Consider the following 57,671-nt stretch of genomic DNA (forward strand, 5'->3'; position numbering starts at 1 on the left):
ACCGTGCGGTTGTGCGGCGGGAGCAGCTTCTTGAGGATGGCCTCCCGGCGCTCGTCGGAGTACTTCATCGGAACCTCATCACGCCCCATATGGTTCAGAGTCTAACAGCCGCTGATACTCCAACTAGTGTGACAGTGGGGGGGAGTGGCAGGCCGAACGGCCGGAGCTGTTTACCCAGTCTGTAATCAATCAGACGGAACCCGACACATAAGTATCAAGATCGAAAAAGGTGACAGAAGTATTTTGGAGTCATGTGGATAAAGAATGTTTTAATGTGCATTCATACCCTACCCATTCCCGATAAAACCCGTCCAATCGTTCTGTCTCGCTGAGGTGTGATGCCTCGGCGAGGCGTTCGCGTGCGTCTGTAGGCAGCATGGCGATACGGGCGTCGAGTTCGTGGGCGTGGCGGGGGTTGCGGTATTCGAGGTCCAGCCCGAGCGGGAGGGTGGCGAGGCCGACGAGTACATGGCCGTGGCGGTGGGCGATGGAGACGTAGAAGCCAGCCGGTAGCGCAGGGTGATGGGGTGCCTGGCCACGCGGCGACCAGTCGGCCAGCGGTAGCGCAATGCCTTGGGCAGCGGCGAGTTCGCCGAGCAGAAGGCGGGCGAGGTGCGATTCGGCTTCTCGTTGCTGGCGACGGCGGGCCTTGGTAGATGACACGGGGGTGTCCGCGTTATCCACATCCGGCTGGCGAGCGCGCAGCGCGCGATGGCGGGAAGCCTCAGCCGAGGAGTTGATAGAGGGAGCAGAGGAATCAGCACAGGATGCTGGCAGCACACACGCCTCGGCCAGCCACAGGCGGGCTGGCCGAGGGGATGATTCAGAGCTGGGATTCGGCAAGGCGCGGGCAGCGCCGCCAGACGCCAGTGAAGCGGCGAGGGCATGGGGATCATGCGAGATCAGCGGCTCGGTGCTTGGCAGCTCGTTGTTAAGCAAGCCAGTGCTCAGTGAACCTGCGCTCAGCGAAGCGGAGCCATCCGCTGCAGCATGCCCCAGCACCACACAGCGGTAGGCGGGGTGATCGGTCGGACGCGCCGCTGGCTCGATTGCCGAGTTATCCTCAACCGGCTCACTTGCCCCGCTCACATCCTTGCCTTGCCTGGCCATCATGATGACGAATCAGTTCTTCGGATGCAGGATCACCAGATCCCCACGCAACGCGACGCCCGCGACGATATTGCCCGCATGGCACTCGTACTTCTCGCTGCTGGAGTAGGGCACCTTGTCATAGTCGCTGCGAATGTTGATGACCGCATTGGCCCCGTATTCGCGCGCCTTTTCCTGCAGCTCACGCAGCGCCGACAGGAACACCCAGCGACAGGCTTCCGCATCGCTCTTGTTGGTGGCGTTGGTCTTCGGGTTCACCCGCGCCCAGCCGCGCTTCTCGATTCGCTCGTAGGGCTGCTTGTCACCGAAGAAGAAGGCCACGTCCTTGCCCAGTCGCTGACTGGCCGCGGTGCTGGCCATCACCGGCATGATCGGCAGGAAGTGCTGCGTGTCCCGCGCCACCGCCGGCGCGGAGGCCACAAGCCCCGCAGAGCCGAGCAGCAGCGCAGACACCAGTGTCAGCACACGCGAGGCGCGACCCGAGCGGGCGCGCGTGGCAGGTGCCGCGGAACGTTTCGAGGATGCGAGCGACTGAGCAGAACGTGACGCCATCTGAGACCTCTCCTAACAGGGTGATTGACTGGCGCGACGCCAGTGAATATCGCCGTCAGCCAGCCAGGGGCGTGAGCCAATCACACCATAGACCATGCAGCGGGCGCGTATCTTGCGCCAGATCCGACCCGCTGCAAAGTCGTACGTTGGCGACACCCTGCAGAGGCGTCAGCGCGAAGCGTGGTGACTGGCGCCAGATCAGATTGCCAGTGACTCACTCACCCTGCCAGCGACGCAGAATCAGCGAGGTATTGATGCCACCGAAGGCGAAGTTGTTGCTCATCACGGTGTCCGTCTCGATCTCGCGGCCTGCGCCGGTGAGGTAGTCGAGCTGCGCGCAGCGTGGGTCGAGACTGGTGAGATTGGCGGTGCCGTGGAACCAGCCATCGCGCATCATCTCGATGGCGATCCAGGCCTCCAGCGCGCCACAGGCACCCAGCGTATGGCCGGTGTAACTCTTGAAGGCGCTGATCGGCGTGGAATCGCCAAACACCGCATGGGTGGCGTGGCTCTCGGCGATATCGCCGCGCTCGGTGGCGGTGCCATGGGCGCTGACATAGCCGATCTCACTGGCCTCGACACCGGCATCCTCCAGCGCCATGCGCATCGCGGCTTCCATCATGTTGGCGTCCGGCTGGGTGACGTGACGGCCATCGGAGTTGGTGCCGAAGCCGAGAATCTCGGCGTGGATGGTCGCGCCGCGCGCCAGGGCATGCTCCAGCTCTTCCAGAATCAGCGTGCCGGCGCCTTCACCGATCACCAGGCCATCACGTTCGGCATCGAAGGGCCGCGGTGACAGGTCCGGGCGCTCATTGCAGGTGCTGGTGGCGAACAGGGTATCGAACACGGCGGCGTCGGCGGCGGACAGCTCCTCGCAGCCACCGGCGACCATCGCGGTCTGGCGGCCGAAGCGGATCGCCTCATAGGCGTAACCGATGCCCTGACTGCCGGAGGTGCAGGCGCTGGAGGTGGTGTGGATCCGCCCCTTGATGCCGAGAAATACGCCGATATTGACCGGCGCGGTGTGCGCCATCATGCGGATATAGGAATTGGCGCTGAGCCCGTCGGTGGAGTGGTTGATCAGCATGTTGCCGAAGTCGGCCACCGCGTCCGGCTCACCGGCCGAGGCACCATAGGCGATGCCCATCTGGCCGCTCTCCTTGAGCGGGCTGTCACTCAGGCCGGCCGCTTCCAGCGCCAGCTCGCTGGAACGGGTCGCCAGCTGCGCCACACGGCCCATGCTGCGCAGCGCGCGACGGTTGTAGTGACTGGGCAGTTCGAAGTCGTTGACCGGCGCGCCGAGGCGGGTGTTGAGACCGTCGTACTTGTCCCAGTCCTCGATATAGCGGATGCCGGTGCGCCCGGCGGCCAGGTTGGCGCGCAGGGTCGGCCAGTCATTGCCGATGGGCGAGAAGCCATGCATGCCGGTGACCACGACACGTCTGCCGCGCAGTGCGTGAGAGGAAGTCGTCATCAGAACATCCCCCCATTCACCGCGATGGTCTGACGGGTGATGTAGCCGGCGTCCTTCGAGCACAGGAAGGCCACGGTGGCGGCGACTTCCTCGGCTTCCCCCGCGCGGCGCATGGGAATCATCTTCAGCGCTTCTTCCATCTCGACGCCTTCGGTCATCTCGGTGGCGATGACGCCCGGTGCGACGGCATTGACGGTGATGCGGCGCTTGGCCAGCTCCACCGCCAGCGCCTTGACCGCGCCGATCAGCCCCGCCTTGGCGGCGGAATAGTTGACCTGCCCCCGATTGCCCATCATGCCCGACACCGAGGACATCACGATGATGCGCCCCGGCTTGCGGCGGCGTACCAGCGGCATGGAAAGCGGCTTGATGACGTTGTAGAAGCCATCGAGGTTGGTGCGGATCACGCTGTCCCAGTCTTCATCGGTGAGCGCCGGGAAGGCGTTGTCGGCATGGATACCGGCATTGCAGACCACCCCGTAGTAGCAGCCGTGGGCCTCGATATCGGCTTCCAGCGCGCTGCGCGCGGCCTCACGGTCGGCGACATCGAAGCTCAGGATGCGCGATTCGCCGCCCAGGGCGCTGATCTCACGCGCGACCTCCTCGGCGGCGTCACGGCGCGAGCGACAATGCAGCACCAGGTTGTAGCCTTCGCGGGCCAGACGCAGCGCGATGGCGCGGCCGATGCCACGGCTGGAGCCGGTGACCAGAATCCACTCGCGTGCTTCAGGGGCGGCGGTGGCAGTTTCAGTAGCGGGGGATGTGACAGACATCAGACATTACCTTGCGATGAGGCACCGGCAGCATCCTGCTGTCCGGGTGAGGATTCTTGTGCGGTCTCTTGCGTAGACGCCGCGGAGGGCAGCGCCTCGGGCGCGGGCTCGAAGACATTGACGCCGGCACGGGCGACAGTGGCGCCGTGCTCGTCGCTGATGGTGGCCTCGAAGGCGCCCAGACCGTTGTCGGCACGATAGTCGAGCTGAACATGAATCTGCCAGCGACAGTCGCAGGAAAAGGCGGCGACTTCGCTCTCATAGCGGCGACTCCCGAGCAGAAAGCCGACCCGTGGCGGCTGGCCACTACGCGCGGCCTGCAGGCCCGACCAGGCGGCGATGGCCTGAGCCATCCATTCAAGCCCGACCCAAGCGGGAATCACGGCCTGGCCGTCGGCGTCCTGCTCGGCGAACAGGTTGTCTGGCGTCGGGGTGATGTCAGTGCTCAGCGAATGCTCGTCACAGCGCAGCACGCTATCCAGCAGGCACATGCCCGCATCATGGGGCACATAGGGGCCGATGGCGCAGGGCATGGCGGGATAGCGCGCCTCACGGGGCTGCACATCAGCGCCAGCAGGGGAAACTGAGTCGGTGCTCGGGGTCAGCATGCAGAGGACTCCGGGTCGGTGGTGTGGCGCTCCAGCACCAGCGAGATATTGTTGCCGCCGAAGGCGAAGGCATTGCTCATCACCCGCAGCGGCGGGGTCTCGGGGCGGTCACGATAGACGATGTTGAGCGCAGGCAGTGTCGGGTCCAGCGCCTCACGCGGCGTGGCATGCGGCGGCAGGCGGCCATGTTCCAGCGCCAGCCAGCAGAAGGCGGCTTCCAGTGCCCCGCAGGCGCCCAGCGTATGGCCGGTGAGGGCCTTGGTCGAGCTGACGGCGGGCAGACGGGCGTGATCGATATCAGAACCGGTGTCAGAGTCGGCATCTGCACCGAACAGGCGGCTGATGGCGAGGCTTTCCATCGCGTCATTCAGCGGCGTGGCGGTGCCGTGCAGGTTGATGTAGTCGATCTCGCCGGGAGCGCGTCCGGCACTGGCGAGCGCGCCGCGCATGGCGGCCTCGGCGCCGCTGCCATCGGGGCAGGGCGCGGAAATATGGTGGGCATCGCTGGATTCGCCGACGCCGGTCAGCTGTACGCCACCACGCTCAGGCGTGACCACGAACAGCACCGCGGCCTCGCCCAGATTGATGCCATCGCGCTCGGCCCCCAGCGGCTGGCTCTGCTTGCGGCTGACGGCCTCCAGGCTCATGAAGCCTTTCACCGTCATGTGGCACAGGCTGTCGGCGCCACCGGCGATCACCGCATCGCACTGGCCGGAGGCCAGCAGACGTCGCGCACTGGCCAGCGCCTTGGCGCTGGAGGTGCAGGCGGTGGACAGGGTGTAGATCGGCCCGCGCGCGCCGCTCAGCCAGGCGACACACTCGGCGGGCGCGCCCAGTTCCTGGTGACGATATTCAAAGCTTTGCGGCCAGCTGTCGGCGCTCGGCGTGCCCTGGGCGACGGCGGCGCGCTGGGCGTCCATCGCGGCTTCTGTCTCGCCGATGCCGGAGGTGCTGGTGCCGAGCACCACGCCGATGCGCTCCGGCGCGATGCCCTGACGCTTGAGGGCTTCAAGCTCCGGTGCCAGCTGCTCAAGCGCGGTGGCCAGCAGGCGGTTGTTGCGTGAGCGCAGCGGGGCCGGCCAGTCACTGTCATCTACCAGCCGCGCGGTGACGCGCCCCAGCGACAGCGGCGTGCCGGGGCTGAAGTCATCACTGACACGCAGGCCACGGCTGGCGCTGAACAGCGCACTGCTGATCAGGCCGTGGTCTGCGCCCAGCGGGCAGACGATGCCGGGGCGTGACAGGCGACAGGCGTTGCCAGTGTCGCGGCCCTTGGGGGTAGTGGTGGCCACGGTTGCAACAGATTCAGTCATGCGCGGGAGCTTCCGGTGAGTCGTCAGGGGCGTTCTGTGTGCTGGGCGCTGCCAGCGGTTCCAGCGTCAGCTGCATGTCGGCCGCCGGGTCGCGCAGGGTCACGCGGCCACTGGCATCGCGGGTCAGTTCGGCGATGGTCACACCATCTTGCGTGATGATGCGCTGCGCGGGCTGGCGGCGTTGCTGCCAGTCGCCGCGTTGTACCAGCTGCCAGTCGCCGCGTTGTACCAGCTGCCAGCCTGTGTTCGCAAAGGCGGCATCGATCGCGGCCTGCGGCCAGTGCACCCAGGCGATACGCCGCGCCAGCCAGTCGGCGCTGAAGGGCAGCTTCTCGAGCACCTCGGGGCGTGCCTTCTCGAAACGGCTGCCATCGGCGTCATGCACCAGCGTCAGCAGGCGTTGGCCCTGCACGCTGAGCATGACCAGCCGCATGGCCTCGGGCGATTGACGCAGGACGCCGATGAGAGGCGGCAGATTCTGCTCCTGCTCACTCTCGCCAACCTCGGCCCTGGCATCGGCACTGGCATCGGCACTTTCATAGGCATCGACTGCACGCTTTGCGCTGTCATCACTCTCTATACGCGCCACACGCAGAATCAGACGTTGGGTACTGGTCTGCTCGAGACTCGCCAGCGCCGGCATCGGGCTGACAGCCTCCAGCGGCTTTGGGGCGAGCAGGCTGCAGCCGCTCAACAGCAGCGTGGCGGCCACGGCGAGGCTGGCCAGCCCGAGGCGGCTGCGCAGCCCGACTGAACGCAGCCCGACTGAACGCAGCCCGACTGTGTGCAGCCCAGTAGAAACAGCGTGAGAGGCGAAAGACATGTTTTTCATGACGCTACTTTACCTGTTCTCGCCGACGCTTGCTGCGCGGCCGAAGGCGCTGAGGCCAGCGAGCGAGTCGCTTTCCTGCATCGCGTCATGCACGAGTGCCTGTTCGGGCGCGGTCAGTCTGGCAAGGGCCGTCAGGCGGCGGCGACTGGCGCTGACGAAGGGGTTGTCCGTGTCCCAGGCGTAACCGGCGAGCACCGCGCTGATCATCTGGCGAATCCGCGCATGCGGCTCGGGATGATAGATGATGTCGGTCAGACGGCTGTCGTACCAGGCGGTGACGAATTCGCGGAAGACCTCGATGCCACGGCGCAGCGGCTGCTCGTATTCGCTGGCCCAGTCGGGGCGCTGCTCATCGCGGGTCGCGGTAAGCTCACGCACGACCAGCGGCGCGGCACGCAGCGCCGATTCCAGTGCGATGGTCACGCCGGAGGAGAACACCGGGTCCAGAAACTCTCCGGCATTGCCGAGCAGCGCATACCCCGGGCCATGCAGACGACTGACATCAGCGCTGTAACCGCCCAGCGACTGCACGGCGTTGGCGGGCGTGGCATCGCGCAGCAGCTCCGCCAGGCGTGGTTCTTCCATCACCCACTGCCATAGACGTGTCTGCGCATCGTCCTCGGCGCCAGGCTCGATCAGCTCGCGCGGGCCGACCACGCCCAGCGAGGCGCGGCCATTGGTGAAGGGAATCAGCCAGTACCAGACATCGGGATGCGTCGGATGCGAGGCGATCAGGATATTGTCGCGGCGATAGCCCTCGGCGGGCGGCGCGAGGTCGGCGATGCCATCGTGGACATGGCCGAACAGCGCCATGCGCGGCTCCAGACGCGGGTCACGCTCAAGTGATTCGAGTCGCGCCAGCACGCGGCCATAGCCGCTGGCATCCAGCACGAAGGCGGCCTCCAGCTCGCGGCCATCCGCCAGCGTCAAGCGCGGCCCCTGTACATGGCCAGTGGCGTCGCTCTGCGCGGGGCGGGCGGGAGTGAAGCCCGTGACCGTGACACCGAATTCGACCTCGGCGCCCGCCGCCCGCGCGCCCTCGATCAAACGCTGATCAAAGTCGGCGCGCTCCACCTGCCAGGTGGTGCCGGGGCCGTCGCTGAACTTGTCGCGGAAGTCGATCACGCGATGCTCGCCGCGGCGGGTGAAGGCCGCGCCGGTCTTGCGCTGATAGCCACCGGCGGCGGCGGCCTCCATCAAGCCGCAGGCCTCCAGATGCTGCATGCAACGTGGCAGCAGGCTCTCGCCGATGGAGAAGCGCGGGAAGTGGCTGCGCTCCAGTACGCGCACCGCATGGCCCGCGCGTGACAGCCACGCTGCCGCCGCCGCGCCGGCGGGTCCGGCGCCGATGATGATGACTTCCTTGCGTGGTGGGTTGTTGCTGCGATCTGCCGATTCCATGGCATCGTCCCCTGTCGTTGTCGATATCGTTATCGTTATGTGTTCATGTTGCGCTGCGTTCCCTGCGGCTTGCTTGTCTCTCGCTTGCCTCTCGCTTATGGCCCGAATCAACTGCGCGCGAAGGGCACCAGGCACCAGGTGGCGCTCAGCCCCAGCAGGCAGGCCAGCCCCAGTGCTGCCAGCGCCGGTGTCTGACTGAAGCTCAACAACCCAAAGGCTAGCAGGCTGGAGGCGCACGACAGTGAAATCGCCAGCAGGCTGGCCTGCGATGCACGGCTGGTGCTGGCCTCTGCTCTGTCTTGTCCAGCTTTTTCATTCGCGCTGCGCGTGGGATTACCTTTCTCTGCGCTGCGCGCAGGATGCTCGGCACAGAAGATGCCAGCACTGCTTTTTTCTGCGCTGCGCGCGGGATGCTCGGCACAGAAGATGCCCGCATCCAGGCCAATCCCCAGTACCAGCAACAGGCCCAGCAGGTGGAACAGGTTGAGGCCGACGCCTGCCAGCGTCAGGGCCGCCAGCGTCAGTACCAGTCCGCCCATTGGCGGCAGCAGGGCTCGCCAGGTGCTGCGGCGATAGCGCAGCGCCAGCAGCAGGCTGATGAAGACCACCGCGCCGCCGACCAGCCAGGCCATCTCGCTGCGAATCCTGCCCAGTGTCGTCGAGAGCCTGGCGACCTGATCCACATACTCGAGGCTGTCGTCATCCGCGGCGAGGCGCGCAAGCGCTTCGCTGCCCTCAGTCGTGACATCCCCGAAGCGCACGATGCCGATGGCGGCGCTGCGTGAGTCGAGCCACAGTCGCTGGCCCATCTCGCCGGCGGGCAGCGCGACCCAGTCCGCCGGGCGCAGCGGGTGAGCGTCTGCGATGGCCTGCTCGGCACGTGTGACCAGCTCGGGTGGCAGGCCTGCGGTGCTCAGCACCTGGGGCAGCAGGGTGCGGGTGCGCTCACGCATGGCGCCGAGATTGGCCTGCTGCCGTTCAAGTGTCGGCAGTTGCTGAGCGAGGCTCGCCCAGTGGCCCAGCTGCTGGCGTGCATTCAGTTGCTGGAAGGTGTCTTCCAGCGCATGCAGGCGCGTGAGCAGGGCGGCGTCTGTCTCGGCCTGCACGATCAGGTAGCGCAGGCCGTCCGGTTCGGCGAGCAGGCGCTGGACCTCGCGTTGCTCGTTGATGAGAGACGCAGGCGAGGGGTTGAGCTGCGTGAGGCGGTCATCGCTGCGCAGTCCGTAGAGGCTTGCCAGCGCGGCTACCAGCAGCAGGCCCAGTGCCTGCCAGCTGCGCTTGTCGGGGATGGCGCGCGCCAGACATCCTGCGGCGCGGGCGGCGGGGGAGTCCTCGCGGGTGGCCTGCGTCGGCAGTGGCAGTTGCGGCAGCCACAGGCGCACGCTCAGCCAGGCACCGATCAAGCCGAGCGCCGCGAACATGCCCATCTGGCGCAGGCCGGGCATCGGCGTCAGGGTGATGGCCAGATAGGCGGCGAGACTGGAACACAGCCCCAGCGTCAGGCCCGGCCACAGCGCGGCGAGCCCGCCACGGCCATTCGTCGTCGCCAGGCGGCGCATGCACTCCAGATGCAGCACGTAATCGATGGAGATGCCGATCAGGCTGGCGCCGAAGGCCAGCGTCAGCACATGCAGGCTGCCGAAGGCCCACCAGGTCAGCGGCAGCGCGAACAGCACGCCGGTGGCCACCGGCACCAGCAGCAAGGGCAGCCGCCGCGGGGTGCGGAACACCGCCCACAGCAACAGCAGCACGCCGATCAGCGAGCCGAGCCCGATGGTCGACATCTCCTGCTTGGCCTGTTGCGCGCCGTTGCTGGCATGGAAGACCAGTCCGGAGCGCAGCAGCTGGACGTCGGGATAGTCGGCCTTCACGCCATTCACGGCCTGCTCCAGCGCCTGCTGGTCACTCATCGCGTAGGCGCTGCCCGTCAGGGTGGCGCTGATCAGGCGATAGCCGCTACCGCCTTCTTCGCTGTTCTGCTCGTCACTGTCCTGTTCGTTACTGACTGAGCCAGCGGAAGCCGGCGCGCGCAGCAACAGCTGGCCGCCGGACAGCGACAGGTTGGCGGGCGTCAGCCAGCTCTGCCAGGCGCCAGCGAGGCCGAAGGGATCACGGATAAGGTCGCGCTGGCCGCCGGGCTGGAACAGTTGCCTGAGGGCGCGCGCCTGCCAGTCATCGTCACTCAGGCCTGCAAGCGACGGGGCGATCAGGGCCGGCTGGACCTCTGCCGGCAGGCGCAGGCTTTCGAGGCTCTTGCCGTCATCCAGCCTCGCGATGGGCGCGAGCGCCTGACGCAGCGCCTGGGCGGCGGCGTCACGCTGCTTGCGTGCGGCGGCGCTGGCATCGCGACTGCCGACCAGAATCACCAGCCGGTTGGCGGTGTCATCCAGCGATTCGGCGCGCGCCGCCAGCGGGCTGCGTTCCTGCTGTGGCAGCATGGCGGTGATGCGGGTGTCGATCGCCCCGCGCCAGGGGCTCTGCGGGACGATCTTCGCGGCCAGCAGCAGGGCGCACAGCAGCAGGGCGGCGGCCCACAGCCAGCGCCAGATGGCGCGATCCAGCCCCTTGCGCGGCTCACGGCTGGGCGATGTCATCGCTCGCAGTGACCGCCGGCGGTGAGCGTCAGCTCAAGGCGGTCACCATCGCCGCTGTCGAGATTCACGTGTTCCAGCCAGCTGCCACCGTCGATCTCGAGACGCTCGATGGCCTCGGCCAGCCGGGCATCGTTGGGCGTCAGGCTGGCCTGCCAGTCATCCGGCGTGCCCGTCAACGTCAGGGAGAAGTGCTCCTCGAGCGCCTGCCAGTCGCCGTGGAAGAAGCTGATCAACAGCTCCGCCATCGCCTGCTGGTCGGCCGGCAGCGGCTCGCCATTCGGGCCTTCGCTGGCATCGGGGCGCATCTCGAGACGGTCTTCAATCGGTGAAGTGGTTTCCCACACCAGGCCTTCGGGTGCGTTCGGGTCACCGATCAGACGGAAATGACCCCGGCTCTCGAGCTCTGCACCGACATCCTCGAGCCAGCGTGTCTGCTGGAAATCACCGCAGACAGGGGCGGTGCGCGCCAGCTGTTGCGTCAGGGCGCGGGCGTCGAATCTGGCGTCGCTGGTATTGGGAGCACTGGTCTCTGAGGCATTGGTCTCGGATGCGCTGGCCCAGGAGGCACCGGCAGTCAGCAGCAGGGCAGTGGCGGCAATGGCAAGGCGCGAAGTCATTACGGCGTTCCTTGTGTTTCTGAAGGGGAGGCAGGCGAATCACTGGTGTGTGTCAGCGCTTGTTCGGCCTGCCAGGCGGCCAGCCGCTCGCTGAGCGCGGCGGGCGAGGCCAGCAGCATCTCGCCATCTTCCAACCCGACCGCGACCTGCACGCTGTAGCCGCGGGTCAGGCGCTTGCCGCTCTCGACATCGCGGATCACGTAGTCGAGCTTGAGACGGTTTTCCCACTCGCGCAGCCGTGCGGTAACGGCGATGCGCTGACCGAAGCGCGCCGGGCCGGCATAGCGCAGGCGCAGGTCGATCACCGGCCAGGCGTAGCCGGAATCGCGCATCTGCGGGTAGTTGTAGTCGAGCATGTCGAGCAGCTTGCAGCGGGCGATCTCGAGATAGCGCACGTAATGGCCGTGCCAGGCGACTTCCATCATGTCGACGTCGTGGAAGGGCACTTCCATCTCTACCGTGGCGGTCGGCAGCGGGGTGTCTGTGGGCTGATTCATGACTTGTTTCTCGTTCATCCGTTGGCCTTGCCGGCGCTCAGGGTCCAATGGCGCTCAGGGTCCAATGGCGCTCACGGATGCGCGCACATAGCAGGCGCAGGTCGGCTTCCAGAGCGCGATCTTCCTCGAGGGGCGCGATGTCTTCACGCAGTTCACGAGTGAAGGCGGCCAGTCTGGGCGGCGTGGCGGCTTGACCCGTGATGTCGGCGCGCTGCTCGCTGCCCTGCACGGCGGCGTGCAGAGTGGCGGCGGCGACCTGTTCCACCAGTGTCAGCACGCGCAGCGCATCCCGCGCGGCGATGGTGCCCATGCTGACCTTGTCCTGATTGTGGCACTCGGTGGAGCGCGAGAAGACGCTGGCGGGCATGGTCAGCTTGAGGGCTTCCGCCGTCCAGGCCGAGGCGCCGATCTGCACCGCCTTGTAGCCATGATTGAGCGGCGCGCGCTCGAGCGTGGCACCGCTGAGATTGCTGGGCAGGCCACGGTTGTAGCGGCTGTCGACCAGCAGTGCCAGCTGGCGGTCGAGCAGGTCGGCCAGGTTGGCGACCGCCGTCTTGAGGCTATCCATCACCATCGCCACATGGCCGCCGTAGAAGTGGCCACCGTGGAGAATCTTGCCGGCCTCGACATCGATCAGCGGATTGTCGTTGGCGCTGTTGAGCTCGGTCTCGAGAAAGCTGCGCCACCAGCTCAGACTGTCCTCGACCACGCCGATGACGTGGGGCGCGCAGCGCGTCGAGTAGCGGTCCTGCAGGCGCGGCGAGTTGATCGGCGTGGCATCGACTTCCGGCGCCGCCGGGTGGGCCAGATCATCGCGCAGCCACTGGGCCACGCGGGCCTGACCGGGATGCGGCTTGGCGGCGAACAGATCGGCATCGAAGTGGTAGGGGTTGCCTTCCAGCGCCTGCACGCTGAGCGCGGTAATGCGCGCGCTCAGGCGGCTGAGGTAGGTGGTGCGGCCGTAGGCCAGCGCGGCGAGGGCCGTCATCACGGCGGTGCCGTTCATCAGCGCCAGACCTTCCTTGGGGCGCAGCACATAGGGTGTCAGGCCGTGTGCCGCGAAGACCTCCGCCGTCGGGCGCAGCGCGTGGGGCTGGCCTGCGCCGGGGCGCACCCAGACCTCACGCTCGCCACACAGCACGGCGGCCACATAGGACAGCGGGGTGAGGTCGCCGCTGGCACCCACCGAGCCTTCCTCGGGAATGCGCGGCAGGATGTCGTGATTGAGCAGCCATACGAGGCGCTCCAGCAGCGCCATGCTGACCCCGGAGACACCACGGCACAGCGAGACGAGGCGCACCATCACCACCGCGCGACTGCTGACCACATCCAGGTCCGCGCCCATGCCACAGCCGTGGAAGGTATAGAGGTGGCGCGGCAGGGCTTCGAGGTCCTCTGCCCCCTGCACGGCACGCGTCACGGAATCGCCGTAACCGGTGGTGACGCCGTAGACCACGCCTTCCTCTTCCAGCAGGCGTTCCAGCAGGGCCGGGCCGGCCTCGATACGGGCGCGGAAGGCGGCATCCGAAGTCAGGCGCACCTCACGGCGGCCTTCGGCGACATCGATCAACTGCTCGAGGGTGATATCACTGCCGTCGAGAATCAGGGCGGAGGAAGAGGTGGCGGGCTGTGACATGACGAGGTACCTGGCGAAGAGAGAAGCGTGAAAATGCGCTGAACGTGAAGACCGAACAAGGTGAAGGCTGCAGAGCCGGGCGCGAAGCAGCGTTGTCGCAGGCCCGGCGCGGATCAGGCGTCCTGTTTCGGAGCAGACGTGCTGTCTGGATTCGACGCGCTGTCTGGCGCCTGATGCCAGAAGTCGAAGAAGTTGAACCACTGCAGCGGATGGCGCTTCACGCGTGCTTCCAGATGACGGGCGTGACGCTGCATGGCCTGCTGGATCCACGCCTCGCGACCGCTGCGCTTGACGGCGCGGCTGTCATCGAAGGGCGCGAAATCGACCCGGAAACGCGGATGGGCGCCGCCCTGTTCGCGAATGCAGCTCAGGGTGTAGACGTGGCAGCGCAGCAGTGCGGCCAGCATGAAGGGGCCCTGCGGGAAGGGCGCGGGCTGATCGATGAAGTCACAGTGCAGCACGCGCGGTGAGGCCGCGGCACTCGCCGGCGACGCGGGTCTGCTGCCTTCTGCCGTGTTGGCTTCTGCCTTGGCATCGTCGACGGTGGGCGGAATCGGCACGCGGTCGGCGGCGATGACCACGAAGCCGCCGCGATTGACGCGATCGCCCAGCGCCATGGCGGTGGCAGGCGTGATCTCGCTGACTTCGATCATCTGCGGCGGCTTGCGACCGGTGGCCTGCTCCAGCAGCTGATTGAACTTCTCGGCGTGGCGAGTGTGTACCAGCGCGCACAGGTCGATGTCGTGACGCTCGCCGATGGCATTGATCACATCCAGATTGCCGTGGTGAGCGACGAGAATGATGCCGCCCTCGCCACGCAGCGCGGCGTCGCGCAGGTCTTCCGGGCCGGTGCCGGTCAGCGAGGTCAGCGGAATCTCACCGCTCCAGGCCGAGACCTTGTCCATGATCGCCTCACCGAACTGCATGAAGTGGGCAAAGCTTCTCGCCCACAGACGCACGCCGCCAAGCTCTGGCTCGAGGCGCTTGAGGAAGTCGAAGGAGGCGCGCCGCGCCACCCCGCGCAGCAGGAAGTACCACACCAGCACCGGGAACAGCGCGATGCGAAACGGCCAGGCACCGAGGCGACGACGAATCATCACCATCAGGCGCATGCCAGTGGTGGAGCCGGTTTCCGACAGGCGTGCCCAATGGGTCATTCGTGTTTCCCCTTCGCGTCGTCAGGCTGCGAGGGGCGACTGACATGAGTGGATGGCGACTTGCCATTGCGTCCCGACAGCGTGCGCCAGGCAAGTTTCGGTGAGCGCAGCAGCATGCCGAGGAACAGCCGCGTGTGCATGGCGCTGATCAACAGGTTGTCGTGACCGGGGCGGAAGTGGCTGACGCCTCCGGTGGGATAGCTGACATGCACCGGCAGATTGGCGACCTCGCCATCGGCCCAGTACCAGCGCACCAGCACCTCGGTGTCGAAGGACATGCGGTCGCCACAGTCATGACGCGCCAGCAGACGGTTGGTGGCGGCCAGCGGATAGAGGCGCACGCCGCACATGGTGTCGCGGATGGCCAGCGACAGGGTGTTGATCCACACCCATATGTGCGAGGCGTAGCGGCCATAGAAGCGGATGCGCGGCACGCTGGCGTCGTATTGCGGATAGCCGATCTGCAGGCAGTCGGGGTTTTCCTGCATGCCGTTGAGGAAGGCGGGCAGATCGCCGACATCGTGCTGTCCATCGGCGTCCACCTGCAGGGCATGGGTGAAGCCGAGCTGCTCGGCTGCCTGCAGGCCGCTGCGTACGGCAGCGCCCTTGCCGCCGTTCTGCTCGCGACGCACCAGGTGATGACCCTCGGCTGCTAGCTGATCCAGCACCGCGGCGCAGGGTGCGCTGCAGCCATCATCCACCAGCACGATGGGCAGTCCGAGCGGCGCCAGACCCGCACACACGCCGGCGATGGTGGCGGGGTGGTCGTAGACCGGAATCACCACGCAGGCGCGCAGTGACGACTCGCGGCTGGGGGGAGAGGATGTGTGGCCGGTCATCGGCGCCTGGGGCTGGCTCATGACGCCTCCGGTGTGGGTGTCGTCTGGGGTGAACTAAGTGGCGAACTGAGAGGTGAACTGAGAGGTGTGTCATCGGTTTCAGCACCGTAGCGCAAGCGGCCGCTGGCGTGCAGGCCCGCGCGGGATTCCAGGCGGAAGTCGACGCGCAGGCCGTGGCTGTCGGCGACCAGTGTCGCAGCCAGCGTGAAGCGCATGCCCGGCAGCAACAGGTTGGAGAACTTGATGCGCTCCAGACGCTGAAAACGGCTTTCCTGCACGCCGACGCCCGCCAGGCGCAGGCGGCGACCGAGATCGCGAGCCCACTTGAGCATCACCACGCCTGGCACCAGTGGCTGGGCGGCGAAATGACCCTCGAGATAGCACAGGCTGTCGGGCACCTCGGCTTCCAGCGTCAGCTGCTGCGGGCCGCTGGAGGTCTCGCCCAGCCAGCGTGGCAGACGATGATCGTCGAGGTCGGCAAACAGTCGCGCGACGGAATCCGCCGTGAACTTGCCCTGGGCATTCAGCGGCAGGCGCGTGACGAAGCGCCAGTAGCGCGGCAGGGCGATGCGCTCGAAGCCCGGCATCAGTGCACGGCGCAGCCGCGCGATCAGGTCGCGGCGGCTGGCGTGGTCCTGCGGCAGCGCGCTCTCGTCCATCACCACCACTGCGCCCAGGCGATGATCGCGGGTGGGCATCGGCAGGCAACGTACCTCCAGCACCTCCGCTTGCGCGCTGAGGCAGCGCTCCACCGCGCTCAACGAGACCCGCTTGCCGGCCAGCTTGACCAGCCGATCACTGCGCCCCAGTAGCTGGAAGCGTGGCGCCGCCTGCTGCTCGCCTTGCGACGGCGTCTCAGCCGCCACTGGCGCGGCGTTGTCGGCCTGCTGCCACCACTGGTCTGGCTGCTCCAGAAACGGCGAGCGCACCGCGAAGGCGGGCGAGAAGCGGAGCTCGACCTCCGGCAGCGGTGTCCAGTGGGGCGTCTCGTGCTGGCGGCGATGCGCGATGCCGCCCGTCTCGGTGCTGCCGTAGATCTCGATCACCGGCGCCTGCAGGCAGTTCTCGGCGTGGCGGGCGGCCTCGGCCGGCAGCGGGGCACCTGAAGAGAAGACCCGCAACAGCTGAGCCTGAGCCTGGCCCGCCACGCGGCTCCCGTCACTGGCCTGGGGCAGGCGCGCCAGCTGGGCCGGCGAGCTGACCAGCTGGCAGCGATGCCCGAGGCCGGACAGCTGCGCGATGGCGGCGGCCAGCTGCTCCGGGTAATGACAGGCTTCGCTGAGAAACGTTACCCCTTCGCTGAGCGGGCGCAGCAGCGACACCAGCAGACCGTAGATGTGCTGGTGACTGACCTGGCTGAGGCTGACGGTGCCTGTGCTTGGCTCAGACGCTGAGTCAGTGTCTGACGCCAGCGGCCACAGCGTGCGATGCACGGCCAGTTCGGCCTCGAGCTGATCGAAGCGCTTGGCGATGCGCAGCGGCTCACCGGTGGAGCCGGAAGTGCAGAGTTCCAGCGCGAGACGCGCGCCGTCGGGTGTGATCTCGAACGGTGTATGCGGTGCGGCGGTAGAGCTGACAGCGCCGGTAGAGCCGGTAGAGCTGGCGGTGCCGGGTTGCTCTGGCGGCCAGCCAGCGGCGCTGGTCTCGGGCAGCTTGCCATCACTGCTCTCGGCCAGGCGGGCCAGGGTTTCCGGGCGGTCATCGCCGGGTAGCACGGCGAGCATGCCGCGCTCCCACAGCGCCAGCAGCTGCACGCAGGCGCCAAGCGCCGTGGGCTGGAACAGCACCCAGCGTGCGCCGGGCCGGCGGCCAGCATGCGCTGCGGGCAGGTTGTCCAGCCACTGATGCCAGGCATCGACGCGTGCCATCAGCTCGGCACGACTCAGCGGGCGCAGCGGCTGACCGGGACTGGCCAGCCAGCAGGCCGGCGCCGCGGGTGCGAGTCGGGCGAGCTGGCGCCAACCCTGATGGATGAGGGAGGTGGCGCGCTGGGCGGCGTCTTGCTCAGTGGAGCGTGCGGTGGCGCGGCTGGCAGGCTGGCGGGCATCAGACATGTGAGGCAGGCAACTCTTCAGAAAGTCGAATTCATCTGGGGGCGTATCCACGCCGGGCGTATCCATGCATGGACTCAGCTATCGATAGCCGAGCTCATCGATAGCCAAGCTCATCGATAACCGAACTCAGCCATCGGCGCGGCGCAGGCGACGGCGTACCAGCCATTCGCCGCAGAACAGCAGCCCCATCAGCACGTAGCTCACCAGGCCGTTGTAGAGCGTCCAGGTCGCTAGGTCGGCATACAGCGCCGTGGCCGCGGCGACACTGGCATTGAAGACGAAGAAGCCGCACCACACACGGGTGACCTTGCGGGTATAACGCACGCCGGCGGCGGGCAGATCAGGCTCCTGCAGACGCGCCAGACGCTCGATGACCGGCATGCCGCGCCACAGACTGGTGGCGAACACGCTGAGCATGGCCAGATTGACCAGCACCGGATAGGCGCGCAGCCCCAGTTCCGCCTCGCTGAGCAGGCTGATGGCGATCAGCAGCGCGGCCAGCGTCAGGCGCAGGATCAAGGGCAGGGGCAGACGCTGGATCAGCAAGGCGCCCAGCGCGATCAGTGCCCACACCCAGGGCGAGACATGTCCGCTGGTCGCGTCGCCCGCCGGGTCTGCCGTCAACCGCGAGAGCAGGGCATAGACCAGCAGCGGCCAGCACACGGCAGCCACCACGCCCAGCCCGCCGAGCAGCAGGCTCGTCAGTGACGGGCGCCGCCTTCGACCAGAGGACAATGACGTCATGCCTGGCGCTGCATCAGCTGCTCGACGGCGGTCACGACGTCATCGAGGCTGCGTACGTTCTTGAAGTCATTGGCTTCGATGCGACGGCCGGTGAACTTCTTGAGTTCGACCACCAGGTCCACCGCATCGATGCTGTCGATATCGAGGTCTTCATAGAGCAGCGCCTCGGGGTGGATGTCAGCGGCATCGATCTCGAACAGCTCGATCAGGGTGCTGCGCACATGGGCATAGATCTCTTCGCGGGACGCGGTCTGTTGCTCAGCGCTCACGACGGGCCTCCACGAGTTCACGCAGGGCATTGAGGCTGGCGAAATGCGCGCGGGTGTCCTCGGCTTCGGCGTCCAGCGTGATGCCGTACTGCTTCTGCAGCGCGAGACCGAGCTCCAGGGCGTCAATCGAGTCCAGTCCCAGGCCGTCCACGAACAGCGGTTCATCGGCGACGATGTCGTCCGGCGTGATGTCCTCAAGCTCCAGGGTGTCGATGATCAGTTGCTTGAGTTCCAGTTCCAGCTTGGCGCTATCGCTCATGAGTATTCCTCGTGTCGGCGTACCGATAATGGCCGGTATGAATGGCAGCAGGCTTTATTAACGGCGGGAAGGCCGAATATCTTAATCCGTTTTTCTCGCTATCTGATCAGCATCGAGATCAGGGGCAGTGCGGCGCAGCGCGTTGTCATAACTCGCGAATCCGTTGCTGGAAGGCGGCCAGCTCAGCGGCAAAGTCGCTGGCCAGGCGGCGCGTCAACTGGCGGGCATCGCGTGACAGCGGCACCTCATCCTCTGCTGCCGGTGGCGGTGCGACATGCGCCGTCATGTCCGGCAGTACCTTGATATTGAGCATCACCCGCCGGGCCGGGATGTGATACCAGGGCTCGCCCTTGGTCAGGGTGCTGGGCTGGCAGTCGATCAGCACGGGGGTGATCTCGCTGGGCGTGCGCAGCGCGATGTTGGCGGCGCCGCGGCGGAATTTCAGCGCGCGCCCGGGCACGCTGCGCGTGCCCTCCGGAAACAGGATCAAGGCATTGCCGCGCGCCAGGCTCGCGCCGGCGGCCTCGAGCACGCCCTGCGGCTCTTCATTGGTGATGTAGCCCGCGGCGCGGATGGGGCCACGGGTGAAAGGGTTGCGTGCCAGCCGCCCCTTGACCACGCAGTCGGCGTGGGGAATCAGCGCGAGCAGGAAGACCACGTCGATCAGCGTCGGGTGATTGGCCAGCACCAGCAGGCCCGGGCGTTGCAGGCGCTCGCAGTCGTGCAGGCGATAGTCGAGCACGCCCAGGCCGCGCATCAGACCCACGAAGCCGCGCATGCAGTGATGGATGATGCTGCGCGCGAGCTTCTGTCGTTTCTCGGGGCGGCGTACCACCAGTGTCAGCAGTGGCCACGTTCCCCCCACCAGCAAGCCGCCCAGCCCGAAGGTCAGGAAGCTGATGGCCGTGGCGATGCCACGCCACAGGCGCCCGAGGGGTGACGACAGCATGCGTGGCATCAGTCTGCTGGCGGCGTCGGTGAGGCGGCGTGAGCGCGGCTCAGCTGCCAGTGATGGCGACGACAGGCGAGCGCCTCAGCCCCGGCCTGCTCAAGCCAGGCGATGACCTCAAGCGGCGTCGGGGCGCTGTCCGTCAACGATTCGCCAGGCGTGGCGCTCAGTGTCCATGCGCTGTCATCCTCACTGCTGCGGCTCAGGCGCAGGGCGACGGCGCTGGCGCAGGCCGGGTAGTCACCGTGGTGCAGGAAGGCCTCCGGCGCGGTGATATCGGAGAACAGCACGATGACGTCCTCGCGCTCGCTCAGATAGCCGAGCGCCTCGCTCATCAGCGCCTCGAATTCGTTGCCGCAGGCGGCGAGGGCTTCCAGCGGCTGATGGGACTTGCCGGTGATCGAGTACATGCCCAGCACGGCGTTGTGCACCGAGAGCGAGAAGCGCGCCGGTGACAGGGCTTCGTCGGACTGGGTGGCGGCATCCAGCAGGGCGAGAATCTTGCCGGTATCGCCATGACGCGAGGCATGGATGATGGGCAGGTCGGCGTCAGGGTCGAGCGCGAACAGCAGCTTGCAGCAGGCCTGGCCGACCGGGCTGAGTCGACGACGCTGCATGGCCGGGACTTGCTCGGCACGCGGGGAGGGGGTGATATCTACGCGGCTGTCGTGGGCGGTGCGGGTCGCACTCGCCTGCCAGGCTCGCCAATCAGTCAGACGCATGAGGTTCTTGTCCGTGAACGCATCGTTGCCATATTGGGGCCTCAGTGTACCGCACAGGGGTTGGGCAGCCCAACCGGACTCAGGCGTGTTGGCACTGAGCAGGCGGCGTGGCTACGCGTGTCGTTGGCAGGATAGCAGCTAGCAGGGCGGTACAAGGCGCCTGATGTGAGGTGTCGGGGCGCGATGTCCTGCGGCGGGCCACCGCTGTGGCGGCGCTGGACAGCGGCGGAAGAGGGTGTAGGGTATCGCCGCACTGAGGCTGGCGCCCGGGGCGTCATGGGGTAAAACGCTGAGGACGCACAATGATGACGGTCATCAACAGGTCGGTGGCATGAAGGGTGGCTCGCGGGACCTGCTGCGTAGACGAGCGCGCGCAAGCGCTCGCGCAGGGCAGGCGACCCGAGCGCATTCGCAGGCGCTGATGCGCCTTCTTTCGCTCTCGGAGTGGTTGCCGGTCATCCGGGTACTCGGCCTGCTGCTGTGCGTGGTGGCCTTGATGATGCTGGCGCCCTTGCTGGTGTTGCTCGGTGAAGCGGATGCGGATGCCAGTGCCTTTCTGATCTCGCTGGGCATCACGCTCGGCTCGGCGGCCATCATGCTGACGGTATCGCGCAAGGTGGAGCTGCAACTCAAGCCGCGTGCGATGTTCGTGCTGACGACGCTGAGCTGGGTGCTGGTGTCGGCCTACTCGAGCCTGCCGTTGATCTTCGGTGCGACCCACCTGGGCGTGACCGATGCCGTGTTCGAATCGGTGTCGGCGATCACCACCACCGGCTCGACCGTGCTGTCTGACATCGAAGGGCTCTCGGATGGTCTCAAGCTGTGGCGCGGCCTGATGCAGTGGGTCGGTGGTATCGGCATCATCGTGATGGCGATCGCGATCCTGCCGTTTCTGAAGGTCGGCGGCATGCGCCTGTTCCAGACCGAATCCTCGGACTGGTCCGACAAGGTGCTGCCGCGTGCCGGTGGCGTGGCCAAGGCCATCGGGCTGGTCTATGTCGGGCTGACGTTGCTGGCCATCGTCTGTTACTGGCTGGGCGGCATGCACTGGCTGGATGCGCTGGTGCATGGCATGACGTCGCTGGCCACCGGCGGTTTCTCCAATTACGACAGCTCGATGGGCGTCTATTCCGACCGGCCCTATCTGCTGTGGATGGCCTCGGCTTTCATGTTGCTGGGGGCGCTGCCCTTCGTGCTGTTCATCCGTGCCTGGCAGGACCAGGCCGGTGTCCTGTGGCGTGATGCCCAGGTACGCGGCTTCCTGCGTCTGCTGGGGTGGGTGATCGTCTTGCTGACGCTGTATCGCGTCGTCAATGGCGAGCCCATCTTCACGGCGCTGACCCAGGTGACCTTCAATGTCATCTCGGTGGTGACGACTACCGGCTACGCCAGCGACGACTACAGTGCCTGGGGGCCCTTTGCGGTGGTGGCCTTCTTCTATCTGACCTTCGTCGGCGGCTGCAGCGGCTCGACCAGCGGCGGCATGAAGATCTTCCGCCTGCAGATCGGCCTGATCATGCTCGGCAACCATCTGCGCTCGCTGATCCATGCCAATGGCGTCTTCTCGCAGCGCTACAACGGCCGCGCGCTGCCCGATGAGGTGGTGCGCGCCGTGATCGCCTTCTCGTTCTTCTTCTTCATCACCATCGGTGGCCTGGCGCTGGCGCTGTCGTTCATCGGGCTGGATCTGATCACCGCGGTGACCGGCGCCGCCACGGCCGTCACCAATGTCGGCCCGGGACTGGGCGAGATCATCGGCCCGGCGGGCAACTTCTCGAGCCTGCAGGACAGTGCCAAGTGGTTGCTGTGCATCGGCATGCTGATGGGGCGTCTCGAGATATTGACCGTGCTGGTGCTGTTCTCGCCTAGCTTCTGGCGCAAGTAGCGGCCCACGAAAAAGCCACCGTCGATTGACGGTGGCTTTTTCGTGGCAGGTACAAGACTCAAGTGTCTTGCTCCGCAGTGCTGGCTTACTGCGCGACCTTCTCGCCGTCCGTCGCCTCGGCGGCATCGAGCTTCTCATCGAGATCGATGGAGAGCCCTTCGCGATTGAGGATCGGGTTGGCGTATTGCACCAGCCACCAGTCCTTGAGCTCTGCGGGCACCTCTGCGAGGCGGTTCTCGAAGGTGGCGCGCTCGGCACCGCTGATGGCCGAGACATCCAGCGCCGAGGCCAGACGCGGCTCCTCACGCAGCTGCGGGCGGCTGGCGGCCAGCTTCTCGAGTGCCAGCTGATGGCTCGGGTAGAGGGTGTAGTAGGCCAGCACCTGACGGTCGACTTCCTTCACCACGTCTTCCGGGGTCTCGAAGTCGCCCTTGAGCGGCTCGCCGAACACCAGCTTGACGCGCCCCTTGTGGCCGCTGATACCCGCCGCGATGGACTTGATGTCCTCGTACTGCACCTTCTCGTAACGGCCTTCATTGGCGACGGACGCCAGCTCACGCGCCTTCTGCAGGTCACAGGGGTCGAGCTCGTAGCTGATCGACACCGGCACGATGTTGAGCTCGCTGACCGCCTCGCTGAACGGACGCGTCTTGTCGGCGGTGCGCGCCGCCATGGTCAGCATCTTGATGATGGCGCTCTCGGTGCCGTCACGGCCGTCCTTGGCGCGCCCTTCACGCTGGGCCAGCCAGATGGAGTGCTGGTCGTGGGTCAGCGAGTGGCGGATATAGCCCGACAGCGACTGGTAGGCGGCCAGCATCGCGCGCTTGCCCTTGGCGGAGCGCGGCACGATGAAGCTCTTGTTGAGGCGCATCAGGTCGGTGACGAAGGGCTTCTGCAGCAGGTTGTCACCGATGGCGATGCGCACCGTGTCACGCCCGTGACGATAGAGGGCGTAGTTGACGAAGGCCGGGTCCAGCGAGATATCGCGATGGTTGGACAGGAACAGATACGGCGTGTCCGGGGACAGGCGCTCCAGCCCCACCGTCTCGAAGCTGGTGGTGGTGGTGTGGATCATGCGCGCCATGTAGACGGCGATGCGGCTCTGGAAACTGGCAACATCCTTGACGCCAATCATCTCGCGCTTGATGGCCAGGCGCGCGATCTGGCGTGCCAGCCACGGGAAACGCTGGGTCAGGCCCGGCAGGCGGAAGCGAGTCAGGGTGTCGAGCAGCTCGCGGTCCTGCTCCAGGCGTACCAGCACCTCCGCTACCTCGTCGTCGTGGTAGGGGCGAATATCGGCGAACGGGTCCTGTTCGCTGGTCGTGGCAGGCTTGGGTGTTGCAGTGTCAGTCATCGACGCACGTCATCCGGGTTTGTCATTCTGAAAAAAGAGAAGGTCGGCAGCGGGCCCAAGGCTCAGCTGGCGGGCTGAGCTTCACCACCCAGCCAGGCGGTCATCTGCTCGATCACGCCGGACAGCACCTGAGCCATCAGCGCGAAGTCGGTCTCCAGACGCAGGATGGGGTCTTCGCCGTCATCCTGGGCGTTGGCTTCATCGACCACGGCATCGGCGAACTTGAGGCTCTTGAGCGCCATGTCCTCACCGAGCACCAGCGCGACGCGACCATCGACTTCCAGCGCCAGCTTGCTGACCACGCGGCCCAGATTCAGCGCCGTCTGGATTTCCTCGCCGTCGAGGTCGAACTGGCGCGCACGCAGCACGCCATCCTCGCCACCCGGCGCCTTGAGTTCGACCTGATCACCGACGATCAGGTCTTCCGGGCGCGAGCTGACATCCTTCAGCCAGGTAGTCATCACCTGGGAAGGCGGTTGCGCGACGGCCAGCGGCGTGACCTTGAGCGTGCCCAGTGTCTGACGCAGCAGGTCCAGCACTTCCTCGGCGCGCTTGGCATTCGAGGCGTTGACGGCGATCAGGCCGCGCCGGCTGTCCCACCACAGGTCGGTGCGCGAGGAGCGCGTGAAGGCGCGCGGCAGCAGCTCTTCGTAGATCTGCTCCTTGAGGGTCAGCTTCTCGCGGCGAGGCAGCGGGCGGCCTTCGGCGGTCTCGCGCTCGGCCACGCGCTCCTCGAGTTCTTCCTTGACCACGGCGGAGGGCAGTACGCGCTCCTGGCGCAGAGCGCTGATCAGGAAATGGCCCTGAATCTCGTGCACCAGCAGGTCGCTGTTGCGACCGCCAGGTGCCACCCAGCCGATACGCTTGGCTTCGACGCCGGTGACCGGGCGGAAGACATGCTCCGGCAGGGCGTCGGCGAGACGACCCTCTTCCAGCGGTGCGCTATCGTGCAGGCGATACAGTTGCAGGTTCTTGAACCACATGCGACCAGTCCTTGAGTCCGGTGAACGGGGGCTGCCCGTCTGAATGGCGCATATTATGGCGAAACTCATGCGGCGGGTCATCCGCCGTGGACGTGACCCTGCGTCACACTGCGGTTGCCGACCATCGCGCGCGAGCGCAAAGACATACTGTGTGCACGCTGTGGCGCTAGTCTGAGATCGACCTGGCGGTGCGCGGTCTGGCGGTTTGCGGTATCGCCCGACAGATATCGATCAGCAGGCATCGACCCGCAGGCATCGACCCGCAGGCATAGACCATCAGACTTGAGACGCGGAGGGCGGCAGAGTGATCGACGATGTTGTTGTGGAGGCTGCTGTGGAGAATGTTGTGGAGAGCAGCGCTTCAGGCGCGAGCGCGCTGAAACGGACACGACCACTGACGCTGGCGGCGCTGACCCTGCTGCTGTTCGGCTGCAACGGGGAGCATGACGCCCACGACAAGGCGGCCAGTGCGGCCGAGACCAGTGCAACGGTCACGAAAGAGGCAGCCGCTGTCGGCGAATCTGCCCCGGCGACGGTCGGGCTGGAGCCTGAGAGGTTTGCCGAGGGCGCGATCGTCGGTGAGGTTGAGACCGTCGACTGCACCCTGAGCTGCGGCACGCAGACGACCTGCTATCAGTTCCGTGTGGCCGGTGCGCCCGCGGACCCGCAAACCTCGCCGGAGGGGCCTTTCTGCCCGCCCAATATCCATTCCGGTGAGGAGGAAGGCGGCACCTGGATGGATGGCGAGGGCACCCTCTATCAGGTGGACGGCGAGTTCATCAAGAATCTGGCCACTCTCTACAAGGACAAGGAGTGGCAGATGTACGACGTCAACACGGGCGAGATCACCGTGATCGATGGCGCGCGTGGCTGCGAGGTGGCGGGAAACCCGAACCCCATCGAAGGCTTCGACAACTTCTGTCTCGAGTGTCCGCTTGAGGAGCTGGGCGGTGGCATCGAGAAGACTGTCGTGATTCCCAAGGTACCGATGCCGGCCGCCGAGCCGACCTCGCTTGCCGGCCGCTCCAACACCGGCGTGGCGCTCAATGGCGTGCTGTTCGGCCCGCCGGCACCGCTGGAGCTGATCCTGAGCTCTCACACCCTGGGGGTGCTCGATGATTGTGGCGCGCATGCCAATCCGCATGAGGGCTATCACTATCACACCGCCACTGGCTGCTCCGAGATCGGCATTCAGGAAGATGGTCATTCGCCGATGATCGGCTATGCGCTGGATGGCTATGCCATCTATGCCAGAGAGGACAAGGACGGCAACATCCCCGCTGATCTGGATGAGTGTGGCGGTGAGACGGACCCGGTGCGTGGCTATCACTGCCACGCCTTGGCGCCGGGGGTTAACCAGATCTTCGGCTGCTTCATGGGCGAGAAGGGGCACTTCCTCGACGAGGAGGGCGGCGAGAGGCCACCGCAGGGTCCGCCCGGCGAGTAGCCGCCTTGTAGGGATGGCGAGCAGGGCCGGTGCCATCATTCAGCCAAGCGTTTGTTTTTCTGTCCGTCACCGGCATAAGATCAGCTGACGATGGCCACACGGCGCGATCGTTTCACGGACGGGAGGCAGGGATGCAACACGACAGCAATCCACCGCAGGCAGCGGACGGCAGTCACACAGACATCGGCGATCACACAGACGTCGGCAATCACGCAGGCGTCGTCAGTCGCACGACTCTGACGGTGCGTGGCTACCATCTGGATGGCTATGGGCACGTCAACAATGCCCGCTATCTGGAATTCTATGAGGAAGGGCGCTGGGAGTTCATGCTCGCGCATCTCGATCTGGCCGCGCTCAAGCGCGAAGGCATCGCGATGGTGGCGGTCAACCTCAATCTGGATTGGCACTATCCCGCCACCGTGCATGATGAGCTGGTCATCACCACGCGGCTGGCCGAGCTCGGGCGACGCAAGATGATCATGCGTCAGGAGATCCATCTGGGCGAGCGGCGCATGGGCGAGGTGCATCCGCGTTCCGGGGCGCTGGTCTCCAGGGCGGACTTCACCTTCGTGCTGATGAATACCGACACCGGTCGCGCCATGCCGCTGGACGGCGAGATCGGCGCGCTGCTGGGCGCGTTGGTCAGTGAAGAAACGGCCTGATCGCCGTCAGCGGCGAGGCATGAGCCAGCAGGCCGCGCATATTGACGGCCGTACTACCGTACTGAGGTGTCCTTGCGGCGTCGTGTGAGCTGCTAGGCGCGCTCGCAAGTGATATAATGCCGCCACTTCGGTGCCGCGGAGCTGGCACCCCGTGTCTGCTTCACGCCACTGCCGCGCTGCAGTACCGACGGAGCATGCGTCGTTGCTGCAGTGGCGCCAACAGTTGAGTTCAAGGATTTGACGAATCATGGGTGAGATCGCCAGAGAGATACTGCCAGTCAACATCGAGGACGAGCTCAAGCAGTCGTATCTCGATTACGCGATGAGCGTCATCATCGGGCGTGCCTTGCCGGATGTTCGCGATGGCCTCAAACCGGTTCACCGTCGCGTACTGTTCGCGATGCACGAGCTGAACAATGACTGGAACAAGGCCTACAAGAAATCTGCCCGTGTCGTCGGCGATGTGATCGGTAAATACCACCCGCACGGTGACAGTGCGGTCTACGACACCATCGTCCGCATGGCCCAGTACTTCTCCATGCGTTATGTGCTGGTGGATGGTCAGGGCAACTTCGGTTCCATCGATGGCGACAGCGCCGCGGCGATGCGTTACACCGAGGTGCGCATGGCGCGCCTGGCGCACGAGCTGCTGGCCGACCTCGAGAAGGACACCGTCGATTGGGTCGACAACTATGACGGCACCGAGCGCATTCCTGCCGTGCTGCCGACCAAGACCCCGAACCTGCTGGTCAATGGCTCCTCCGGTATCGCCGTGGGCATGGCCACCAACATCCCGCCCCACAACATGGGCGAGGTCATCGATGGCTGTCTGGCGCTGATCGACAATGGCGATCTGACCATCGATGAGCTGATGGAATTCATTCCGGGGCCGGACTTCCCGACCGCCGGTATCATCAACGGCCGTGCCGGCATCCTCGATGCCTACCGCACCGGTCGTGGGCGTATCTACGTGCGTGCCGTGCATACCATCGAGCACAACGACAAGAACGGCCGTGATCACATCATCATCACCGAGCTTCCCTACCAGGTGAACAAGGCGCGTCTGATCGAGAAGATCGCCGAACTGGTCAAGGACAAGAAGATCGAGGGCATCGCCGAGCTGCGTGACGAGTCCGACAAGGACGGTCTGCGCGTGGTCATCGAGACCAAGCGTGGCGAGTCCGGTGAAGTGGTCGTCAACAACCTCTTCTCCCAGACCCAGCTCGAGACCGTGTTCGGCATCAACATGGTCGCGCTGCACGAAGGTCAGCCGAAGATCCTGAATCTCAAGCAGATTCTGGAATCCTTCGTGCGTCACCGTCGTGAAGTCGTCACCCGCCGCACCCTGTTCGAACTCAAAAAGGCGCGTGAACGTGGCCACATTCTTGAAGGTCTGGCAGTGGCGATCTCGAACATCGATGAGGTGATCGAGCTGATCAAGGGCTCGCCGAGCGCGGCGGAAGCCAAGGAAAAACTGATCGATCGCGAATGGCAGCCGGGTCAGGTGGTCGAGATGCTCGAGCGCGCCGGTGCCACTTCCTGCCGTCCGGAAGATCTGCCGGAAGGCCTGGGGCTGTCTGAAGACGCCAAGCACTACCGTCTGTCGCCGGCCCAGGCTCAGGCCATCCTCGAGCTGCGCCTGCATCGCCTGACCGGCCTCGAGACCGAGAAGCTGCTGGCCGAGTACTCCTCCATCCTCGAGCGCATCGCCGAGCTGATGGAGATCCTGTCCTCTGCCGACCGCCTGATGGAAGTCATCCGCGAAGAGCTGCGCGAAGTGCGTGCCCAGTACGCCGATGAGCGCCGCACCGAGATCATGACCAGCCGTCGTGACCTGACCATCGAAGACCTCATCAACGAGGAAGACATGGTGGTGACGGTCTCGCGCAGCGGCTATGCCAAGACCCAGCCGCTGTCTGACTACCAGGCCCAGAAGCGTGGTGGCCGCGGCAAGTCCGCCACCTCGATGAAGGACGAGGATGTCATCGAGCATCTGCTGGTCGCCTCGACCCACGACACCGTGCTGCTGTTCTCCAACAAGGGCAAGGTGTACTGGCTCAAGGTCTACGAGATGCCGCAGGCGTCACGTGGCTCGCGCGGCAAGCCGCTGGTCAACCTGATTCCGCTGGACGACGGCGAGTGGGTCACCACCATCCTGCCGGTGCGCGATTACGCCGCCGACAGCTACATCTTCTTCGCCACCGCCAACGGCACGGTCAAGCGCACCGCGCTGAGCCAGTTCTCGCGTCCGCGCAGTGTCGGCCTGATCGCGCTGGACATCGAGGAAGGTGACCGTCTGATCGGTGCCGACATCACGTCCGGTTCCGACCACGTCATGCTGGTGTCCTCCAACGGCAAGGCGATCCGCTTCGAAGAGCAGAACGTGCGCGTGATGGGCCGTACCGCCCGTGGTGTGCGCGGCATGCGTCTGCTCGACGATGCCCAGGTCATCAGCCTGATCATTCCGCGCACCACCGCGATCGATGACAACGAGATCGAGGTCGATGACGCCGCGGATGCGACGGCAGAAGGCGTCGAGAGCGCTGATGTGGCAACCACCGAGGGCGCGTCGGAAGACAGCGTCGCCAGCGGTGAGGTGCCGCAGTGCTACATCCTGACCGCGTCCGCCAATGGCTTCGGCAAGCGCACGCGCCTGGAAGAGTTCCCGCTGCGTGGCCGTGGTGGCCAGGGCGTGATCGCGATGCAGACCAGCGAGCGCAACGGTGACCTGGTCAGCGCGGTGCAGGTCAGCGACAACGACGAACTGATGCTGATCACCGACCGTGGCACCCTGGTACGTACCCGCGTCGCCGAGGTGTCCACCACCTCGCGCAACACCCAGGGCGTGACCTTGATCCGCACGGCGGAAGAGGAGCGTCTGGTGACGACGGTGCGTGTCGACGAGCCGGAAGAGGTCGTCGTGGTGCAGGATGAGCTGGACGAAGAGGCGCTGAGCACCGACGAACAGGTGCAGGCGGGAGATGACGCCGAGTCGACGGATACCCCGCCGACAGACGCGGAATAAGACGCTGGATTGCGACCGCCTTCGGGGCGGTCGCTTCACTTTCGGGAAATAAGACGACATGACACGCAAGTTCAACTTCTGCGCCGGTCCTGCTGCACTGCCGACCGCTGTCCTGGAGCGCGCCCGCGCCGAGATGCTGGATTATCAGGGCCGCGGACTGTCCGTCATGGAGATGAGTCATCGCTCCGACGAATTCGTGGCCATCGCCGAGAAGGCCGAGGCGGACCTGCGCGAACTGCTCGAGATTCCGTCCAACTATCGCGTGTTGTTCATGCAGGGTGGCGCCTCGACCCAGTTTGCGGGTGTGCCGCTGAACCTGCTGGGCGCGGGTGGCAGTGCCAACTATCTGTATACCGGTATCTGGGGCAAGAAGGCGATCAAGGAAGCCGAGCATCTGGCGGTGGGCAGCCACGTGGCGGCCTCCAGCGAGAGCAATGGCCTGATCGCCGTGCCGCGCCAGAACGCGATCCAGCTCTCGGGCGATGTGGGCTATCTGCACTACACCGCCAACGAGACCATCGGCGGCCTCGAGTTCGACTATATCCCCGAGGTGGCAGCGGATGGCGTGCCGCTGGTGTGTGACATGTCGTCTTCCATCCTGTCTGGCCCGCTGGATGTCAGCCGTTTCGGCGTCATCTATGCCGGCGCCCAGAAGAACATCGGTCCGGCGGGTCTGACGCTGGTCATCGTGCGCGAAGACCTGCTCGATCGTGCCCGCAAGGACTGCCCGACCATGCTGAACTGGAAGACGGCCGCCGAGGCCAACTCCATGTTCAACACGCCGCCGACCTACGCCTGGTATCTCTCCGGGCTGGTGTTCGAGTGGCTCAAGGATGAGGTCGGTGGCCTCGCCGCCATGAACGCGATCAATGATCGCAAGGCGCAGGCACTCTACGCGGCCATCGATGGCAGCGACTTCTATTCCAACCCGATCGTCACCGAGAACCGCTCACGCATGAACGTGCCGTTCGTGCTGGCCGATGACCGTCTCGACAAGACCTTCCTCGCCGAGTCCGAAGCGGCGGGTCTCTTGAATCTGGCCGGTCACCGCAGCGTCGGTGGCATGCGTGCCAGCCTCTACAACGCCGTGCCGGAAGCTGCCGTCACTGCGCTGGTGGACTTCATGGGCGACTTCGCGCGCCGTCATGGCTAAGGGAGGAGGTGAGATGTCGGATTCCAAGGAGAGCCCTGCGCCGCAGGCGGCGGGCAAGGCGGTGACGCTGGACGACCTGCGTCAGCGCATCGATGCCATCGACAACGAGCTGCTGAACCTGATCAGCGAGCGTGCGGGCTGCGCGCAGCAGGTTGCCGAGGTCAAGCTGGCGGCCGGTGACGTGGGCGAGGATGGCCAGGTGCAGTTCTATCGCCCGGAGCGCGAAGCCCAGGTGTTGCGTCGCATCATGGCCAACAACCCCGGCCCGCTGAAAGGCGAGGAGATGGCGCGTCTGTTCCGCGAGATCATGTCCGCCTGTCTGGCGCTGGAGCAGCCGATCCACCTGGCCTATCTCGGCCCGGAGGGCACCTTCACCCAGCAGGCCGCGCTCAAGCACTTCGGTGACAGCGCCGTGACCAAGCCGATGGCCGCCATCGACGAGGTGTTCCGCGAAGTCGAGGCGGGCGCGGTGCAGTACGGTGTGGTGCCGGTGGAGAACTCCACCGAGGGCGTCATCAACCACACGCTGGACTCGTTCATGGGCTCGCAGCTCAAGATCTCCGGCGAAGTGGTGCTGCGCATTCACCATCACCTGCTGGTGGGCCCGAATACGCGTCGCGAGAAGATCTCGCGCATCTATTCCCACGCCCAGTCGCTGGCCCAGTGCCGCAAGTGGCTGGATGCCCACTTCCCGCACGCCGAGCGCATCGCGGTGTCCTCGAATGCCGAGGCCGCGCGTCAGGTGCGCACCGAATGGCACAGTGCGGCGATTGCCGGTGACATGGCGGCCAAGCTCTATGAGCTGGAGAAGGTCGAGGAGAAGATCGAGGACAGCCCCGACAACTCGACGCGCTTCCTGATCATCGGTGACAGCTCGGTACCGGCGTCCGGCGATGACAAGACCTCCATCGTGGTGGCGATGCGCAACCAGCCGGGGGCACTGCACGACCTGCTGGCGCCGTTCCACCGTCACCAGATCGACCTGACCCGCGTCGAGACGCGTCCGTCCCGTTCCGGTGCCTGGAACTACGTCTTCTTCATCGACTTCCGTGGCCACCGCGATGACCCGCTCATCACGGCGACGCTGGAAGAGCTGCGCCAGTGCGCGGCGGACGTCAAGGTGCTCGGGTCCTACCCGGTCGGTGTGCTGTGAGCGAGGTTGACCACGTGCGCCATGCTGCGCCGTCAGACCTGCTGTCCTCGCTGCCGTCAGCGGAGCGCCTGGCCGGCGAGCGGCGTATCCTGCTGGTCGGGCTGGGCTTGATCGGTGGCTCGCTGGCGGCTGCATTGCGCGCGGCGGGCCATCGCGGCGAGATTCTCGCCTGTGATCGTGACTCCAACGAGATCTGCCTCGGCCAGCGCATGGGGCTGATCGACGGTGGCAGCACGCAACTGGCGGCGCTGGTGCCGGGCGCCTCGCTGATCGTGCTGTGCGTGCCGGTGATGGCGATGCAGAGCGTGATGGCCGAACTGGCGCCGTTGCTGGATGATGACGCCGTCATCACCGATGTCGGCAGCACCAAGGGCGCGATCCGCGATGCGGCGCTCGGCGTTTTCGGTCGCATGCCGCCGAATCTGGTGCTCGGTCACCCGATCGCCGGCTCCGAGAAGAGCGGTGTCGCGGCGTCCAATCCCGAGCTCTATCGCGATCACAAGGTGATCCTGACGCCGGAGCCCGATAGCGATGCCGAGGCCGTGGCACGCGTGGCGGCCATGTGGTCGGTATGTGGTGCCCAGCTTCTGAGCATGAGCGTGTCGCGCCACGATGAAGTGCTGGCGCGCACCAGTCACCTGCCGCACCTGCTGGCGTTCTCGCTGGTCGACAGCCTGGCGCGCCAGGATGAGCGGCTGGAGATCTTCCGCTACGCGGCGGGCGGTTTCCGTGATTTTACGCGCATCGCGGGCAGTGACCCGGTGATGTGGCGCGACGTCTATCTGGCCAACCGCGATGCGGTGCTGGAGGCGTTGGATGAATTCGAGGCCGGGGTAGCGCGGGTGCGCGCTGCCGTGACCGCGGGCGATGGTGAGGCGATGCTGGGGATATTCACCCGCGCAAGCCACGCCCGACACTACTTCAATACCCTCTTGAAACAGACGAGTTATCAGACCATGGAACAGCAGAACGTGCGGTACCGTGCACTGCCGGGTGGGCAGGTTCAGGGGCGCATTCGTGTGCCGGGCGACAAGTCCATGTCGCATCGCTCCATCATGCTGGGCGCATTGGCGACCGGCGTGACCGAAGTCGAAGGCTTCCTGGAAGGGGAAGACAGCCTGGCCACGCTGCAGGCCTTCCGCGACATGGGTGTGGTCATCGAAGGCCCGCATCAGGGGCGTGTCACCATCCACGGTGTGGGTCTCAACGGTCTGAAGCAGCCGCCGGGCCCGCTGTATGTCGGCAACTCCGGCACCGCGATGCGCCTGTTCGCCGGTCTGCTGGCCGGTCAGGCCTTCGACACCGAGCTGACCGGTGATGCCTCGCTGACCAAGCGTCCGATGGACCGTGTCGCCAATCCGCTGCGCGAGATGGGCGCGGTGATCGATACCGCAGACAACGGCCGTCCGCCGCTGCGTATCCACGGTGGTCAGCCGCTCAAGGGCATCCGTTACGAGATGCCGATGGCGTCCGCGCAGGTCAAGTCGTGCCTGCTGCTGGCCGGTCTCTACGCCGAAGGCGAGACGCGTGCCATCGAGCCGGCGCCGACGCGTGACCACACCGAGCGCATGCTCAATGGCTTCGGCTACAAGGTCGAGCGTCAGGGCGCCGAGGCATGGCTGAACGGTGGCGGCAGCCTCGAAGCCTGCCCGATCGACGTGCCGGCCGACATCTCCTCCGCGACCTTCTTCCTGGTCGCCGCGGCCATCACGCCGGGCTCCGATCTGGTGCTGGAGCACGTCGGTATCAACCCGACGCGCATCGGTGTGATCAACATCCTCAAGGCGATGGGTGCCGACCTGAGCGTCTCCAATGAGCGCGAAGTCGGCGGCGAGCCGGTGGCAGACCTGCACATCCGTTATGCGCCGCTCAAGGGCATCGACATTCCGGAAGACCAGGTGCCGCTGGCCATCGACGAATTCCCGGCACTGTTCATCGCCGCCGCCAACGCCGAGGGCATGACCCGTCTGCGTGGCGCCGAGGAGCTGCGCGTCAAGGAATCCGATCGCATCCAGGTGATGGCGGATGGTCTGGCGCAGATCGGCGTCGAGCACGAAGTGGTCGCGGACGGCATCGACATCCGTGGCGGCGCCTACGGTGGCGGACTGGTCGACAGCCACGGCGATCACCGCATCGCGATGGCCTTCAGTGTCGCGGCGCTGCGCGCCCAGGGCGAGATCCTGATCGACGACTGCGCCAATGTCGCGACCTCCTTCCCGAACTTCGTGGCGCTGGCCGCTGAAGTCGGCATGCAGGTCGAGAACCTCGGTGCCGTGGCACCCGGCCAGGAGGCTTCATGAGCGGGGAAGCGACACCTCATCACAGCCAGATCTGCGACGCGCCGGTGTTGACCCTTGATGGCCCCGGCGGGGCAGGCAAGGGCACCATCAGTCGTCTGGTCGCGGCGAGCCTGGGCTGGCATCTGCTGGATTCCGGTGCTCTGTATCGCCTGACGGCACTGGCCGCCGAGCGTCATGGCGTGGCGCTGGAAGACGAGGATGCCGTGGCGACCATCGCCGAGCACCTCGATGTGCAGTTTGACGCCGAAGGCGACGCCACTAGCGTGATTCTGGAAGGCGAGGACGTCACCCGTGACATCCGTCTCGAGTCGGTCGGCAACAATGCCTCCATCATCGCGGCCCAGCCGCGTGTGCGGACTGCACTGCTGGCGCGCCAGCGCGCCTTTGCGCGTGCGCCGGGCCTGGTGGCCGATGGTCGCGACATGGGCACGGTGGTCTTCACCGGTGCGCCGCTCAAGATCTTCCTGACGGCAAGCGCCGAGGAACGTGCGCGTCGTCGTCATGCCCAGTTGCAGGAAGCGGGTGTCGATGCTAATATTTCGAGCCTTTTGACAGAAATACAGGCGCGCGATGCGCGTGACATGGGCCGGGCAGTCGCCCCGCTCAAGCCTGCAGACGACGGCGTGATCCTCGATACGACGGATCTCGACATCGACCAGGTGATCGAACGCATCCAGCAGCTGCTGGTCGAATACGGCTTGGTAGCGGCGCGCTGAGACTCGAGTCTCAGCCTGTAGGTCGTCAGAACAACGGATTGATCGCCTGCTGTTGCAATACGGCCTCAGGGTCGGGCAGCAGCGGGTTTCGCTCGCTTCGCGAGTGATGATGCAGAACCCAGATGACACCGAGGTGTCATCAACCCCCCGGCAAGGTGTCATGGGGTGCATCGGCGGCAAGCGGAAAGCCGGTGTATCTCGAACCAGCGTCAACGCCCCCGGGGATATGTAGATATGGCCCGTGCTTGCTGGTGGTACGGAGACTGCGGTGCAAGCCGCCCCAAACGTTGATCATGTAGGAATACCATGAGCGAGAGCTTTGCTGATTTATTTGAACAGTCACTCCAGGACATCAACATGGAGCCGGGCGCAATCGTGTCCGCTACCATCGTGGATATCGATGGTGACTGGATCACTGTCAATGCCGGTCTGAAGTCTGAAGGTCAGATTCCGTCTGAACAGTTCCGTGACGAAAGTGGCCAGCTGTCCATCAGCATCGGCGACGAAGTCATGGTTGCACTGGAAGCCGTGGAAGATGGCTTCGGTGAGACCCGCCTGTCCCGCGAGAAGGCCAAGCGTGCCGAAGCGTGGAAAGAGCTGGAAGCCGCCTTCGAGAAAGACGAGATCGTCAAGGGCGTGATCAACGGCAAGGTCAAAGGTGGCTTTACCGTCGACATCAACACTATCCGTGCCTTCCTGCCGGGTTCTCTGGTCGATGTCCGCCCTGTGCGCGACACCGCCCACCTCGAGAACAAGGAACTGGACTTCAAGGTCATCAAGCTCGACGCCAAGCGCAACAACGTTGTCGTGTCCCGTCGTGCCGTCCTCGAAGCCGAGAACAGCGCTGAGCGTGAAGCCCTCCTGGCCACTCTGCAGGAAGGTCAGCAGATTCAGGGTATCGTCAAGAACCTGACCGACTACGGCGCCTTCGTCGACCTCGGCGGCGTTGACGGCCTGCTGCACATCACCGACATGGCATGGAAGCGCATCAAGCATCCGTCCGAGATCGTTGCTGTCGGCGACGAGATCAATGTCAAGGTGCTGAAGTTCGACCGCGAGCGCAACCGTGTGTCTCTGGGTCTCAAGCAGCTGGGCGAAGATCCGTGGGTCAACATCAAGGCTCGCTACCCGGAAGGCGCCAAGATCAACGCACGCGTCACCAACCTCACCGACTACGGCTGCTTCGCCGAGCTGGAAGAGGGCGTCGAAGGTCTGGTCCACGTGTCCGAAATGGATTGGACCAACAAGAACATCCACCCGTCCAAGGTCGTCAATGTCGGCGATGACGTGGAAGTGATGATTCTGGACATCGACGAAGAGCGTCGTCGTATCTCCCTGGGTATCAAGCAGTGCACCACCAACCCGTGGGAAGACTTCAGCGGCAAGCACAACAAGGGCGACCGTGTCTCCGGTACCATCAAGTCAATCACTGACTTCGGTATCTTCATCGGTCTGGAAGGCGGCATCGACGGCCTGGTTCACCTCTCCGACATTTCCTGGAACGAAGCTGGCGAAGAAGCCGTGCGTCGTTACAAGAAGGGCGAAGAAGCTGAAGCGGTCATCCTGTCCATCGATCCGGAACGTGAGCGCATCTCTCTGGGCGTCAAGCAGCTCGAGAGCGATCCGGTCTCCGAGTACCTGGCCGTCAACGACAAGGGCGCTATCGTGTCCGGTCGTGTTGTCGACATCGATGCCAAGGAAGTTCAGGTAGAGCTGGCGACTGACGTCATCGCTATCCTGAAGGCTTCTGAAATCAGCGCTGACCGTGTCGAAGACGCACGCAACGTCCTGAGCGTCGGCGATGCTGTCGAAGCCAAGATCGTCGGTGTGGATCGCAAGAGCCGCCTGATCAACCTGTCCGTCAAGTCCAAGGACCAGGTTGAAGCACCGCGTCGCGATGCTGCCAAGCCGCGTACCCAGGAAGTCGAGAGCAACGGCCCGACTACCATCGGTGATCTGATCAAGCAGCAGCTGGGTCAGGAGTGATCCCGAGACACTCCGCCTCCTCGTGAGGTGGGGTGTCCGGATCCACGCTGAGGTGACATGCCTCTGGTAGTCACCTCGGCGTCTCCGAATCGGTATCCTGCATGAGACGCATGTCATATGCGGGAACGAAAAAAACCGCCACCCTTCGGGGTGGCGGTTTTTTCATGCCTGGACGTTACGGGTGGCTGCTGGTCATTGTTGGTCGTTGCTGGTCATTACCAGTCGCCACCTGCCAACCACCTCATCTGGCGTCGTTCAGTGCGCCTGCGAGGCTGCGGGCTGACTGACCTTGGCCAGCAGTTGCATCTGACGTAGCGAGATCGTGCAGTACAGGCTGCGGTAGAGCGTCGGTTCCTGCGTCGGGTCGGTCTTGAGCAGGCGAGCTTCCAGCTGGTGGATGTCGCTGGCCAGCTGTTCCGCGTCCGGGGTCTGTGTCTGTCGTGCGGCTGTCTGAGTCATGTAAAGGCGCTCCGTGAGTCCATGGTCGTGGATGGGATCAGGGTCGGCTCTTCTTGTGGGTGTCTCGAGGTGCGTCGCCACGCTGGCCTGTCATGGCCCTTCGTGTGTTGGCGTGGCGGCGTCTCTGCCTGCTCTTGCGGCAGTTCTCGACCTGCGTGGCAGTTCTCGGCCTGCGTGGCAGGTCTCAAGGTCGCAAAGGAGCCTTTGCCTGACACTGCAGCCTTCGTGTGTGAGCACTGCTTGGCTGCAGCTACTGCATGGGTCTATGCCGTATCTCTATGCCGTATCTCTATGCCGGTATCTCTATGCCGTATCTCTATGCCGGTATCTCTATGCCGTATCTCTATGCCGGTATCTCTATGCCGGTATCTCTATACCGGTATTTCTATACCTAGGCTGTGACGGGTTCTGCGGTGCCTGACGTCTTGCCTATCAAGCATAGCGGAAGGTCTACAGTGCACCTTGATCCATGTCAGAAGGATGACGTTGCGCTGACAGGCTGTTGCGAAGTGGCAAGTGCCAAGTGCCAAGTAGCAACAGTCCGAGCCTCAGTACATGACGGGGCGGCCGTGCGCGACTCAGTTCGCCTCGTGACCGCTCTGCTCGCTGCCTGTGCCGGCGTTTGCCGCTGCCGTCTGGTGCTCCAGGTTGGACAGCATGCCACGCAGGATGGAGAGCTCGCGACGTGTCGGCTCGGCACGCGCGAACAGGGCGCGCAGCCGCTCTTCGGTCTGGGAGTGGGGCTGGTTGAGGAAGCCGGAGCCCTGCAGGGCGCGACCGAGATGCTCATGGAAGTAGCCGAGTTGTTCGCGGGTCGGCAGCTGATCATCCTCACGGCGCGCGACAGGCGCCTCCTGAGGCTTGTCGAGCGTCAGGCGCCATGCACTGCGGCACTCGTGCGCCAGCACCTGGACGGCCTGTGAGACGTTGAGGATGCCGTAGTCCGGGTTGGTGGGGATCGACACCTGATGCGTGCAGCAGGCGATTTCCTCGTTGGTCAGTCCGAAGCGCTCACGGCCGAATACCAGCGCCACCTTGCCATCGCGCGCGATATCCATGGCGTGCGCCGCCATCTCGCGTGGCTCATCGAAGTGGGGCAGCGGGACGCTGCGCAGGCGAGCACTGGCCCCGATGACCAGCTGGCAGTCATTGACGGCGTCTTCCAGGCGCTCGACCACGCGCGCATTTTCCAGCAGTTCCGCGGCACCGCTGGCCATGCGCGTCGCTTCCTCGTCGGGGAAGCAGCGCGGATTGACCAGCACCAGGTCCTTGATGCCCATGGTCAGAATGGCGCGAGCGGTGGCGCCGATGTTGCCGGGATGGAAGGTCTGCACCAGTACGACACGCACATTGTCGAGGGCGCTAGTGGTCGGGGAAGCGGCGGGGGTATCAGTCATGAGAAGGTCCTGGGCAAGCGAGGCGCGCGGCCTGAGCGGTTGGCGTCATCGGTCGTGACCGTAGGCATTTCAGCCTCAATACATCGTCAGCCTCGATGCACTGTCATCACCAGGCGCCATGTCTCGGGTCGCGGCAAAAAGTGGCGCCTAGTGTAGCGTGGTGAGCGGGAGGCGTCAGGTGCCGAGAGTCGCGGCGCTTACTGCATGAGAGCTGCAGCGCCTTGAATGACAGGCATGAAAAAACCGCCCCTGCTTGCGCAGGAGCGGTTCGGGTCACGACGGGTGAGTCGTGGGGTGAGGCTGGCTTACATCATGCCGCCCATGCCACCCATGCCGCCCATACCACCCATGTCGCCGCCGCCGGCAGCGGCCTTGTCTTCCGGATCTTCAGCGATCATGCATTCGGTGGTGATCATCAGACCGCCGATGGAGGCCGCGGACTGCAGTGCAGAACGGGTCACCTTGGCCGGGTCCAGCACGCCCATCTCGAACATGTCGCCGTAGACGCCGGTAGAGGCGTTGTAACCGTAGTTGCCTTCGCCAGCCTTGACGTTGTTGAGCACGACAGAGGCTTCTTCACCGGCGTTGGTGACGATCTGACGCAGCGGCGCTTCCATGGCACGCAGTGCGATGGCGATACCGTGAGTCTGATCTTCGTTGTCGCCTTTCAGGTCGACCAGCTGACCCAGCACGCGAACCAGGGCAGTACCACCGCCAGGCACGACGCCTTCTTCGACGGCTGCACGAGTGGAGTGCAGGGCGTCTTCGACGCGAGCCTTCTTCTCTTTCATCTCGACTTCGGTGGCAGCACCGACGCGGATGACGGCAACGCCGCCGGCCAGCTTGGCGACACGTTCCTGCAGCTTCTCGCGGTCGTAATCAGAGGAGGTTTCCTCGATCTGAGCGCGGATCTGGGCAACGCGTGCTTCGATATCGCCTTCGTTGCCGGCGCCATCGATGATGGTGGTGTTTTCCTTGGACATGGTCACGCGCTTGGCGGTGCCCAGGTGGTCCAGGTTGGCCTGTTCGAGGTTGAGGCCGACTTCTTCGGAAATCACGGTGCCACCGGTCAGGACAGCGATGTCCTGCAGCATGGCCTTGCGACGGTCACCGAAGCCCGGTGCCTTGACGGCAGCGACCTTGACGATACCGCGCATGGTGTTGACGACCAGAGTCGCCAGCGCTTCGCCTTCGATGTCTTCGGCGATGATCGCCAGCGGCTTGCCGGACTTGGCAACGCCTTCCAGCACCGGCAGCAGTTCGCGGATGTTGGAGATCTTCTTGTCGACCAGCAGGATGTAGGGGTCTTCGAGCTCGACCGCCATGGTGTCCTGGTTGGTGACGAAGTACGGAGACAGGTAACCGCGATCGAACTGCATGCCTTCGACCACTTCCAGCTCGTCTTCGAAGCCGCGACCTTCATCGACGGTGATGACGCCTTCCTTGCCGACCTTCTCCATCGCTTCCGCGATGATCTCGCCGATGCGAGAGTCGCCATTGGCGGAGATGGTGCCGACCTGGGCGATGGCCTTGGTGTCGGTGCACGGCACGGACAGTTCACGCACGGCCTTGACGGCTTCGATGACAGCCTTGTCGATGCCGCGCTTCAGGTCCATCGGGTTCATGCCCGCGGTCACGCCTTTCAGGCCTTCGTTGACGATGGACTGAGCCAGCACGGTGGCGGTGGTGGTGCCGTCGCCAGCCACGTCAGAAGTCTTGGAAGCGACTTCCTTGACCATCTGGGCGCCCATGTTCTCGAAGCGATCCTTCAGCTCGATTTCCTTGGCGACGGAAACGCCGTCCTTGGTGACGGTCGGAGCGCCGAAGGATTTTTCCAGTACCACATTACGGCCTTTCGGACCGAGGGTAGTCTTGACCGCGTCGGCCAGGACATTGACACCACGCGCCATGCGCTTGCGTGCATCATCGGAGAAACGAACGTCTTTTGCAGCCATGTTTATCTCTACCTTTAATCAGTAAGTCGAAGCGTTGGAACCCGAAAAAGCTGAAACTCAGCCTTCCACCACGGCGAGGATGTCGCTCTCGCTCATGATCAGCACCTCTTCGCCGTCGATTTTCTGCTTCTCGACGCCGTAGCCATCCTTGAAGATCACGGTATCGCCGACTTTCACGTCCAGCGGGCGAACTTCACCGTTTTCGAGGATGCGACCGTTACCGGCAGCGAGAATCTCGCCACGGGTCGGCTTTTCCTGGGCGCTGCCGGGCAGAACGATGCCACCTGCAGTTTTCTGTTCTTCTTCCACGCGACGAACCACGACGCGATCGTGCAAGGGACGAATGTTCATTGCTCACGTTCTCCTGATGGTAAATCCCGCCAGCTCCCGTTCTTTGTCGGTGAGTCTGGCGTTCAATGGGGTTGCCTACCGAGTGTTGGGCCCCGCCGCTGGGGGCGTGGCCGTTATCCATTGCACCGCTTTTATGGTGGCGGGGGGACAGCTTTCAAGTAGGCGATCATAAAAAAATTTCAAATCGGCGCATCTTGTGCGTCGCATGAAAGCTACGCACCTTGGCTGCAGCCTGTTTTCCGCAAGGTTCCGCTAGATGAATCAACGGCTTGAGTGTATCGAGCCGTTCACCGTTGGCATATAGCTGGCAGCCTCCAGACGGTGTCCATTGGTACAAGACGCCAGAGGGCGGTCAGCGGTCAGGGTGTGCGTCGTTGCAGGACGCAAGGGTTCGGTCGGGCAGCTCACAGAGCGCGAACCCGGTCAGTGACTGGCATTGGCGCTGGGGCTGGCCAGTGCAGGACAGGAGAGAGCAGGACAGCGTGATGGAGCCTGTGAAGCGAGATATCACGAATCAAAAAGGCCCGGCACTGGTGTTCCAGTGCCGGGCCCATCGCTCTCTAACCTGCCTTTCAAACATGACTTTCAAACATGGTTCTCAAGCAGACGATTGCGCGTGGTGCCTGTGCGTAGGCGCTAGAGGCGCGGCTCGTCACGGCTGATGTAATCGCCTTCCAGCGGCTCGCCGGTCTGCTGGCTGCTGCCTTGCTGCCCCGCATGGTTGCCGCTTGCGTGCTGCTGATCGCCACTGTCGCGTGATGCGCTGTCAGCACGGGCGTCGGCTTCCCAGTCACCCGTGCGGGTGCTGCGCGAGGTTCCCGCAGCCGAGAAGCGGCCCTTGAAGAAGCGCGCGATCGCACCATTGCCGCTCAGGCCACGCGTCAACAGTCCCCGTGAGGCTGGGAGCAGGCACAGCAGGCCGAAGGCGTCAGACAGAAAGCCCGGTGCCATCAACAGGGCGCCGCCGAAGATGAGTGCCGCGCCTTCCATCAGCTCGCCGGAAGGCATCTCGCCACGTTGCAGGCGTTCCTGGGCGCGCATCAGTGTCGCGCGACCTTCGCGGCGAATCAGATGCAGGCCGACGGCGCCGGTGATCAGCACCAGCGCCAGCGTCGGCAGCAGGCCGATCTGGCTGCCGAGGCTGAACAGCACCACGAAATCCAATAACCCGAACAGGGTAATCACTAACAGTATGGGCATCGTCTCTCCCGAAGCAGGTAAATGGCAGGTTGCGCCAATGCGTCAAGGGTAAACCAGCCGCCGGATGGGGAACAGTCGAATCGGGCTCATGAACGGGCCATGATCTGCTGATGAGCTGCTGATGAGCTGCTGATGAGCCGCTGATGGTCGGCGGCGTGGATGGCTGGCGCTGCAGGAGTAGCGGTGCCATGCTGAACGATGTTGCAGTGCACAATAGAGTGGCTGGGCAGGGAGAGCCGGGCTGGGCGAGTTGGGCTGCGAGAGTTAGGCTGAGAGAGTTAGACAGAGAGCCGGCCAGGGAGAGTCGGACAGGCCGAGCCCAGGCGTCCGCAGGGGGCGGGCCGAGGCTTACTCATCAGTATTCCCTGCTTTCGCGCCCGCTGTCGATGGCGTGCGTTGACGCCGTCAGTGCGTTGCGTTGGCGGATCTCGCCTGCGTTGAGGCAGGACACGCCGCGATCTGTTGCACTGCATCATGAGAATTCACCGCGAGCTGGCAGCGGGCGTCATCCCGAGGCATTCTCTGTCACGATGACGCTCAACACTGAAGGACGCGGTGCGGGACACTCGACACATAGATCGTGACGCTCGTACGGCATGCGGGCCTCGCATCCGGCAGACGTTCCTCACTGCCGGCAGACAACCTGGGAGACGGGACATGAAGCTTGACGACAAGGTCATCGCGATTACGGGCGGCGCTCGTGGGCTGGGGTTGGCCATGGCGCGCTATCTGGGCGAGAAGGGAGCGGTACTGGCGCTGCTGGACATCGAACAGGACGGCCTGGATGACGCCGTCGCGAGTCTGGAGGCTGCAGGCATCAAGGCGCAGGGTTTCGTGGCCAATGTCGCGGAAGAGGACTCCGTCACGGCCGCCTTCTCGGCCATCAAGAGCGCATTGGGGCCGGTGAGCGGTCTGGTCAACAATGCCGGCATCACCCGCGATGGGCTGCTGATCAAGGCACGCGATGGCGTGGTGGAGAAGACCATGTCGCTGTCCAGCTGGCAGCAGGTCATCGATGTCAATCTGACCGGTGTCTTCCTGTGCACGCGTGAAGCGGCCAGTCAGATGATCGAAGCCGGCCAGCCGGGCGTGATCGTCAATATCTCCAGCATCTCGCGCGCCGGCAACATGGGGCAGAGCAACTACACTGCCGCCAAGTCCGGTGTCGCGGCACTGAGCGTGACCTGGGCCAAGGAGCTGGCACGTTACAGGATTCGCGTCGGTGCCGTGGCGCCGGGCTTCATCGCCACAGAGATGACCGCCGGCATGAAGCCGGAGATGCTCGACAAGATCAAGAGTGGCATCCCGATGCGCGACCTGGGGCGCCCGGAAGATATCGCCAGCAGCGTGGCCTTTATCTTCGACAATGACTACTTCACCGGGCGAGTGATCGAATGTGATGGTGGTCTGCGCATCTGACCCGACGGCTGGCGTCAGCCGATGAGACCCAAGCCCCCGCGATGGCAGCATCGTGGGTGCTTTCTCTTGAGGCGATGCATCCAGCGCAGGCCGCTGCGCGTAGAAGTCAGTATTGCCGTTCATTGCTACAAGGAGACACGTCATGCAACGTCGCCAATTCATGGGGCTGGTGCTGGGGGCGGGAGCGATGCTGGCGCTGCCCAGACTGTCTGCCGCGCGTCCGGAGCTTGAGCTCGAGCGTGGCGCGGACATCACGCCGCTGACCCTCGAGGAAGACGAATGGCGTGCCCGCCTGAGCCCGGAGCAGTATCGCGTGCTGCGCGAGGAGGGCACCGAGCGGGCGGGCTCCAGCGAGCTCAACAAGGAGCATCGCGAGGGGGAGTATCGCTGTGCCGGTTGTGATCTGGCGCTGTTCTCTTCTGCCACCAAGTTCGAGTCCGGCACCGGCTGGCCCAGCTTCTTCGATCATATCGAAGGCCGCCTTCTGACCAAGACCGACTACGGACTCATCTGGCCGCGCACCGAATATCACTGCGCGCGCTGCGGCGGGCACCAGGGGCATGTCTTCGAGGATGGCCCTGAACCCACCGGCCTGCGCTGGTGCAACAACGGTGTCGCGCTGCGCTTCGTGCCCGCGTGAGGCGCTTGGGAGGCATCCCGGTTGGCGCAGTGAGTGGCTAAAGCAATCTTGCCGCTTTGTGGTAACGTGACGACATCGTGATACAGACGGCCCGGTCGATTCCACGACCGGGCCGTCTGTATATTGCCGCATGAATTCTGCTGTAAGGGACTGACGTTTCATGGACGCTACTGCAACTGACGCTACCACCTCCCGTCCTGCACCGACGCTGTCGCCCGCTGCCACCACTCGCCGCATCCAACAGGCGCTGGCCGGTGAGCTTGGGGTGCGCGAAGAACAGGTCACCGCCACCGTCGAGCTGCTGGATGGCGGCGCGACCGTGCCGTTCATCTCGCGCTACCGCAAGGAGGCCACCGGCGGGCTCGATGACACCCAGATGCGTCAGCTCGAGGAGCGCCTGCGCTATTTGCGTGAGCTGGAGGAGCGGCGTCAGGTCGTGCTCGAGTCGATCGCCGAGCAGAACAAGCTGAGCGCCACGCTTGAGCGGGATGTACTGGCCGCCGACAGCAAGCAGCGCCTGGAAGATCTCTATCTGCCGTATCGCAAGAAGCGCCGTACCAAGGCCCAGATCGCGCGTGAAGCGGGGCTTGAGCCTCTGGCCGATGCGCTGCTCGCGGACCCGACGCTGGAGCCGGAGGCTCAGGCGGCTGGTTTCGTCGCTGCCGACAAGGACGTGGCCGATACCAAGGCGGCGTTGGATGGCGCCAAGCAGATTCTGATGGAGCGCTTCGCGGAGGACGCCGCGCTGGTCGGTCGCCTGCGTCAACGTCTGTGGGACGACGGCATCCTCAGCGCGCGCGTCATGAAGGGCAAGGGGCAGGAGGGCGCCAAGTTCTCCGATTACTTCGAGCATGACGAGCCGCTGCACAAGGCGCCCTCGCACCGTGCGCTGGCCATGCTGCGTGGCCGCAACGAAGGCGTGCTGAGCCTCGCGCTCAAGCTGGAAGGCGAGGACGACCTGCCGCGTCACCCGATGGAAGGCGCCATCGCGGCGCATTTCTCCATCGAGGATCAGGGGCGTGCCGCGGACCGCTGGTTGAAGGAAGTGGTGCGCTGGACCTGGCGCGTCAAGCTCTATACCCATCTGGAAAGCGAACTGATCGGCCGCCTGCGCGAGCGCGCCGAGCAGGAGGCCATCCAGGTCTTCGCCGACAACCTGAAGGACCTGCTGCTGGCGGCGCCGGCGGGCCCCAAGGCCACGCTGGGGCTGGACCCGGGGCTGCGTACCGGCGTCAAGGTCGCAGTGGTGGATGCCACCGGCAAGTATGTCGATCAGGCCACCATCTATCCGCATGCGCCACACAATCGCTGGGACGCCTCGGTGGCCGAGCTGGTCAAGCTGGTCGAGCGGCATGACGTCGAGCTGATCGCCATCGGCAACGGCACCGCCTCGCGCGAGACCGACAAGCTGGCCGCCGACGTGCTGACGCGCCTGTCCGGCCGTCGCCTGCAGAAGGTGATGGTCAACGAGGCCGGCGCGTCCATCTACTCGGCTTCGGAATATGCGGCGCGCGAATTCCCGGACCTGGACGTGACCATCCGCGGCGCGGTTTCCATCGCCCGCCGCCTGCAGGACCCGCTGGGTGAGCTGGTCAAGATCGAGCCCAAGTCCATCGGCGTCGGCCAGTACCAGCACGATGTCAGTCAGGTGCAGCTGGGGCGCAGTCTGGAGGCCGTCGTCGAGGATTGCGTCAACGGTGTCGGCGTCGACCTCAACATGGCCTCAAGCGCGCTGCTGTCACGCGTCGCCGGTCTCAATACCACGCTTGCCGAGAATATCGTCGCGCACCGGGATGCCAACGGCCGTTTCGCCTCGCGCCAGGAATTGCTCAAGGTCAGCCGGCTGGGCCCGCGCACCTTCGAGCAGTGTGCCGGTTTCCTGCGCATCGCCTCCGGCAAGAATCCGCTGGATGCCAGTGCCGTCCACCCGGAGGCCTATCCGCTGGTCGAGCGTATCGCCAAGGCACACGGGCGTGATCTGCCGAGTCTGCTGGGTGATAGCGCCTTCCTGCGCACTGTGAAGCCGACGGAATTCACCGATGAGCACTTCGGTCTGCCGACGGTGACCGACATCCTGCGTGAGCTGGACAAGCCGGGACGCGACCCGCGACCCGAATTCCGCTTCGCCGAGTTCAAGGAGGGTGTCGAGACCCTCAAGGACCTCGAGCCGGGCATGAAGCTTGAGGGGGTCGTCACCAACGTGACTCACTTCGGGGCCTTCGTGGACATCGGCGTGCATCAGGACGGCCTGGTACACATCTCTGCCCTGTCGCAAAAGTATGTTGCCGACCCGCGCGAGGTGGTCAAGGCGGGCGACATCGTCAGCGTCAAGGTGATGGAAGTCGACATCCCGCGCGCGCGCATCGCGCTGAGCATGCGCATGAGCGATACTCCCGCCGAGAAAGGCGCGGCAGGCGAGGCGCGACGCGGCGCAGAGGACGGTCGCGGTGGGCGCTCGCAAGGCGGCGGTGGCCGTCAGGAGCGCGGTGGTCGCGGCAGCAATTCTGGCGCGAGCGGCGGCGCGGCACCGGCCAACAATGCGATGGCAGCAGCACTGCTCAATGCGCGCAAGTCGAAATCATAAGCCTTGAAAGCATTTTTTACGCGCCCATAATGTGGGCATACTGACCTGACGCGAACGGTAGCTGCCGTTCGCGTCTTGCATGGCATCCGGTGCAGCACGCGGGCCATGGTCATCCAATTCGACCGGAGAGGCTGGGCTTCTCCCCATGCGAAAGGGTTCATACCTTGTCCGAGCAACTCGCGTCCGCCATTGCGCGACTCACGCCCCAGGCCCGTCAGGGTCTCTTCGGGCGCCTGCGCCGTGGTATCGAGAAGGAAGGCCTGCGGGTTACCGCTGGCGGTGACATCAGCCAGACGCCGCATCCGCGTTCTCTGGGGTCGAAGCTGACCCACCCGTACATCACCACGGACTATTCCGAGTCTCTGCTCGAGTACATCACCCCGGTGTTCACTCGTCCCAAGGAGTCGCTGGAGTTTCTGGCTGACCTGCATCGTTTCAGCTATCGCAACCTGGGCGATGAGCTGATCTGGCCGGCCAGCATGCCGCCGCGTCTGCACGGCAATGACAGCGTGCCGATCGCCGATTACGGCACCTCCAACAGCGGCACCATGAAGCATATTTACCGCAAGGGGCTGGATGTCCGTTACGGACGCATCATGCAGTCGATTGCCGGTATCCATTACAACTTCTCGCTGCCGGATGACTTCTGGAGACTGCTGCAGGGGCTGGAAGGGGCAGAGGCGGAAGATGCGCGCGACTTCCGCTCGCGTCGCTATTTCGAGCTGATCCGCAACTTCCGTCGCCACAGCTGGATCCTGCTCTATCTGTTCGGCGCCTCGCCGGGCATCGATGAGAGCTTCCTCGATGGCGGCAATGATGATCGCCTCAAGCGTCAGGCGGACCGCAGCCTGGTCTCGGCCTACGCCACCAGTCTGCGCATGTCGGACCTGGGCTATCAGAACAAGGTGCAGGCGCAGCTCAAGATCTGCTTCAACTCGCTGGACAACTTCGTCGGCACGCTGCGTCACGCCATCGTCACGCCGTGGAAGGACTACGAGAAGCTGGGCGTCAAGCAGGCCGATGGCAGCTGGTCGCAGCTCTCCAGCAACATCCTGCAGATCGAGAACGAGTATTACTCCGACATCCGTCCCAAGCGTGTCACCCGGCAGAACGAGACGCCCAGCCAGGCACTGGAAGGGCGTGGTGTCGAGTACATCGAAGTGCGCTGTCTGGACCTCAACCCCTTCCTGCCGGTCGGGATCGACGAGACGCAGATCCGCTTCCTCGATACCTTCCTGATCTGGTGTCTGCTGACCGAGAGCCCGTGGATCGACGACGAGGAATGCGCCACGCTCGACAACAGCAAGCGTCGCGTGGTCGAGGCTGGGCGGGATCCGGAACTGACCCTGAGCGTCAATGGTGAAGAGCGTCGCCTGCGCGATCTGGCGGCCAACATCATGGATGAGCTGGGAGAGGTCGCGGGCCTGCTCGACAGTGGCGACAAGACAGGCAGCGCGCACCGTGATGCGCTGGCGGCGCTCGCGCCGCGCTTCGACGATGCCCAGACCACACCGTCGGGTCGTCTGTTGACCAGCATGCTCGACAACGGCAGCAACTTCGTCGACGAAGTGCTGGCACTGGCCAAGGGCCAGGCTGAGCAGTTCAAGTCAGAGCCGACGGAGCGTGCGCGCGGCTATCTGCTCGATCAGCTGGTCGAGACCTCGCTGCAGCAGCAGGGCGATATCGAGAAGGGCGATCATCAGGATTTCGACACCTTCATGGCCGAGTACTTCGCGTCCGCCCATGGTACGCAACCGGCGTGATCTCGTGACGCAACGCCAATTCATGTTCAGGTCATCGCGACACGGCATGATAGATATCAGTCGCTGATAGTGACGGATTCGGCTATCGCTTCATCATCGGCGCCTCAGGCTTGAGGCGCCGATGATGTATGTGGCCTGTGCAGCCAGACTGAGCGCGGCTGCGGGGCACGACGTGGTGCAAGCCTCAATGCAGTCGCAGGGCCTTGATGGCCTTGCGGCTGCGTCATTTCTCACCCATGACTCCACTGGAGTTCCACCGGCAAGGACGGCAAATGACACAAGCGGACAAACAATCGGGGCAGCAGCCGGTAGCGCGCAAGGGCGGGCTTGCCCGCCTGGCGAGCTGGAGCGGGCGTCAATGGTGTCTGTTGGGAGCGCTGGGGTGCGCCTTTTTGCTGGGCGTGGCCTTCGTGCTGCAGTTCGCCTTCGATCTGGCGCCGTGTTCGCTGTGCATCTTCCAGCGCGTGGCGGTGGCCGTGGCCGGCGTCTTCTTCCTGCTGGGAGCCTTGCATGGCCCCGGACGCATCGGCACGCGTATCTACGCGCTGGGCGCACTGGCCGGCAGCATTGGCGCGGTCGTGCTGGCGGGTCGCCATATCTGGCTGCAGTCACTGCCGCCGGATCAGGTGCCGGCCTGTGGCCCGGGCCTCAACTACATGCTGGAAGTGCTGCCGGTATGGGACGTGATCACCCAGGTGCTCAACGCCTCCGGTGAGTGCGCCCAGATCAGCGCACAATGGCTGGGGCTCTCGATCCCGCAGTGGTCGTTGATCGGCTTCTGTGGGCTGGCACTGGTACCGCTGGCGATGCTGTGGAGCAGCTTCCGCCGTTGAGGCAATATGCCCTGCCACCATGGTGGGGGGTTGGCAGCGTGCACGGCATGGAGGATAGTGGGTTGGCAGCGGGGCGAGCACCGGATGTCAGCCCCTATCGTTCGGGTCATGCCAGAGGAGGCGCCCATGCTGGAGGAATGCACCACTGCGGCGGAACGCTTTCGTGGCGTTCATCAGTTGGTTGATCGCTGGCTGGACCAGCGACGCGAGATGCTGGTCTGCTTCATGGATCTGCACGAGGCCTGCGTCAATGACCTCGAGCAGCTCGAGATGACACGCGTCAATCGCTTCATCGAGCTTTTGATGGACTACATCTCTGCGGGGCATTTCGAGGTCTATCCTCAGCTCAAGGAAGAAGGCCGTGTCTTCGAGGACACCGCGGCGCTGGCGGTCTGCGAGCAGTTGATGCAGCGCCTGGAGCCCTCCACCGAGCTGGTGCTGTCCTTCGATGAGGATTTCTCCAGCCCTACCCGCTGCCAGCACTATCGCGCCCGACTGCCGGAATGGCTGGCCCGCCTGCAGCAGGGGCTGACCGAGCGTTTCGCGCTGGAGGATCAGCTGATCCAGCGTCTGCATGCGGTGCACGAGCCTATTGCCCAGTCGGCCCCGTCGGGTCAGTCGGTGTCCTGAGGCCGCCTCCCGCCAGGCACCCATCAACAGGCACCCATCAAAAAGCCCCGCCAGCGAATGCTGACGGGGCTTTTTGATGCTCATCCGATGCGTGTCTCGAAAGAGGCTTACATCAGTGAGGAGGCTTCCGGACGCTCGATCTCGGTCAGTTCGATCTCGCCGGTCAGCAGATCACGCTCGAAGGTTTCCTTGTCGATGTTGAAGCCAAGGAATTCCTGGGCGAGATACATGTCTTTCTCGGCGTTGCCCAGACAGCTGGTGCCACCCGGTGACGGCGTCATGTTGAAGACGATGCCGGTGCCCGGGTTGATCTTGGCTTCGCCCATCACGAGCTTCTGCTTGCTCTTGTCGATCAACTGCGGACGAACGCCACCGAAGCCCTTGGCGAAGCTGACGTCCTTGACGTCCAGGCTCGGCACGATCTTCTTGATGTCGCCGTGGAACAGACGCTCACGCAGCACCGGCACCTCGAACATGAAGTTCTTGAAGATGTAGTTGCGGATGTCGCGCACCTTCATCAGGTCCCACAGGGCCTTGACGACGTTGCGGTCCATGCGCAGCACCTTGAGGAACTCCCAGAAGGTCTTGCCGTTGTAGCGCTCCAGCAGCGGCAGCATCAGGGCGGTCGGACCGAAGCGGGTCTTGCCTTCCACCAGCACGTCCGGGTCGCCGTGGACGGCGGCGAACGGCAGGTTCTCGTTCTGGATGGTGTAGACCTTGCCGTTGAGCACCTTCGGGGTGAAGTAGAAGGAGCCGGCCATCGGCAGGCAGGACTTGTCCAGGCCGTAACCCATCTTGTGGGCGAAAAGCAGGGAGTGACCGCCGGCGCTGACCACGACATAGCGTGCGCTGAGCTCGCCCTTGTCGGTCTTGACCTTGTAGACGTCACCTTCCTTGCGGATGTCTTCCACGGCGGTCGAGAGGCGAACGTCGAAGTTCATGCCTTTCTCGGCCGCTGCCTTCTCGCCTTCGCTGACGAAGGCTTCCGACAGGGTGGTGTAGTTGACGGCGGTATATTCGTCGGTGGAACCCAGCGCGACGATTTCCTCGTCAGGACGACGACCTTCTACCACCTTCGGCTCCAGCTCGGCGATGTCATCACGCTCGAGAAGCTTCAGGTTGGGGAACAGCTGCTTGAAGGTGTCGAAACGCTTGCGCAGGAACTGGCATTCCTTGGCACCGACCGCCAGCACCATCTTCGGATACTTGTAGACGATGTGATCGCGCTCACTCTCGCTGAGCTTGGTGGCGAAGTTGACCACCATGCCCGCGGTGCGCTTGGTCACACGCGCCTTCTCGACCGTGTAGTTGGTCTCGATGTCGCCGCAGTGAATGGTCTGGGAGTTGTTGCGACCGTGCGAGTTGACGATCGCGACGTGGTCGTACTTTTCCACCAGGCCGACCGACTTGAGGTCGGTGTAGCGGGCGAGTTCATAGAGAAGGGCGGTGCCGGACACGCCGCCACCCACAATCAGGACATCGTATGTCGTTGAGGACATGGCTGCTCACGCTCAAGGTTGGTGAGGGACATCCCCCGGACCCGACCGGGATTCCGGAGGCCGTCCTGCCGTGACGGGGCAAAAGTTGCCGCACCAGGCTCGACGGTTCGATGGACACACATTATAGACACATCTTGTGCGAAATGATTCAGCAAATAAGGTCGACTTTATGGTGAATGCTTGTAGCCACATGAAAACCTTATAGCTGAGGCTGCTCGACCTTATGGATCGATAAAATCCATGTAAATCAGCCCCTTATCAGTCGCGCAGCGAAATGATCCGCCAATCGCGCGCGTCAGCGGCGGCGCGCAGTTGCTCATCCGGGTCCACTGCGATGGCAGTATCGACACGCTCCAGCAGCGGCAGGTCATTGATGGAGTCGCTGTAGAAGGTGCTGCCATCCAGGGTGTGGTCACGTTCGGCCAGCCAGGCCTCGAGGCGGGTCACCTTGCCGGCCTGGAAGCTTGGGACGCCGCTGACGCGTCCGGTGTAGCGGCCGTTGACGATCTCGGGCTCGATGGCGATCAGCTCATCGACGCCCAGGCGGTCCGCGATGGGAGCAGTGATGAAGCGATTGGTGGCGGTGATGATCAGCAGGGTGTCGCCGCGTGCCCGGTGACGTGCCAGCAGCTCTTCCGCCCGCGGCAGGATGATGGGCTCGATCTTGGCGGCCATGAACTGCTGGTGCCAGGCCGCCAGTTGCTCCGGACTGTTCTCGGACAACGGCTTGAGTGAGAAGTCCAGGTATTCGTGAATGTCCAGCTCGCCACTCTGGTAGAGCTGGTAGTAGCGCTCGTTGGCTTCACGGTAGACGTTGGCGTCGACAGCGCCCTGTTCGACCAGAAATTCGCCCCAGGCGTGATCACTGTCCCCGGCGATCAGGGTATTGTCGAGATCAAAGATGGCCAGACTCACGGAAAACTCCTTGCTCTGCCCAGCCACACTCGGCTGGGCGACAGACACGGACAACAGAGCACGATAGGGTGCCGGCCCAGTGTTTGCGCGGGTGTACGGTGGCCGACGAGCAGTCTCGCACGGCCGTGTTGCACTGCAATAGCGTGAAGGCAGCGATTATTGCAGAGGTGCTCGGGCTTTCACACCGCCAAACCGCGTATTGAAGCGCTTTCAGCCTTTGTGGAAGAATGGTTTCAATTAACGAATCAAAGGTGACATCCGTGATCGACGCTGACGGCTTTCGCCCCAACGTTGGCATCATCATTGCCAACTGTGAGGGCCAGCTGCTCTGGGCGCGCCGGGTAGGACAGAATGCGTGGCAGTTTCCGCAAGGGGGCATCAAGCCAAACGAGACACCGCAACAGGCGCTGTTTCGTGAACTCGAAGAAGAGATCGGCCTGAAAGCTGAGGACGTCGAGATACTGGCCTGCACCCGTGGATGGCTGCGCTACCGGTTACCCAGACGCATGGTAAGAACGCACTCCCGACCGATCTGCATCGGTCAGAAACAGAAGTGGTTCCTGTTGCAGATTCGCTGTCAGGACAACCGCGTAAGTGTGGATACCACGCCCAACCCTGAATTCGATGGCTGGCGTTGGGTAAGCTACTGGTATCCGCTGGGGCAGGTCGTGGCCTTCAAGCGTGAGGTCTATCGGCGCGCCCTGCGTGAGTTGGCGCCGCGTCTGCAGCGTCTGGTGGACACCGAGCGGCTCAAGGCGCTCGCCGAGGGGCCATCGCTGCATGAGTCGCGGGGCGCCTGCGGGATGCCTGGCGCCAGTGGCTCACCGGTCGGTACTGCCAACGCGGCGGCCAAGGGGCTCGATGGTGCCGCTGATTCCGGAGCCGGGGACGCCAGCTCCGAGGGTCACGGGCGTCATTCGTCCGGCTGATGGCGTTGATGGGCGCGGGTGGCTGAGCGTGGGTCACGCCGCCTTGGCTGAGCAATCACCTTCTCGACGTCTTCGATGCGCGAGATACACCATGCTTGAGGTACTCCATGCTTGAGGTGCTACGTCGTATCGTTCAGGAGGTCAATGGCGCACGTTCTCTGGACGCGGCACTGGCGACCATGGTGTTGCGCATACGCAAGGCCATGAAGACGGACGTCTGCTCCGTCTATCTGCTGGCACCGGAAAGCGATCGCTTCGTGCTCAAGGACACCATCGGTCTGCGCTCGTCGTCGGTGGGGCAGGTCAGTCTGGCACGTGGTGAGGGCCTGGTCGGGATGGTGGCGCTCAGAGAAGAGCCGCTCAACCTCGAGGATGCGCCCGCACACCCCCAATTCCGTTATTTCGAGGAGACCGGAGAAGAGCGTTTCTCCAGCTTCCTCGGTGTCCCCATCATCCATCAGCGTCGCGTGCTCGGGGTGCTGGTCATCCAGCAGCACGAGAAGCGCCGTTTCGATGAAGGTGAGGAAGCTTTCCTTGTCACCCTCGGCGCGCAGCTGGCGGGAGTGCTGGCCCACGCGCTGGCCACCGGGGCGCTGGGCAAGCTGGCCGGTACCAGCGGCCAGGCGACCTTCTCCGGCGTGGCCGGCTCGCCCGGCATCGCCATCGGCAAGGCCTTCGTGCTGTCTCCGCCCGCCGACCTGGACGCTGTCCCCGATCTGATCCCCACCGATATCGAATTCGAGATCGCACGCCTCAAGGAGGCGATCAACGCCGTGCGCGAAGAGATCCGCGTCGCGGCGGAGCGTCTCGCCAGTCGTATCTCCACCCAGGAACATGCGCTGTTCGAGGTCTATCAGCAGATGCTGGGTGACGCGGCGCTGGGCCAGGAAGTCGAGAAGCGCATCCGCGAAGGACAGTGGGCGCCGGCGGCGCTGGCCGATATCGTGCGCCGCCATGTGCAGTATCTCGAGCGTGTCGATGACGACTATCTGCGCGAAAGAGCCGCCGATATACGGGATCTTGGGCGCCGCGTGTTGTCACACCTGCAGGAAGAGGGTGACAGCGGTCCGATCGAATACCCGGAAAACACCATCCTCATCGGTCACGAGATCAGTCCCGCCACGCTGGGGGAAGTCCCGCGGGAACGCCTCAAGGGGCTGGTCGCGGTCAGTGGCTCGAGTACCTCGCATGTCGCCATCCTGGCGCGTGCGATGGGGATTCCCACCGTGCTGGGCATGGTGGATCTTCCGTTGTCGCGACTGGGCGGTGCACCGGTCATTCTCGATGGTCACCGTGGTCGATTGGTAGTGCGTCCCGAGCTTGAGCTTGGTGCCTACTATTCACGGTTGATCGAGGAGGAGCAGGCGTTGAGTGCGCTGCTGGAACAGGAGCAGGATCTGCCAAGCGTGACCCCGGATGGTCATGTTCTGCCGCTGATGGTGAATACCGGCCTGGCGCTGGATTCTGTCGCGTCGCTCAAGTCGCGGGTCGGCGGGGTCGGGCTCTACCGCACCGAAGTGCCGTTCATGATGAGTGACCGCTTCCCCAGCGAGCAGGAGCAGGCGCGTCTGTATCGTGAGCAGCTGCTGGGCTTCGCGCCGCTGCCGGTCACCATGCGCACGCTGGATATCGGCGGCGACAAGGACCTGCCCTATTTCCCGATCAACGAGGCCAACCCCTTCCTGGGCTGGCGGGGCATCCGGGTGACGCTCGATCACCCCGAGGTACTGATGGTACAGCTGCGTGCCATGCTGCGTGCCGCGGAAGGGCTGGACAACCTGCGCATCATGCTGCCGATGATCTCGGGAATCGAGGAAGTCGATGCGGCGCTGGCGCTGGTCAATCGGGCGCTGGTCGAGCTGGCCGAAGAGGGCATCAACGTCTCGCGGCCGAGTGTCGGCGTGATGATCGAGGTGCCGGCGGCGCTCTACCAATTGGAAGCGCTCGCCACCCGGGTCGACTTCTTCTCGGTGGGCTCCAATGATCTCACCCAGTATCTGCTGGCGGTGGACCGCAACAATCCGCGCGTGGCGAGCCTCTACGATGCCTGCCATCCGGCGGTGTTGCGCGCCCTGGCGCGTCTGGCGGAAGAGTCGCGTGCGCTCAAGATGCCGGTGAGCGTCTGCGGTGAGCTGGCGGGCGACCCCGCCGGGGCCTTGCTGCTGCTGGGTATGGGCTTTGACAGCCTGTCGATGAATGCCCCGAGCCTGCCGCGCGTGCGTGCGGCCATTCGGCGCGTGTCACTGAGTGCGGCGCAGGGGCTGGTGGACGAGGTGCTGTGTCAGCCCACCGCCGATGAGGTTCATGACCTGTTGCTCCACCGCCTGCAGGCCTGGGATCTGGCCCATCTGCTGCCGCCGCGCGACAACGCGCCCGTGGCACAGAAGGCCGGCGAGACGACTAGCTGAGCCGCCAGTTGCCGATATCTCCTTCCTCGTCGCTCCCCGTGGCGAGCGAACGGGTCATGGCCCTGCGGCTGGCGATGATGTGGCCCTCAGGGCTGAAACGGCGCTCCAGCAGGGTCAGGGTCTGCACCACACCGGACGGATCAGTCGTATCCCTTGTCGGGTGGCGTTGCCAGCGCACCAGGGTCGAGGCCCGCGTGCCATATTCGGCGCTGACGATGAACGGGCTGGACAGCAGGGCTTCGCGTTCGGGCGAGAGTCCGGTGGCCGGTAGCTGAGTCGGCGCGGGCCGCCAGTCATCCTTGAGCAGGTCGAGCAGTGCGTCGTCGCTCAATGCCCGTGCGGTTGTCTGACCGGCACGCACTGACGGGTCGAGGAGGGCTGCCAGGCGGCCACTCAGGCGTCGTTGCTTGGGCCAGTCGGTCTCGGGATGGCCATTGCTCAGGCTATGGATGCCCGCGCCGAGGCGGGTCACCTCGGCCCCATGTGGGCCATGATGCAGGCGCCACAATGCCTTGCCATCGCAGACCAGCAGGTTGCACCAGTCCACGGCCTCAAGCGTCAGCGCAGACAGCTTCTGTGCGTCCGCTCCCTCCAGTGCCGCGGGTACGCTCTCTCCCGCGACCAGTGCGCGCAACCAGTCTTCAAGGCGCCAGCGCGAGCATCGACCCAGCGCCTGGCGCGCCGCGGCCGCGACCAGCTGGCCACGGCTGATGCTGGCCGTCGGGGCAGGGTGGCCCAGCTGGCGCACATTGGTCAGCGTGGCGAGGCTGCCGGCGGGGTGCATGACCAGCCAGCCGCCGCCGGCCACCAGGTCGCGTCCGCCGCACAGGACACCATCCGGCCACACGCAGAGCCCGGCGGTGGCGCGTGCGTGAAACTCATCCCGGTTGCCGATCAGTAGCAGGCATTCGCCCTGCGGCGAGTCCGGTTGCCAGTCAAATGCCATCAGGCACATGTCGCCACTCCATCAGGGGGTCGGGAGAAAATAGCGCCTCTGTCACGCTGGCACTGCATGACGCCTGACGGCGGCTTGCGTATGCTGCTGCTTTGTCTCGACAGCTTGCGCTGGTCAGCGGTCGGGCTTGCCGACGCCTCACCTACAGGATGCTTTCAGATCATGTTCTCGCGCCGTGCTTCCTCTGTCGAGCCACCGCCTGCGGCGGCGATGGCTTCGAATGCTCAGAATTCCGCCAGTGGCCTGGAGAAGGTCTGGGCGCGCATGATTCGGCTGACGGCTGGCCCGCTGCTGCTGGCGGAGCTGGCGGTGGCGTTGAGCTTTCTGGTCGGGGCCGCCGTGGTCTGGGACAGCACGCAGCATGCTGCCGTCGATACCGCGCTGGGGGAGCTCAGGCAGGAGCATGCGCTGGCCACGGCGCTGGTCAGCGAGCGCCTGGAAACCCAGCAGCGTCGCCTGCAGATTCTGGCGCGCTACGCACGGCGCCATCTCGACTTCGGGGCCAACGGGAACAGCGCCTATGACGATGGCCTGTACCAGTTCTCGCTCACCGAGCAGGGCCAGCTGTTCAGACCGGTATCGCGTGGGGGGGGCGCACTCTACGGCGAATTCGCAGGGCCGTTGATCGATGAGGATCGCGACGCCGGGCGGCGACTGATGCATATGCAGT

Annotated in this window: 47 protein-coding genes and 1 pseudogene (1 of these 48 running past the window's edge); 18 read left to right on the forward strand and 30 right to left on the reverse strand. The window is 64.7% G+C overall.

Annotation, left to right across the window (positions count from 1 at the left end; translation table 11 throughout):
* Window positions 1-249 precede the first annotated feature (249 nt).
* The 20 genes from IZU87_RS10615 to IZU87_RS10710 all read right to left on the reverse strand — a co-directional run bounded on the left by IZU87_RS10615 (window position 250) and on the right by IZU87_RS10710 (window position 20,400).
* A complete protein-coding gene (locus IZU87_RS10615; RefSeq protein ID WP_213114479.1) occupies window positions 250-1,113 on the reverse strand; it encodes a 4'-phosphopantetheinyl transferase family protein in 864 nt (287 codons plus the stop codon).
* 9 nt (window positions 1,114-1,122) lie between these two features.
* Window positions 1,123-1,662 (reverse strand): heavy metal-binding domain-containing protein, encoded by a 540-nt coding sequence (locus IZU87_RS10620; protein WP_213114480.1) that lies wholly within the window; start codon window positions 1,660-1,662, stop codon window positions 1,123-1,125.
* Window positions 1,663-1,876: 214 nt separating this feature from the next.
* Window positions 1,877-3,136: a beta-ketoacyl-ACP synthase gene (locus tag IZU87_RS10625; protein ID WP_213114481.1), complete on the reverse strand. Its 1,260-nt coding sequence runs from the start codon at window positions 3,134-3,136 to the stop codon at window positions 1,877-1,879.
* Window positions 3,136-3,909, reverse strand: a complete 774-nt coding sequence (fabG, locus tag IZU87_RS10630; RefSeq protein ID WP_213114482.1) for a 3-oxoacyl-ACP reductase FabG — start codon at window positions 3,907-3,909, stop codon at window positions 3,136-3,138. Before fabG ends, IZU87_RS10625 begins: the two co-directional genes overlap by 1 nt.
* Entirely contained in the window at window positions 3,909-4,517 is a 609-nt protein-coding gene (locus tag IZU87_RS10635; RefSeq protein WP_213114483.1) for a hotdog family protein, read from the reverse strand. The genes fabG and IZU87_RS10635 overlap by 1 nt, the downstream gene beginning before the upstream one ends.
* Window positions 4,511-5,830: a beta-ketoacyl-ACP synthase gene (locus tag IZU87_RS10640; RefSeq protein WP_213114484.1), complete on the reverse strand. Its 1,320-nt coding sequence runs from the start codon at window positions 5,828-5,830 to the stop codon at window positions 4,511-4,513. The genes IZU87_RS10635 and IZU87_RS10640 overlap by 7 nt, the downstream gene beginning before the upstream one ends.
* Window positions 5,823-6,662, reverse strand: coding sequence for a DUF3261 domain-containing protein (locus tag IZU87_RS10645; protein ID WP_213114485.1), 840 nt, complete (start codon window positions 6,660-6,662; stop codon window positions 5,823-5,825). The genes IZU87_RS10640 and IZU87_RS10645 overlap by 8 nt, the downstream gene beginning before the upstream one ends.
* 9 nt (window positions 6,663-6,671) lie before the next feature.
* Window positions 6,672-8,063: an NAD(P)/FAD-dependent oxidoreductase gene (locus tag IZU87_RS10650; protein ID WP_213114486.1), complete on the reverse strand. Its 1,392-nt coding sequence runs from the start codon at window positions 8,061-8,063 to the stop codon at window positions 6,672-6,674.
* 107 nt (window positions 8,064-8,170) lie between these two features.
* On the reverse strand, window positions 8,171-10,657 hold the full coding sequence (locus IZU87_RS10655; protein ID WP_213114487.1) for an MMPL family transporter: 2,487 nt from the start codon (window positions 10,655-10,657) through the stop codon (window positions 8,171-8,173).
* Complete coding sequence (locus tag IZU87_RS10660; RefSeq protein ID WP_213114488.1) at window positions 10,654-11,274, reverse strand: LolA-related protein; 621 nt, start codon at window positions 11,272-11,274, stop codon at window positions 10,654-10,656. Before IZU87_RS10660 ends, IZU87_RS10655 begins: the two co-directional genes overlap by 4 nt.
* The gene (locus IZU87_RS10665) at window positions 11,274-11,771 is read right to left on the reverse strand and encodes an acyl-CoA thioesterase (protein WP_213114489.1); all 498 of its coding nucleotides are present in this window, start codon (window positions 11,769-11,771) and stop codon (window positions 11,274-11,276) included. Before IZU87_RS10665 ends, IZU87_RS10660 begins: the two co-directional genes overlap by 1 nt.
* A 37-nt stretch (window positions 11,772-11,808) precedes the next feature.
* Window positions 11,809-13,407: an HAL/PAL/TAL family ammonia-lyase gene (locus IZU87_RS10670; RefSeq protein ID WP_213114490.1), complete on the reverse strand. Its 1,599-nt coding sequence runs from the start codon at window positions 13,405-13,407 to the stop codon at window positions 11,809-11,811.
* Window positions 13,408-13,520: 113 nt separating this feature from the next.
* Window positions 13,521-14,564, reverse strand: coding sequence for a lysophospholipid acyltransferase family protein (locus tag IZU87_RS10675; RefSeq protein ID WP_213114491.1), 1,044 nt, complete (start codon window positions 14,562-14,564; stop codon window positions 13,521-13,523).
* The gene (locus IZU87_RS10680; RefSeq protein ID WP_249330540.1) at window positions 14,561-15,424 is read right to left on the reverse strand and encodes a glycosyltransferase family 2 protein; all 864 of its coding nucleotides are present in this window, start codon (window positions 15,422-15,424) and stop codon (window positions 14,561-14,563) included. The genes IZU87_RS10675 and IZU87_RS10680 overlap by 4 nt, the downstream gene beginning before the upstream one ends.
* Window positions 15,421-17,457, reverse strand: a complete 2,037-nt coding sequence (locus IZU87_RS10685; RefSeq protein WP_213114492.1) for an ApeI family dehydratase — start codon at window positions 17,455-17,457, stop codon at window positions 15,421-15,423. Before IZU87_RS10685 ends, IZU87_RS10680 begins: the two co-directional genes overlap by 4 nt.
* 126 nt (window positions 17,458-17,583) lie before the next feature.
* Window positions 17,584-18,201, reverse strand: coding sequence for a COG4648 family protein (locus IZU87_RS10690; RefSeq protein WP_249330541.1), 618 nt, complete (start codon window positions 18,199-18,201; stop codon window positions 17,584-17,586).
* Window positions 18,198-18,470 (reverse strand): acyl carrier protein, encoded by a 273-nt coding sequence (locus tag IZU87_RS10695; RefSeq protein WP_349305180.1) that lies wholly within the window; start codon window positions 18,468-18,470, stop codon window positions 18,198-18,200. The genes IZU87_RS10690 and IZU87_RS10695 overlap by 4 nt, the downstream gene beginning before the upstream one ends.
* Window positions 18,460-18,729, reverse strand: coding sequence for a phosphopantetheine-binding protein (locus tag IZU87_RS10700; protein ID WP_043331448.1), 270 nt, complete (start codon window positions 18,727-18,729; stop codon window positions 18,460-18,462). The genes IZU87_RS10695 and IZU87_RS10700 overlap by 11 nt, the downstream gene beginning before the upstream one ends.
* A 145-nt stretch (window positions 18,730-18,874) precedes the next feature.
* Window positions 18,875-19,678 carry a lysophospholipid acyltransferase family protein gene (locus tag IZU87_RS10705; protein WP_213114494.1) on the reverse strand — a complete coding sequence of 268 codons (804 nt, stop codon included), beginning with the start codon at window positions 19,676-19,678 and terminating at the stop codon, window positions 18,875-18,877.
* 8 nt (window positions 19,679-19,686) lie between these two features.
* Window positions 19,687-20,400, reverse strand: coding sequence for a beta-ketoacyl synthase chain length factor (locus tag IZU87_RS10710; protein WP_213114497.1), 714 nt, complete (start codon window positions 20,398-20,400; stop codon window positions 19,687-19,689).
* 421 nt (window positions 20,401-20,821) lie between these two features.
* Here IZU87_RS10710 and IZU87_RS10715 point away from each other — a divergent pair, with 421 nt between their 5' ends.
* Window positions 20,822-22,285 (forward strand): TrkH family potassium uptake protein, encoded by a 1,464-nt coding sequence (locus IZU87_RS10715; protein ID WP_213114498.1) that lies wholly within the window; start codon window positions 20,822-20,824, stop codon window positions 22,283-22,285.
* Window positions 22,286-22,370: 85 nt separating this feature from the next.
* Here the strand turns inward: IZU87_RS10715 and IZU87_RS10720 are convergent, their stop codons facing one another.
* A complete protein-coding gene (locus IZU87_RS10720; protein ID WP_213114499.1) occupies window positions 22,371-23,639 on the reverse strand; it encodes a 1-acyl-sn-glycerol-3-phosphate acyltransferase in 1,269 nt (422 codons plus the stop codon).
* Between the two features lie 62 nt (window positions 23,640-23,701).
* On the reverse strand, window positions 23,702-24,622 hold the full coding sequence (locus IZU87_RS10725) for a recombination-associated protein RdgC (RefSeq protein WP_213114500.1): 921 nt from the start codon (window positions 24,620-24,622) through the stop codon (window positions 23,702-23,704).
* Between the two features lie 346 nt (window positions 24,623-24,968).
* Between IZU87_RS10725 and IZU87_RS18050 the strand changes: the two genes are divergently transcribed.
* The 8 genes from IZU87_RS18050 (at window position 24,969) to rpsA (ending at window position 37,064) form a co-directional block, all read left to right on the forward strand.
* Complete coding sequence (locus tag IZU87_RS18050) at window positions 24,969-26,069, forward strand: YHYH protein (protein WP_213114501.1); 1,101 nt, start codon at window positions 24,969-24,971, stop codon at window positions 26,067-26,069.
* 131 nt (window positions 26,070-26,200) lie between these two features.
* Entirely contained in the window at window positions 26,201-26,731 is a 531-nt protein-coding gene (locus IZU87_RS10735; protein ID WP_213114502.1) for an acyl-CoA thioesterase, read from the forward strand.
* A 247-nt stretch (window positions 26,732-26,978) separates the two neighbouring features.
* Window positions 26,979-29,756 (forward strand): DNA gyrase subunit A, encoded by a 2,778-nt coding sequence (gene gyrA, locus IZU87_RS10740; RefSeq protein ID WP_213114503.1) that lies wholly within the window; start codon window positions 26,979-26,981, stop codon window positions 29,754-29,756.
* Between the two features lie 58 nt (window positions 29,757-29,814).
* Entirely contained in the window at window positions 29,815-30,909 is a 1,095-nt protein-coding gene (serC, locus tag IZU87_RS10745) for a 3-phosphoserine/phosphohydroxythreonine transaminase (protein ID WP_054555590.1), read from the forward strand.
* Between the two features lie 13 nt (window positions 30,910-30,922).
* The gene (pheA, locus tag IZU87_RS10750) at window positions 30,923-32,062 is read left to right on the forward strand and encodes a prephenate dehydratase (protein WP_213114504.1); all 1,140 of its coding nucleotides are present in this window, start codon (window positions 30,923-30,925) and stop codon (window positions 32,060-32,062) included.
* Window positions 32,063-32,130: 68 nt separating this feature from the next.
* On the forward strand, window positions 32,131-34,362 hold the full coding sequence (locus IZU87_RS10755; protein WP_213114528.1) for a bifunctional prephenate dehydrogenase/3-phosphoshikimate 1-carboxyvinyltransferase: 2,232 nt from the start codon (window positions 32,131-32,133) through the stop codon (window positions 34,360-34,362).
* The gene (gene cmk / locus IZU87_RS10760; protein WP_043331443.1) at window positions 34,359-35,078 is read left to right on the forward strand and encodes a (d)CMP kinase; all 720 of its coding nucleotides are present in this window, start codon (window positions 34,359-34,361) and stop codon (window positions 35,076-35,078) included. The genes IZU87_RS10755 and cmk overlap by 4 nt, the downstream gene beginning before the upstream one ends.
* Window positions 35,079-35,384: 306 nt before the next feature.
* A complete protein-coding gene (rpsA, locus tag IZU87_RS10765) occupies window positions 35,385-37,064 on the forward strand; it encodes a 30S ribosomal protein S1 (protein ID WP_043331442.1) in 1,680 nt (559 codons plus the stop codon).
* A 255-nt stretch (window positions 37,065-37,319) separates the two neighbouring features.
* On the opposite strand, the gene IZU87_RS10770 is transcribed toward rpsA, so the two are convergent.
* From IZU87_RS10770 to IZU87_RS10790, 5 genes are all read right to left on the reverse strand, one after another.
* On the reverse strand, window positions 37,320-37,523 hold the full coding sequence (locus IZU87_RS10770) for a hypothetical protein (RefSeq protein ID WP_043331440.1): 204 nt from the start codon (window positions 37,521-37,523) through the stop codon (window positions 37,320-37,322).
* Between the two features lie 578 nt (window positions 37,524-38,101).
* On the reverse strand, window positions 38,102-38,920 hold the full coding sequence (locus IZU87_RS10775; protein WP_213114505.1) for an RNA methyltransferase: 819 nt from the start codon (window positions 38,918-38,920) through the stop codon (window positions 38,102-38,104).
* 305 nt (window positions 38,921-39,225) lie between these two features.
* Entirely contained in the window at window positions 39,226-40,875 is a 1,650-nt protein-coding gene (gene groL / locus IZU87_RS10780) for a chaperonin GroEL (protein WP_043331439.1), read from the reverse strand.
* A 57-nt stretch (window positions 40,876-40,932) separates the two neighbouring features.
* Window positions 40,933-41,226, reverse strand: a complete 294-nt coding sequence (locus IZU87_RS10785; protein ID WP_043331438.1) for a co-chaperone GroES — start codon at window positions 41,224-41,226, stop codon at window positions 40,933-40,935.
* A gap of 636 nt (window positions 41,227-41,862) precedes the next feature.
* Window positions 41,863-42,426 (reverse strand): FxsA family protein, encoded by a 564-nt coding sequence (locus tag IZU87_RS10790; protein WP_213114506.1) that lies wholly within the window; start codon window positions 42,424-42,426, stop codon window positions 41,863-41,865.
* A gap of 657 nt (window positions 42,427-43,083) precedes the next feature.
* On the opposite strand from IZU87_RS10790, the gene IZU87_RS10795 reads away from it, so the two are divergent.
* The 6 genes from IZU87_RS10795 (at window position 43,084) to rsd (ending at window position 50,295) form a co-directional block, all read left to right on the forward strand.
* Entirely contained in the window at window positions 43,084-43,845 is a 762-nt protein-coding gene (locus IZU87_RS10795) for an SDR family oxidoreductase (RefSeq protein WP_131432585.1), read from the forward strand.
* A 142-nt stretch (window positions 43,846-43,987) separates the two neighbouring features.
* On the forward strand, window positions 43,988-44,485 hold the full coding sequence (msrB, locus tag IZU87_RS10800) for a peptide-methionine (R)-S-oxide reductase MsrB (protein ID WP_107336174.1): 498 nt from the start codon (window positions 43,988-43,990) through the stop codon (window positions 44,483-44,485).
* Window positions 44,486-44,645: 160 nt separating this feature from the next.
* The gene (locus IZU87_RS10805; protein ID WP_213114507.1) at window positions 44,646-47,069 is read left to right on the forward strand and encodes a Tex family protein; all 2,424 of its coding nucleotides are present in this window, start codon (window positions 44,646-44,648) and stop codon (window positions 47,067-47,069) included.
* Between the two features lie 164 nt (window positions 47,070-47,233).
* Window positions 47,234-48,832: a glutamate--cysteine ligase gene (gene gshA / locus IZU87_RS10810; RefSeq protein ID WP_213114508.1), complete on the forward strand. Its 1,599-nt coding sequence runs from the start codon at window positions 47,234-47,236 to the stop codon at window positions 48,830-48,832.
* Between the two features lie 272 nt (window positions 48,833-49,104).
* Window positions 49,105-49,665 (forward strand): disulfide bond formation protein B, encoded by a 561-nt coding sequence (locus tag IZU87_RS10815; protein WP_082388316.1) that lies wholly within the window; start codon window positions 49,105-49,107, stop codon window positions 49,663-49,665.
* A gap of 126 nt (window positions 49,666-49,791) precedes the next feature.
* Entirely contained in the window at window positions 49,792-50,295 is a 504-nt protein-coding gene (rsd, locus tag IZU87_RS10820) for a sigma D regulator (protein ID WP_213114509.1), read from the forward strand.
* A gap of 107 nt (window positions 50,296-50,402) precedes the next feature.
* On the opposite strand, the gene IZU87_RS10825 is transcribed toward rsd, so the two are convergent.
* Window positions 50,403-51,794 carry an FAD-dependent oxidoreductase gene (locus IZU87_RS10825; RefSeq protein ID WP_043331433.1) on the reverse strand — a complete coding sequence of 464 codons (1,392 nt, stop codon included), beginning with the start codon at window positions 51,792-51,794 and terminating at the stop codon, window positions 50,403-50,405.
* Between the two features lie 258 nt (window positions 51,795-52,052).
* Entirely contained in the window at window positions 52,053-52,709 is a 657-nt protein-coding gene (locus IZU87_RS10830) for a histidinol-phosphatase (protein ID WP_213114510.1), read from the reverse strand.
* Window positions 52,710-52,969: 260 nt separating this feature from the next.
* Between IZU87_RS10830 and IZU87_RS10835 the strand changes: the two are divergent.
* Both IZU87_RS10835 and ptsP read left to right on the forward strand, forming a co-directional pair.
* Window positions 52,970-53,443: pseudogene (locus IZU87_RS10835) on the forward strand (RNA pyrophosphohydrolase); the annotation flags it as partial.
* Between the two features lie 302 nt (window positions 53,444-53,745).
* Entirely contained in the window at window positions 53,746-56,046 is a 2,301-nt protein-coding gene (gene ptsP, locus IZU87_RS10840; RefSeq protein ID WP_052384254.1) for a phosphoenolpyruvate--protein phosphotransferase, read from the forward strand.
* Here the strand turns inward: ptsP and IZU87_RS10845 are convergent.
* Entirely contained in the window at window positions 56,039-57,001 is a 963-nt protein-coding gene (locus IZU87_RS10845; protein WP_213114511.1) for an NRDE family protein, read from the reverse strand. The two genes, ptsP and IZU87_RS10845, sit on opposite strands and share 8 nt — an antisense overlap.
* Before the next feature lie 162 nt (window positions 57,002-57,163).
* Between IZU87_RS10845 and IZU87_RS10850 the strand changes: the two genes are divergently transcribed.
* On the forward strand, window positions 57,164-57,671 hold the start of the coding sequence (locus tag IZU87_RS10850; protein ID WP_213114512.1) for a response regulator. The gene runs 2,306 nt beyond the window's last position; 508 of the gene's 2,814 nt are visible here — the first part of the coding sequence; the start codon lies at window positions 57,164-57,166; its stop codon lies beyond the right edge, outside the window.

The organism is Cobetia sp. MC34 (genome assembly GCF_018340035.1).
In the GTDB taxonomy this organism is placed as follows: Bacteria; Pseudomonadota; Gammaproteobacteria; order Pseudomonadales; family Halomonadaceae; genus Cobetia; species Cobetia amphilecti.

Bases quoted from the DNA above. Each gene is read 5' to 3' on its own strand.
- IZU87_RS10615 (WP_213114479.1), bottom strand. From the start codon at position 1,113: ATGATGGCCAGGCAAGGCAAGGATGTGAGCGGGGCAAGTGAGCCGGTT.
- IZU87_RS10620 (WP_213114480.1), bottom strand. From the start codon at position 1,662: ATGGCGTCACGTTCTGCTCAGTCGCTCGCATCCTCGAAACGTTCCGCG.
- IZU87_RS10625 (WP_213114481.1), bottom strand. From the start codon at position 3,136: ATGACGACTTCCTCTCACGCACTGCGCGGCAGACGTGTCGTGGTCACC.
- fabG (WP_213114482.1), bottom strand. From the start codon at position 3,909: ATGTCTGTCACATCCCCCGCTACTGAAACTGCCACCGCCGCCCCTGAA.
- IZU87_RS10635 (WP_213114483.1), bottom strand. From the start codon at position 4,517: ATGCTGACCCCGAGCACCGACTCAGTTTCCCCTGCTGGCGCTGATGTG.
- IZU87_RS10640 (WP_213114484.1), bottom strand. From the start codon at position 5,830: ATGACTGAATCTGTTGCAACCGTGGCCACCACTACCCCCAAGGGCCGC.
- IZU87_RS10645 (WP_213114485.1), bottom strand. From the start codon at position 6,662: ATGAAAAACATGTCTTTCGCCTCTCACGCTGTTTCTACTGGGCTGCAC.
- IZU87_RS10650 (WP_213114486.1), bottom strand. From the start codon at position 8,063: ATGGAATCGGCAGATCGCAGCAACAACCCACCACGCAAGGAAGTCATC.
- IZU87_RS10655 (WP_213114487.1), bottom strand. From the start codon at position 10,657: ATGACATCGCCCAGCCGTGAGCCGCGCAAGGGGCTGGATCGCGCCATC.
- IZU87_RS10660 (WP_213114488.1), bottom strand. From the start codon at position 11,274: ATGACTTCGCGCCTTGCCATTGCCGCCACTGCCCTGCTGCTGACTGCC.
- IZU87_RS10665 (WP_213114489.1), bottom strand. From the start codon at position 11,771: ATGAATCAGCCCACAGACACCCCGCTGCCGACCGCCACGGTAGAGATG.
- IZU87_RS10670 (WP_213114490.1), bottom strand. From the start codon at position 13,407: ATGTCACAGCCCGCCACCTCTTCCTCCGCCCTGATTCTCGACGGCAGT.
- IZU87_RS10675 (WP_213114491.1), bottom strand. From the start codon at position 14,564: ATGACCCATTGGGCACGCCTGTCGGAAACCGGCTCCACCACTGGCATG.
- IZU87_RS10680 (WP_249330540.1), bottom strand. From the start codon at position 15,424: ATGAGCCAGCCCCAGGCGCCGATGACCGGCCACACATCCTCTCCCCCC.
- IZU87_RS10685 (WP_213114492.1), bottom strand. From the start codon at position 17,457: ATGTCTGATGCCCGCCAGCCTGCCAGCCGCGCCACCGCACGCTCCACT.
- IZU87_RS10690 (WP_249330541.1), bottom strand. From the start codon at position 18,201: ATGACGTCATTGTCCTCTGGTCGAAGGCGGCGCCCGTCACTGACGAGC.
- IZU87_RS10700 (WP_043331448.1), bottom strand. From the start codon at position 18,729: ATGAGCGATAGCGCCAAGCTGGAACTGGAACTCAAGCAACTGATCATC.
- IZU87_RS10705 (WP_213114494.1), bottom strand. From the start codon at position 19,678: ATGCTGTCGTCACCCCTCGGGCGCCTGTGGCGTGGCATCGCCACGGCC.
- IZU87_RS10710 (WP_213114497.1), bottom strand. From the start codon at position 20,400: ATGCGTCTGACTGATTGGCGAGCCTGGCAGGCGAGTGCGACCCGCACC.
- IZU87_RS10715 (WP_213114498.1), top strand. From the start codon at position 20,822: ATGCGCCTTCTTTCGCTCTCGGAGTGGTTGCCGGTCATCCGGGTACTC.
- IZU87_RS10720 (WP_213114499.1), bottom strand. From the start codon at position 23,639: ATGACTGACACTGCAACACCCAAGCCTGCCACGACCAGCGAACAGGAC.
- IZU87_RS10725 (WP_213114500.1), bottom strand. From the start codon at position 24,622: ATGTGGTTCAAGAACCTGCAACTGTATCGCCTGCACGATAGCGCACCG.
- IZU87_RS10735 (WP_213114502.1), top strand. From the start codon at position 26,201: ATGCAACACGACAGCAATCCACCGCAGGCAGCGGACGGCAGTCACACA.
- gyrA (WP_213114503.1), top strand. From the start codon at position 26,979: ATGGGTGAGATCGCCAGAGAGATACTGCCAGTCAACATCGAGGACGAG.
- serC (WP_054555590.1), top strand. From the start codon at position 29,815: ATGACACGCAAGTTCAACTTCTGCGCCGGTCCTGCTGCACTGCCGACC.
- pheA (WP_213114504.1), top strand. From the start codon at position 30,923: ATGTCGGATTCCAAGGAGAGCCCTGCGCCGCAGGCGGCGGGCAAGGCG.
- cmk (WP_043331443.1), top strand. From the start codon at position 34,359: ATGAGCGGGGAAGCGACACCTCATCACAGCCAGATCTGCGACGCGCCG.
- rpsA (WP_043331442.1), top strand. From the start codon at position 35,385: ATGAGCGAGAGCTTTGCTGATTTATTTGAACAGTCACTCCAGGACATC.
- IZU87_RS10770 (WP_043331440.1), bottom strand. From the start codon at position 37,523: ATGACTCAGACAGCCGCACGACAGACACAGACCCCGGACGCGGAACAG.
- IZU87_RS10775 (WP_213114505.1), bottom strand. From the start codon at position 38,920: ATGACTGATACCCCCGCCGCTTCCCCGACCACTAGCGCCCTCGACAAT.
- groL (WP_043331439.1), bottom strand. From the start codon at position 40,875: ATGGCTGCAAAAGACGTTCGTTTCTCCGATGATGCACGCAAGCGCATG.
- IZU87_RS10785 (WP_043331438.1), bottom strand. From the start codon at position 41,226: ATGAACATTCGTCCCTTGCACGATCGCGTCGTGGTTCGTCGCGTGGAA.
- IZU87_RS10790 (WP_213114506.1), bottom strand. From the start codon at position 42,426: ATGCCCATACTGTTAGTGATTACCCTGTTCGGGTTATTGGATTTCGTG.
- IZU87_RS10795 (WP_131432585.1), top strand. From the start codon at position 43,084: ATGAAGCTTGACGACAAGGTCATCGCGATTACGGGCGGCGCTCGTGGG.
- msrB (WP_107336174.1), top strand. From the start codon at position 43,988: ATGCAACGTCGCCAATTCATGGGGCTGGTGCTGGGGGCGGGAGCGATG.
- IZU87_RS10805 (WP_213114507.1), top strand. From the start codon at position 44,646: ATGGACGCTACTGCAACTGACGCTACCACCTCCCGTCCTGCACCGACG.
- IZU87_RS10815 (WP_082388316.1), top strand. From the start codon at position 49,105: ATGACACAAGCGGACAAACAATCGGGGCAGCAGCCGGTAGCGCGCAAG.
- rsd (WP_213114509.1), top strand. From the start codon at position 49,792: ATGCTGGAGGAATGCACCACTGCGGCGGAACGCTTTCGTGGCGTTCAT.
- IZU87_RS10825 (WP_043331433.1), bottom strand. From the start codon at position 51,794: ATGTCCTCAACGACATACGATGTCCTGATTGTGGGTGGCGGCGTGTCC.
- ptsP (WP_052384254.1), top strand. From the start codon at position 53,746: ATGCTTGAGGTGCTACGTCGTATCGTTCAGGAGGTCAATGGCGCACGT.
- IZU87_RS10845 (WP_213114511.1), bottom strand. From the start codon at position 57,001: ATGTGCCTGATGGCATTTGACTGGCAACCGGACTCGCCGCAGGGCGAA.